At 66.9% G+C, this 54,652-nt stretch carries 59 protein-coding genes, 2 pseudogenes and 1 riboswitch (2 of these 62 cut by a window edge); of the genes and pseudogenes, 28 read left to right on the top strand and 33 right to left on the bottom strand.

Translation table 11 applies throughout. From position 1 onward, the window contains the following. Positions 1-20, top strand: partial view of an alpha/beta hydrolase gene (locus tag A5782_RS03610; protein WP_082942762.1) — the end only. The gene continues 898 nt to the left of window position 1, outside the view; 20 of the gene's 918 nt are visible here — the last part of the coding sequence; the start codon falls outside the window, past its left edge; its stop codon occupies positions 18-20. A 38-nt stretch (positions 21-58) separates the two neighbouring features. Then, positions 59-991 (top strand): NADP-dependent oxidoreductase, encoded by a 933-nt coding sequence (locus A5782_RS03605; protein ID WP_231986585.1) that lies wholly within the window; start codon positions 59-61, stop codon positions 989-991. Positions 992-1,146: 155 nt separating this feature from the next. Here A5782_RS03605 and A5782_RS03600 read toward each other — a convergent pair whose 3' ends face one another. Continuing rightward, the gene (locus A5782_RS03600) at positions 1,147-1,452 is read right to left on the bottom strand and encodes a hypothetical protein (RefSeq protein WP_067095237.1); all 306 of its coding nucleotides are present in this window, start codon (positions 1,450-1,452) and stop codon (positions 1,147-1,149) included. Between the two features lie 670 nt (positions 1,453-2,122). Between A5782_RS03600 and A5782_RS03595 the strand changes: the two genes are divergently transcribed. Next, positions 2,123-2,515 carry a hypothetical protein gene (locus tag A5782_RS03595; RefSeq protein ID WP_067095234.1) on the top strand — a complete coding sequence of 131 codons (393 nt, stop codon included), beginning with the start codon at positions 2,123-2,125 and terminating at the stop codon, positions 2,513-2,515. 115 nt (positions 2,516-2,630) lie between these two features. Further along, positions 2,631-2,918 carry a hypothetical protein gene (locus A5782_RS03590; RefSeq protein ID WP_067095231.1) on the top strand — a complete coding sequence of 96 codons (288 nt, stop codon included), beginning with the start codon at positions 2,631-2,633 and terminating at the stop codon, positions 2,916-2,918. 672 nt (positions 2,919-3,590) lie between these two features. Here A5782_RS03590 and A5782_RS03585 read toward each other — a convergent pair. Together A5782_RS03585 and A5782_RS03580 are read right to left on the bottom strand one after the other, a co-directional pair. Beyond that, positions 3,591-3,977: a hypothetical protein gene (locus tag A5782_RS03585; RefSeq protein WP_067095228.1), complete on the bottom strand. Its 387-nt coding sequence runs from the start codon at positions 3,975-3,977 to the stop codon at positions 3,591-3,593. 46 nt (positions 3,978-4,023) lie between these two features. Further along, positions 4,024-5,517 (bottom strand): DUF4185 domain-containing protein, encoded by a 1,494-nt coding sequence (locus A5782_RS03580; protein ID WP_067095225.1) that lies wholly within the window; start codon positions 5,515-5,517, stop codon positions 4,024-4,026. A gap of 733 nt (positions 5,518-6,250) precedes the next feature. Here A5782_RS03580 and A5782_RS27170 point away from each other — a divergent pair. The 3 genes and pseudogenes from A5782_RS27170 to A5782_RS03565 all read left to right on the top strand — a co-directional run. Continuing rightward, positions 6,251-6,361, top strand: a pseudogene (locus A5782_RS27170) (hypothetical protein); the annotation flags it as partial. A gap of 101 nt (positions 6,362-6,462) precedes the next feature. Beyond that, positions 6,463-7,977, top strand: coding sequence for a carotenoid oxygenase family protein (locus A5782_RS03570; protein ID WP_156623774.1), 1,515 nt, complete (start codon positions 6,463-6,465; stop codon positions 7,975-7,977). Continuing rightward, positions 7,977-8,459: a VOC family protein gene (locus tag A5782_RS03565; protein WP_369815577.1), complete on the top strand. Its 483-nt coding sequence runs from the start codon at positions 7,977-7,979 to the stop codon at positions 8,457-8,459. The genes A5782_RS03570 and A5782_RS03565 overlap by 1 nt, the downstream gene beginning before the upstream one ends. A 4-nt stretch (positions 8,460-8,463) precedes the next feature. Here A5782_RS03565 and A5782_RS03560 read toward each other — a convergent pair whose 3' ends face one another. From A5782_RS03560 to A5782_RS03525, 8 genes are all read right to left on the bottom strand, one after another. Continuing rightward, positions 8,464-8,898: a hypothetical protein gene (locus tag A5782_RS03560; protein ID WP_067095214.1), complete on the bottom strand. Its 435-nt coding sequence runs from the start codon at positions 8,896-8,898 to the stop codon at positions 8,464-8,466. 99 nt (positions 8,899-8,997) lie between these two features. Then, positions 8,998-9,768 carry a VOC family protein gene (locus tag A5782_RS03555; RefSeq protein WP_067095211.1) on the bottom strand — a complete coding sequence of 257 codons (771 nt, stop codon included), beginning with the start codon at positions 9,766-9,768 and terminating at the stop codon, positions 8,998-9,000. An 85-nt stretch (positions 9,769-9,853) separates the two neighbouring features. Further along, a complete protein-coding gene (locus A5782_RS03550) occupies positions 9,854-10,327 on the bottom strand; it encodes an SRPBCC family protein (protein WP_067095207.1) in 474 nt (157 codons plus the stop codon). Positions 10,328-10,330: 3 nt separating this feature from the next. Beyond that, positions 10,331-10,519: an antitoxin gene (locus A5782_RS03545; protein WP_067095205.1), complete on the bottom strand. Its 189-nt coding sequence runs from the start codon at positions 10,517-10,519 to the stop codon at positions 10,331-10,333. Positions 10,520-10,585: 66 nt separating this feature from the next. After that, positions 10,586-12,973 (bottom strand): cation-translocating P-type ATPase, encoded by a 2,388-nt coding sequence (locus tag A5782_RS03540; protein WP_067095202.1) that lies wholly within the window; start codon positions 12,971-12,973, stop codon positions 10,586-10,588. Continuing rightward, positions 12,970-14,562, bottom strand: a complete 1,593-nt coding sequence (locus A5782_RS03535; RefSeq protein ID WP_067095200.1) for a serine hydrolase — start codon at positions 14,560-14,562, stop codon at positions 12,970-12,972. Before A5782_RS03535 ends, A5782_RS03540 begins: the two co-directional genes overlap by 4 nt. 40 nt (positions 14,563-14,602) lie before the next feature. After that, entirely contained in the window at positions 14,603-15,712 is a 1,110-nt protein-coding gene (locus A5782_RS03530) for an MBL fold metallo-hydrolase (protein WP_067095460.1), read from the bottom strand. Between the two features lie 5 nt (positions 15,713-15,717). Continuing rightward, the gene (locus A5782_RS03525; RefSeq protein ID WP_067095197.1) at positions 15,718-16,449 is read right to left on the bottom strand and encodes an enoyl-CoA hydratase; all 732 of its coding nucleotides are present in this window, start codon (positions 16,447-16,449) and stop codon (positions 15,718-15,720) included. A gap of 27 nt (positions 16,450-16,476) precedes the next feature. On the opposite strand from A5782_RS03525, the gene A5782_RS03520 reads away from it, so the two are divergent. The 3 genes from A5782_RS03520 to A5782_RS03510 all read left to right on the top strand — a co-directional run bounded on the left by A5782_RS03520 (position 16,477) and on the right by A5782_RS03510 (position 20,165). Next, entirely contained in the window at positions 16,477-17,979 is a 1,503-nt protein-coding gene (locus A5782_RS03520) for a carboxyl transferase domain-containing protein (RefSeq protein WP_067095194.1), read from the top strand. 123 nt (positions 17,980-18,102) lie between these two features. After that, complete coding sequence (prrA, locus tag A5782_RS03515; RefSeq protein ID WP_067095192.1) at positions 18,103-18,804, top strand: two-component system response regulator PrrA; 702 nt, start codon at positions 18,103-18,105, stop codon at positions 18,802-18,804. A 23-nt stretch (positions 18,805-18,827) separates the two neighbouring features. Next, positions 18,828-20,165, top strand: coding sequence for a sensor histidine kinase KdpD (locus tag A5782_RS03510; protein ID WP_067095189.1), 1,338 nt, complete (start codon positions 18,828-18,830; stop codon positions 20,163-20,165). Positions 20,166-20,169: 4 nt separating this feature from the next. Here the strand turns inward: A5782_RS03510 and A5782_RS03505 are convergent, their stop codons facing one another. The 3 genes and pseudogenes from A5782_RS03505 to A5782_RS03500 form a co-directional block, all read right to left on the bottom strand. Continuing rightward, positions 20,170-20,649 (bottom strand): hypothetical protein, encoded by a 480-nt coding sequence (locus A5782_RS03505; protein WP_067095186.1) that lies wholly within the window; start codon positions 20,647-20,649, stop codon positions 20,170-20,172. Positions 20,650-20,651: 2 nt separating this feature from the next. Beyond that, a pseudogene (locus A5782_RS27165) lies at positions 20,652-20,759 on the bottom strand (hypothetical protein); the annotation flags it as partial. A 12-nt stretch (positions 20,760-20,771) separates the two neighbouring features. Next, a complete protein-coding gene (locus A5782_RS03500) occupies positions 20,772-21,674 on the bottom strand; it encodes an OmpA family protein (protein ID WP_231986584.1) in 903 nt (300 codons plus the stop codon). 98 nt (positions 21,675-21,772) lie between these two features. Between A5782_RS03500 and A5782_RS03495 the strand changes: the two genes are divergently transcribed. Next, positions 21,773-22,036: a DUF2630 family protein gene (locus A5782_RS03495; protein WP_067095184.1), complete on the top strand. Its 264-nt coding sequence runs from the start codon at positions 21,773-21,775 to the stop codon at positions 22,034-22,036. Here A5782_RS03495 and A5782_RS26650 read toward each other — a convergent pair. Beyond that, a complete protein-coding gene (locus tag A5782_RS26650) occupies positions 22,024-22,182 on the bottom strand; it encodes a hypothetical protein (protein WP_231986590.1) in 159 nt (52 codons plus the stop codon). The two genes, A5782_RS03495 and A5782_RS26650, sit on opposite strands and share 13 nt — an antisense overlap. Here A5782_RS26650 and A5782_RS03490 point away from each other — a divergent pair. Then, the gene (locus A5782_RS03490) at positions 22,108-23,607 is read left to right on the top strand and encodes an NAD(P)/FAD-dependent oxidoreductase (protein ID WP_231986588.1); all 1,500 of its coding nucleotides are present in this window, start codon (positions 22,108-22,110) and stop codon (positions 23,605-23,607) included. The genes A5782_RS26650 and A5782_RS03490 overlap by 75 nt on opposite strands. A gap of 102 nt (positions 23,608-23,709) precedes the next feature. Here the strand turns inward: A5782_RS03490 and A5782_RS03485 are convergent, their stop codons facing one another. Continuing rightward, positions 23,710-25,008, bottom strand: coding sequence for a citrate synthase (locus A5782_RS03485; RefSeq protein WP_067095182.1), 1,299 nt, complete (start codon positions 25,006-25,008; stop codon positions 23,710-23,712). A gap of 158 nt (positions 25,009-25,166) precedes the next feature. Beyond that, the gene (gene pdxH, locus A5782_RS03480; protein WP_067095179.1) at positions 25,167-25,829 is read right to left on the bottom strand and encodes a pyridoxamine 5'-phosphate oxidase; all 663 of its coding nucleotides are present in this window, start codon (positions 25,827-25,829) and stop codon (positions 25,167-25,169) included. A 71-nt stretch (positions 25,830-25,900) separates the two neighbouring features. Here pdxH and A5782_RS03475 point away from each other — a divergent pair, with 71 nt between their 5' ends. Next, a complete protein-coding gene (locus A5782_RS03475) occupies positions 25,901-27,022 on the top strand; it encodes a citrate synthase 2 (RefSeq protein ID WP_067095176.1) in 1,122 nt (373 codons plus the stop codon). 131 nt (positions 27,023-27,153) lie between these two features. Next, positions 27,154-27,612 (top strand): VOC family protein, encoded by a 459-nt coding sequence (locus tag A5782_RS03470; RefSeq protein WP_067095173.1) that lies wholly within the window; start codon positions 27,154-27,156, stop codon positions 27,610-27,612. Here A5782_RS03470 and A5782_RS03465 read toward each other — a convergent pair. Further along, a complete protein-coding gene (locus tag A5782_RS03465) occupies positions 27,609-29,297 on the bottom strand; it encodes an FAD-dependent oxidoreductase (RefSeq protein WP_067095171.1) in 1,689 nt (562 codons plus the stop codon). The two genes, A5782_RS03470 and A5782_RS03465, sit on opposite strands and share 4 nt — an antisense overlap. Positions 29,298-29,314: 17 nt before the next feature. Beyond that, the gene (locus A5782_RS03460; RefSeq protein WP_067095168.1) at positions 29,315-30,340 is read right to left on the bottom strand and encodes a diiron oxygenase; all 1,026 of its coding nucleotides are present in this window, start codon (positions 30,338-30,340) and stop codon (positions 29,315-29,317) included. Between the two features lie 246 nt (positions 30,341-30,586). Between A5782_RS03460 and serC the strand changes: the two genes are divergently transcribed. Both serC and sepH read left to right on the top strand, forming a co-directional pair. Further along, positions 30,587-31,705: a phosphoserine transaminase gene (gene serC, locus A5782_RS03455; protein ID WP_067095165.1), complete on the top strand. Its 1,119-nt coding sequence runs from the start codon at positions 30,587-30,589 to the stop codon at positions 31,703-31,705. A 179-nt stretch (positions 31,706-31,884) separates the two neighbouring features. Beyond that, positions 31,885-32,652: a septation protein SepH gene (gene sepH, locus A5782_RS03450; protein ID WP_067095162.1), complete on the top strand. Its 768-nt coding sequence runs from the start codon at positions 31,885-31,887 to the stop codon at positions 32,650-32,652. 146 nt (positions 32,653-32,798) lie between these two features. On the opposite strand, the gene A5782_RS03445 is transcribed toward sepH, so the two are convergent. From A5782_RS03445 to A5782_RS03435, 3 genes are read right to left on the bottom strand one after another with little or no spacing between them, the layout of a single operon-like run. Continuing rightward, positions 32,799-33,077 (bottom strand): DUF2537 domain-containing protein, encoded by a 279-nt coding sequence (locus A5782_RS03445; protein WP_067095159.1) that lies wholly within the window; start codon positions 33,075-33,077, stop codon positions 32,799-32,801. Positions 33,078-33,087: 10 nt separating this feature from the next. Beyond that, positions 33,088-33,945, bottom strand: coding sequence for an RNA methyltransferase (locus A5782_RS03440; RefSeq protein ID WP_067095156.1), 858 nt, complete (start codon positions 33,943-33,945; stop codon positions 33,088-33,090). Further along, positions 33,942-34,373, bottom strand: coding sequence for a MarR family transcriptional regulator (locus A5782_RS03435; protein WP_067095153.1), 432 nt, complete (start codon positions 34,371-34,373; stop codon positions 33,942-33,944). Before A5782_RS03435 ends, A5782_RS03440 begins: the two co-directional genes overlap by 4 nt. A 204-nt stretch (positions 34,374-34,577) precedes the next feature. On the opposite strand from A5782_RS03435, the gene A5782_RS03430 reads away from it, so the two are divergent. Beyond that, on the top strand, positions 34,578-34,847 hold the full coding sequence (locus A5782_RS03430) for a DUF2530 domain-containing protein (protein ID WP_067095453.1): 270 nt from the start codon (positions 34,578-34,580) through the stop codon (positions 34,845-34,847). 20 nt (positions 34,848-34,867) lie between these two features. Continuing rightward, positions 34,868-35,323 carry an SRPBCC family protein gene (locus tag A5782_RS03425; protein ID WP_067095150.1) on the top strand — a complete coding sequence of 152 codons (456 nt, stop codon included), beginning with the start codon at positions 34,868-34,870 and terminating at the stop codon, positions 35,321-35,323. On the opposite strand, the gene A5782_RS03420 is transcribed toward A5782_RS03425, so the two are convergent. Continuing rightward, positions 35,320-36,294, bottom strand: coding sequence for a DUF3027 domain-containing protein (locus A5782_RS03420; RefSeq protein WP_067095147.1), 975 nt, complete (start codon positions 36,292-36,294; stop codon positions 35,320-35,322). The two genes, A5782_RS03425 and A5782_RS03420, sit on opposite strands and share 4 nt — an antisense overlap. 112 nt (positions 36,295-36,406) lie before the next feature. Between A5782_RS03420 and A5782_RS03415 the strand changes: the two genes are divergently transcribed. After that, positions 36,407-38,056, top strand: a complete 1,650-nt coding sequence (locus tag A5782_RS03415; RefSeq protein WP_067095144.1) for an MFS transporter — start codon at positions 36,407-36,409, stop codon at positions 38,054-38,056. Next, positions 38,053-38,553: a DUF2771 domain-containing protein gene (locus A5782_RS03410; protein WP_067095141.1), complete on the top strand. Its 501-nt coding sequence runs from the start codon at positions 38,053-38,055 to the stop codon at positions 38,551-38,553. The genes A5782_RS03415 and A5782_RS03410 overlap by 4 nt, the downstream gene beginning before the upstream one ends. 27 nt (positions 38,554-38,580) lie before the next feature. Here the strand turns inward: A5782_RS03410 and A5782_RS03405 are convergent, their stop codons facing one another. From A5782_RS03405 to A5782_RS03395, 3 genes are all read right to left on the bottom strand, one after another. Next, on the bottom strand, positions 38,581-39,585 hold the full coding sequence (locus tag A5782_RS03405; protein ID WP_067095139.1) for a glutathione S-transferase family protein: 1,005 nt from the start codon (positions 39,583-39,585) through the stop codon (positions 38,581-38,583). An 87-nt stretch (positions 39,586-39,672) separates the two neighbouring features. Beyond that, positions 39,673-41,601, bottom strand: coding sequence for an acyl-CoA dehydrogenase family protein (locus tag A5782_RS03400; protein WP_067095136.1), 1,929 nt, complete (start codon positions 41,599-41,601; stop codon positions 39,673-39,675). Positions 41,602-41,698: 97 nt separating this feature from the next. Continuing rightward, positions 41,699-42,106, bottom strand: coding sequence for a cold-shock protein (locus A5782_RS03395; protein WP_067095134.1), 408 nt, complete (start codon positions 42,104-42,106; stop codon positions 41,699-41,701). 165 nt (positions 42,107-42,271) lie between these two features. Here A5782_RS03395 and A5782_RS03390 point away from each other — a divergent pair, with 165 nt between their 5' ends. From A5782_RS03390 to A5782_RS03375, 4 genes are all read left to right on the top strand, one after another. Then, positions 42,272-42,679: a YccF domain-containing protein gene (locus A5782_RS03390; RefSeq protein WP_067095131.1), complete on the top strand. Its 408-nt coding sequence runs from the start codon at positions 42,272-42,274 to the stop codon at positions 42,677-42,679. Then, the gene (gene moaA, locus A5782_RS03385) at positions 42,676-43,770 is read left to right on the top strand and encodes a GTP 3',8-cyclase MoaA (protein ID WP_067095129.1); all 1,095 of its coding nucleotides are present in this window, start codon (positions 42,676-42,678) and stop codon (positions 43,768-43,770) included. Before A5782_RS03390 ends, moaA begins: the two co-directional genes overlap by 4 nt. 4 nt (positions 43,771-43,774) lie before the next feature. Further along, entirely contained in the window at positions 43,775-44,053 is a 279-nt protein-coding gene (locus tag A5782_RS03380; protein WP_067095126.1) for a MoaD/ThiS family protein, read from the top strand. Between the two features lie 207 nt (positions 44,054-44,260). Next, a riboswitch (cyclic di-AMP (ydaO/yuaA leader) is annotated at positions 44,261-44,474 on the top strand. A gap of 13 nt (positions 44,475-44,487) precedes the next feature. Continuing rightward, positions 44,488-45,336: a transglycosylase family protein gene (locus A5782_RS03375; RefSeq protein ID WP_067095123.1), complete on the top strand. Its 849-nt coding sequence runs from the start codon at positions 44,488-44,490 to the stop codon at positions 45,334-45,336. 98 nt (positions 45,337-45,434) lie between these two features. On the opposite strand, the gene A5782_RS03370 is transcribed toward A5782_RS03375, so the two are convergent. The 4 genes from A5782_RS03370 to A5782_RS03355 are packed head-to-tail and all read right to left on the bottom strand — an operon-like array spanning position 45,435 to position 47,075. Continuing rightward, complete coding sequence (locus tag A5782_RS03370) at positions 45,435-45,860, bottom strand: molybdenum cofactor biosynthesis protein MoaE (RefSeq protein ID WP_067095120.1); 426 nt, start codon at positions 45,858-45,860, stop codon at positions 45,435-45,437. Beyond that, positions 45,857-46,339 (bottom strand): molybdenum cofactor biosynthesis protein B, encoded by a 483-nt coding sequence (locus tag A5782_RS03365; protein ID WP_067095450.1) that lies wholly within the window; start codon positions 46,337-46,339, stop codon positions 45,857-45,859. The genes A5782_RS03370 and A5782_RS03365 overlap by 4 nt, the downstream gene beginning before the upstream one ends. Further along, positions 46,336-46,866 carry a cyclic pyranopterin monophosphate synthase MoaC gene (moaC, locus tag A5782_RS03360; protein ID WP_067095117.1) on the bottom strand — a complete coding sequence of 177 codons (531 nt, stop codon included), beginning with the start codon at positions 46,864-46,866 and terminating at the stop codon, positions 46,336-46,338. Before moaC ends, A5782_RS03365 begins: the two co-directional genes overlap by 4 nt. Positions 46,867-46,874: 8 nt before the next feature. Continuing rightward, entirely contained in the window at positions 46,875-47,075 is a 201-nt protein-coding gene (locus tag A5782_RS03355; RefSeq protein ID WP_197694088.1) for a hypothetical protein, read from the bottom strand. 151 nt (positions 47,076-47,226) lie between these two features. Here A5782_RS03355 and A5782_RS03350 point away from each other — a divergent pair, with 151 nt between their 5' ends. Continuing rightward, positions 47,227-49,485 (top strand): helicase-associated domain-containing protein, encoded by a 2,259-nt coding sequence (locus tag A5782_RS03350; RefSeq protein ID WP_067095111.1) that lies wholly within the window; start codon positions 47,227-47,229, stop codon positions 49,483-49,485. A gap of 164 nt (positions 49,486-49,649) precedes the next feature. Next, positions 49,650-51,299 carry a DNA repair helicase XPB gene (locus A5782_RS03345; RefSeq protein WP_067095109.1) on the top strand — a complete coding sequence of 550 codons (1,650 nt, stop codon included), beginning with the start codon at positions 49,650-49,652 and terminating at the stop codon, positions 51,297-51,299. A gap of 16 nt (positions 51,300-51,315) precedes the next feature. Here A5782_RS03345 and A5782_RS03340 read toward each other — a convergent pair whose 3' ends face one another. After that, positions 51,316-52,461 (bottom strand): thiolase family protein, encoded by a 1,146-nt coding sequence (locus A5782_RS03340; RefSeq protein ID WP_067095106.1) that lies wholly within the window; start codon positions 52,459-52,461, stop codon positions 51,316-51,318. 121 nt (positions 52,462-52,582) lie between these two features. Beyond that, positions 52,583-52,996: a Zn-ribbon domain-containing OB-fold protein gene (locus A5782_RS03335; RefSeq protein ID WP_067095447.1), complete on the bottom strand. Its 414-nt coding sequence runs from the start codon at positions 52,994-52,996 to the stop codon at positions 52,583-52,585. A gap of 149 nt (positions 52,997-53,145) precedes the next feature. Between A5782_RS03335 and A5782_RS03330 the strand changes: the two genes are divergently transcribed. Then, complete coding sequence (locus A5782_RS03330) at positions 53,146-53,439, top strand: putative quinol monooxygenase (RefSeq protein ID WP_067095103.1); 294 nt, start codon at positions 53,146-53,148, stop codon at positions 53,437-53,439. 54 nt (positions 53,440-53,493) lie between these two features. Here A5782_RS03330 and A5782_RS03325 read toward each other — a convergent pair whose 3' ends face one another. After that, positions 53,494-54,483 carry an LLM class F420-dependent oxidoreductase gene (locus A5782_RS03325; RefSeq protein ID WP_067095100.1) on the bottom strand — a complete coding sequence of 330 codons (990 nt, stop codon included), beginning with the start codon at positions 54,481-54,483 and terminating at the stop codon, positions 53,494-53,496. Between the two features lie 85 nt (positions 54,484-54,568). On the opposite strand from A5782_RS03325, the gene A5782_RS03320 reads away from it, so the two are divergent. Then, positions 54,569-54,652: the 5' end (the start) of a hypothetical protein gene (locus A5782_RS03320; protein WP_067095097.1), read on the top strand. 195 nt of this gene lie beyond the right edge of the window; the window shows 84 of its 279 coding nt (coding positions 1-84); its start codon is at positions 54,569-54,571; the stop codon falls past the right edge of the window.

The following is a 54,652-nucleotide window of genomic DNA, read 5'->3' as shown; positions in this document are numbered from 1 at the left end:
CAATGCCCCTATCCCGTTGACACACGACACCACTAATCGGAGAACTCACATGCCCACGATGAAGCGAATTCAGTACCACCGCTACGGTGGACCGGACGTCATGCGGCTCGAAGGCTTCGAGCCCAGGAAACTCGGCGCCGACGATGTTCTCGTCCGGGTGCGCGCGGCCGCTGCTAACCCGATGGACTTCGGGATCCGAAACGGCGCGATGAGGATGGTGACCGGCCGAACCTTCCCACGCGGGATGGGCTACGACTTCGCCGGCATCGTCGAGGCTGTCGGCGACGACGTGACCCGGCTGCGTGTGGGTGACGAAGTGCTCGGGGGGCCGCCGATCAAGTGGTCAGGCGCGTTCGCCGACGTGGTCGTCGCCGAAGAGAAGGGTGTCGTCACGAAGCCCGCTGCCTTGACGTTCGAGGCGGCGGCCGCCGTTCCCACTGTCGGTCTGACCGCGTACCAAGCCCTGTTCAATGAAGGGAAGATGCAGCGTGGCGAGTCGGTGTTCGTGCACGGATGCCTTGGGGGAGTGGGTCGCTCGGCGGTACAACTCGCGCTGGCACACGGGGCGGCCGTGGCGGGAAGCTGCCGGGCCGGCTCGGCGGACGAGGCGCGCGAACTCGGTATCGATCCGATCGTCGACTTCGACTTCGATCCCACCGCCCTCACACACCGATTCGATGTCGTCCTGGACACCGCCGGCACGTTACCGGTCAGAGATGCCCGAAAGATGTTGACGGCCAACGGTCGTATCATCAGCGTCAAGCCGAGTCCAGCGAACATCGTCAGGAGCGTCCTGCCTGGCCCATTCCACGTCGTGATCGCCAAGGCGGTCACATCCGATATCGAGGCGGTCGCGAGGGCCGCCGGCGAAGGGGTGCTGCGGCTACCCATCGCCAAAACGGTGCCACTATCGCAGGCAATCTCAGCCCTTACGCAACTCGAACAAAACGGATTCGCCAAGCGGGGCAAGCTCATTATTGTGCCTGGCTGAGCCAGCCGGCCAGCAACACCAGGCGCCCCGCATCCGACGTCTGCGACCTAACAGCAACAGCATGGATGACCGTGAGGAGGTGAGCCCGCCGTAGTGGTCCACTGTTGCCCGGTGTTCGGGCAAGGAAGAATCGACAACGACTGGTCGAACTTTCCCTACGGGTGCTCCTGAATAACGCACTCCACAATACTATTGGCAAGGCGCGCGTCGAATCCCATCTGCGCTACTTTCTGCGTTTCAGCAGCACGGGAAACACCAGAATTTAGATCCTGCTCAATAACTCCGACAAGCTGCATGTTTTGGGAGTCGTGTTCCCACAGCGGGACTTCAGTAATGCTTCCGACGCAATTAGTGTAACCGCTGAAGTCAGCGCGAGCAGACGCACTTATCAGCACAGCCGGGGCGACGAACAGGACGGCGATGGCTATGCCGACCGCGACAACGACGTAAATGAAGCGCACAATCGCATGAATACCCAGCTATAACGATGGATAATCAGCAAACGATTTTGGTGCTCGGCCGCTCGGGTCATTGGCCTGCTCTTGCTGCTGACTCGCTCAACCCAGCGGGATTACTCCCGTTCCTGGCGACGTTCTCGGGCACGGTCATCGTGTCGCCTTTGACGAATGCGAGGCCGTTGTCCAGTTCGCAGGGATTGGCCTTTTCCCGGCCCCACTCTGCGGGGCTGGCGTAGCCGGCGTACTTCAAAGCCGACTGATGGGTCTACTTGTTGGTCAGCAGCGATTCACCTTCATCGGTGAAAGACTTTATGCGGCGATATGCCGCGTCGCTGAGCCTTTACTGTCGGCAACGATCAAGCGCCGTAATCCTTTGCGGCGCAAGGATTCAACGCATCTACCGGCACCCACCGCGAACCGTCGACTGCAAAACCCGTGTCGCAGGTTCGAATTCTGCCGGGGCGCACCACGCCAAACGCGGTCACGTCAGCGTCCGGCGCAGCGCGGGCGACAAGTTGAAACCAGCTTCCTTTGCTGTGTGAATCCCGGACAACACTGTGTTTGCTCGCTGGCCCCACGATGAAGTATGCCAAAGCCGCTGGATGGTTGGCCGAGCGACCAGATGGCGCGGGAACACTCACGAATCGGCAGCACTGTAGAAGAGGATGGTCCTATGACCACCACACCGAACGGTGCCCTCATCCCTACATTCGCGGCACTGCGATTCGCCACCGGCCTCGCCGCATGGGCTGCCCCAGCTAAGGCCGCACGTCTGTTTGGGCTCGCCACTGCTACACAGCAGCCCTTCATCACCCAACTGTTCGGGTCTCGCGAACTGACGCTGGCCCTCGCCGTCACGGACGCCTCACCGCGATTGCGCACCCGCGCACTGCAACTCGGACTGCTCACCGACGCCCTGGACATCATCGCAGCGCTCCGCGGCATCCAGCGTCAGACGCTGCCGCCGACCGGTGCCATCGTCACCGGGGGCGGCGCAGCGCTATTTCTTGGCTTGGGGCTCGCCGCGTTGGCCAACCAAAAACGCGCAGGTGCTTCCACGGCATAAGCGCGCAGTGAGTTGGGTCACCTCGTGCCCAGGTTGGGCAGCCTTCCGGCCGCTCGGGTGTTGCACAGCGTAGTCACCGAATCGAGGGCGACCCTTCACACTTAGCGAGGCCGACATGCGGCAGACCATCACCGGCGAACGCTCGAATGCCCGTTACCCAATTGCTGAGACGCTATGGATTATCGGGGGCATGGTTTTGTTGCTCGCCTTGGGCGACGTTGTGATCGTGTTGGCCCTGACGCTGGCCGCCGCGGCCATGACGACCGTCTGGTGCATCCGTCGCGACGCCGACCATCGCGCGCGAAGCAGCGACGTGGCGTTGGCTTCCATATCTCACCTGGCGACGGGCAGCCGCGAGATGAAAAAGACACATGCGCCGTGGCATCGGCACAGCGCCGCGTAGCGCCGTTCAGCCCAAGCGGACGTTCCTTTTTCTTTCGCGCTATCCCCAGGTGGCCCTATGTGCCAGTGCTGAACTGCCTCGGGCGCACCAGATTCCAAGTTGCCGCGAGCTGGGCTCAGCCCTCGGCCGTTGCGGTCTGCCGCGGTCAAACAAACACACCGGACAGCCCCGACACCGCGACCCAGGCGCAGCGGGACGTCATCTTGTCTGGGTAGTGATGCCGGTCCTGTGTGGCGACAGTGGCCGGCGGCACGTCCCGGCGCCCGACCTCGTCGGCAGGAGCGATTCAGGTTCCGCACTTGCGCGGAAAAGAGGACTACCATCTATACCGTGCGTGTGAGGGAAGAAACGTAGCGCCCGTCGCTTCGTTGGGGCATAAGACCTACCGAGCCTGCGATGCGGAAGCTAGTCGCGACACTGATGGCCGTTGGGGCCGTGATGCTCAGCGGGGCGATCGCCCACGCTAAGGACCAGCCGCCACCACCTCCTCCTCCAGCACCCTCTTTCTACTCACCGAAGTGCTTGTCGTTCGATCCCCAACCGCCAGGGCACTGGGACTATCTGCCGTGCGGATGGACAACAGATGGCAAGCGGTGGATTCCGCCGCCACCCCAACCGGGCCCGTAATCGATCGCCCCGCGATCGACCTCGCGAAAAGCCCTCAGCCGCTGGCTAACTGGCCTTGAGGTGTCCACCTCCCCGGCAGCTGACGCCGCAGACGCCCGCATCCCCCCGGGCGTCTGCGAGCGAAAGCGCCTGATCAATCGGAACACCACTGCAATCCAGGCCGTTGACCACCAGGCCCAGGCTTATCGCGCCGTCGGCGCGGGTCCCTTCGATGCACACCTCGATGTCTCGCAGCCCCGGCCTGCCCGCGGTCCAAAAGTCCGGACGGTGACCGTCGAACACCGTATGGGCGTCCGCACCGTTGGCGCCCTCGCCCCGGCAGAACTCGCCTGCCGACGAAACGGGCACATCGTCGGGTAGCGCCGCCGCCGCGAGAGGAGTGAGCGGGTCGGCGAGGCCGCAACAATCGTCGTGACACTTCAAGGCGATCATCGTCGCCCTCCTCTCACTCGTCCATCGTTGTTCGACGGCAACGGCTCTACGGCAGCACGGTGTGCATCAGCATCACGTCGTATGCCGACCACAACGACAGGTTGAAATACAGGTCTCGGCCCGACGACCAGGGATGGATCATCGGCGCGTAGATACCGCCGGGCATCTGGAACGAGGACACCAGCGGTTGCTCGGGACTCCATGGCCCTTGCGGCGTCGGCGCGGTCCGTGCCACGACGTCGTTGCTGCCGCCGTCGGTGTAGAGCACCAGGTATTGCTTGAGATAACTGTTGTACTGGGCCGACATTTCGCCGACCGGTCCCGGGAAAATCGGCGTCGCCGCGCCCGGATTGTTCGCGACCCAATGACCGCCGTTGTCGCCGTTCCAGTACTGGTACTTGGTCAGGTCGGGCAACTGATTCGGTGGGACGCGTGAGAGAAATGCCGCACCACCACGTCCCGACGGCGTGCCGAACTGGTACAGGTAACCGTCGTTCCCCTTCATGAACGCGCCCATCTGGAAATTCTCATTTCCTGGCGTAAACCCGGCTCCCGGAATGGCATCCGGCGAGGCCGTACGAATGGTGGTCGGGAAGATCCCCCAGTTCTGGCCATTGTCGTTAGACCTGGCGATCGCCGAGTAGTTCGTCGACCACTCGCCGTCGCGGCCCCACTGGCGGATTGACATGTAGCTCATGTACTGGGTTCTGCCCATGGACATCGCCGCGGTAGGAATGATTCCCGTCTCGTGCGCCGCCTTGTGGATGGTGTTGACGACCTGCTTGGAAAGTCCGGGTGCCCACACCGGCGACCCGGAATACCTGTCGTTCGGCACCCCGTCGGCGATGTGAATTCCCTTGGACAGATCGTGATCGTTGCTGCGGAACAGGGTGTTGTAGCGCCACTGCTGGCCGTGCGTCTTGCAATAGCCGAAGGTGTCGCCGAAGGCCATCAGCACCTGACGGTTGGCGGGATCGCCGTTGTCCCAGGCAATCCCGAGGTCCGTACCTGAAATGCTGAAGCGTTGCAGGGTTTTGTTCGGGCCGTTCGGTCCGGTCACCCAGTCGACGAGCGATGTCGGAGCTCCCGCGATCGAAGGAGGCGGCGGTCCGGGTTCGGGCTGCGGTTGCGGCTGCGGAATCGCGGCGGCGTTCGGGCGCAGCTGGTTGGCGTTCGGCGGCACCACGGGGACTCCGGGCGCGGGCGGATTGGGTCCGGGCGGCAACACCTCGGCTTGCGGGTGCATCGGTGCGGAGTACTGCCGGCCCGGAGCGGTCGGCTTGAGCAATGACGAGATCAGCGGACCCAGCCGCGGGAGCGGCGCCTGGTCATTGGTGTGCGTGGGCCTGCGCCCGGTCGGTGGCTGGACGACCGGCTGAGGAGCGGGCATAGCCGGCGGCGCGGCCGGAGGATCCACGTTCGCTTCGGGCGCCCCGCACGGTGTGGCGTTTGCAACTGGCGCGGGCCCCACCACGAGGACGAATCCGACAGCGGCCGCCGACGCCATCGTGAGCGACACACTTCGCAGAAACGCCGACATGTAGCACCTTTCGAGGGGTAGGACACCGCATTGACGTCCTTCAGCTGGCCCATGTGACGATAGTGATCTGCGGGGCATATGTGACCAGTGATGAGCTGATAGGTATCCATCCGTAACCGTGTCGCAACGCAGCGATTCCGCACCGCAGCGCTCCCTTCGACCGATTAGCTGGCTGCTTGTATAGGCAGCTGAAAAGCGCTGCCCGCTTTGCTACCGCTGCCGTCGAACTGGATTACGCGGGACCCCCGCCCGTTGCCACGATGGACCCCGGACCGGTGGCACCCAGAGGTGGGCGCTGCCGCCGGGGAGCCGGCTTGTGGCTACGAGGCGGGCATTTCAGCACGCGGGCCGGGGCGGCGCGCGACCCGCCTGTTCTGCCGCCGACTCAATCGGTACAAGCGCACCACTTACCGCAGCTCAGCGTCGCGTCGGCGGAACCGGCAACGACCGTGTTGCACACACGCATAACGAGAATCGTCATTTGGCAGGCGCGGCGCCAATTGCGTGTCACACTGAAACAGATTGGGTCAGCATGTTTGTCGACCGTCATTGGTGGCAATGATCCAACAGAGGCGATTGCGTCGGCCGGCCTTCGCATTCGTCTAGGTCCCGTCGGTTCAGCCCGAGAGCCGACGGGGCCGCCCTATTTTGGGCCCCTTCGCCGACCCGCGCCCGTCGGCACCGGCTCGCCGATAGGCCCGACAACCCGGACCTGCGGGAGTACCGTCGGCGTATGGATGGGTCGACCGGTGTGTGGATTCTCGGCAGTCAGCCAGGCGATTTCGCTCCTAACCTCACCAAAGAAGGCCGCGACTTCGCCGCATTGACCGCCGAAATCGTCGACGCCGCGCGGCGGACTGATCGGCGGCGGACACCCGGTCGGGGCCTCCGGCCGGCGCACCGCCACCACGGTTTCGTCGTCACCCGCACCGAAGGCGCATGACCATGGACGTTGAGATCGTCGGCAAGTTCCTGTCCACCCTGCCCGAAGATGACGACCACCCCTACCGCACCGGACCGTGGCGCCCCCAGACCACCGAGTGGGACGCCGACGACCTCATCGCCGTTGAAGGCGAAATTCCCCGCGACCTGGACGGCGTCTACCTGCGCAACACCGAGAATCCGCTGCACCCGGCGTTGAAGACCTATCACCCGTTCGACGGCGACGGCATGGTGCACGTGGTCGGCTTCCGCGGCGGAAAAGCCTTCTACCGCAACCGATTCATCCGTACCGACGGTTTCCTGGCCGAGAACGAGGCGGGCGAACCGCTGTGGCCGGGTCTGGCCGAGCCCGTGCAACTGGCCCGGCGCGAGCCAGGGTGGGGCGCGCGGACGAAGATGAAGGACGCATCGAGCACAGACGTCATCGTCCACCGCGGTATCGCGCTGACCAGCTTCTACCAGTGCGGCGACCTGTACCGAATCGACCCGTACTCGGCCGACACACTCGGCAAGGAGTCGTGGAACGGCGGTTTTCCAGCCGATTGGGGCGTGTCCGCACATCCCAAGGTAGACAACAGAACCGGTGAACTGTTGTTCTTCAACTACAGCAAGCAAGAGCCGTATATGCATTACGGGGTGGTCGACGAGCGCAACGAATTGGCGCACTTTGTCGACATCCCGCTCCCGGGTCCGCGTCTCCCGCACGACATGGCCTTCACCGAGAACTACGCCATCCTCAACGATTTCCCGCTGTTCTGGGACCCCCAGCTGCTTGAGCACGACGTGCACCTGCCGCGCTTCTATTCCGACATGCCGTCGCGGTTCGCGGTGATCCCGCGCCGCGGCGGCACCGGGGACATTCGCTGGTTCGAGGCCGACCCCACGTTCGTGCTGCACTTCACCAACGCCTACGAAGATGGCGACGAGATCGTGCTGGACGGCTTCTTCGAAGGCGAGCCGTCACCGCTTGATACCGGAGGAACCAAGTGGGAGAAGCTGTTTCGTTTTCTGGCCCTGGACCGCCTGCAGGCTCGGCTGCACCGGTGGCGCTTCAATCTGGTCACCGGGGCGGTGCGAGAAGAGCAGCTCTCGGAGTCCATCACCGAGTTCGGCACCATCAATCCTGACTACGCCGCAGGTGACTACCGCTACGCCTATGCCGCCACCGGCAAGCCCGGCTGGTTCTTGTTCGACGGTCTGGTCAAACACGACCTGCGCACCGGGACCGAGGAGGGGTTCTCGTTCGGCGAGGGCGTCTACGGCAGCGAAACCGCGATGACGCCGCGCGTGGGCGCCACCGATGAAGACGACGGCTACCTCATCACACTGACCACCGACATGAACGCCGACGCCTCCTATTGCCTGGTGTTGGACGCCGCCCGGGTCGGCGACGGCGCGGTGTGCAAACTTCGACTGCCGGAACGGATTTCCAGCGGCACCCACGCGACATGGGCACCTGGTGCTCAATTACGCCGGTGGGACAGCGCCGCCTCTGCCGCCGCGGCCATCGGATTATGATGAGCGACGGCAGGCACCACCACATGACGCACTGGCCGCCGCAGCTGGCGCCCATCGGCGCCATCCGATTCGCGCATCGCTCCTCGCATTTCGCGGAAACCGTGCAGTTCTACCGCGATCTGGTGGGGCTGCCGCTCTATGAAACGTTCGGGGACAGCTACGGAAGCAACGGAGCGATCTTCGGGTTGCCCAGCTGGAACCTCACCATGGAAATCGTCGAGGCCGCCGAGGCCGTCGCGGTGGACCACCATGAGCAGCTGTGTCTGTACTTTCCCGACCAACAGGCGCAACAAGCCGCCCTGGCACGCCTGCACGACGCGGGAGTGCAACCTGTCGAACAACACCCCTACTGGGCGGCCACCGGCGCCGTCACCTTTCGCGACCCCGACGGGCGCGAAATCGTGTTCGCGTCCTTCGTATTCGGCGTCAACGAGCCCGACAACAGCGGCGCTTCGGGAAAGCACGAATTCCCGTCGGCCTGATGGCTCAGCGGCCGGACCGGCCGGACGCCAATGCGGCGATCACGGCCACCAGCGAGCACGCCACCGCACAGACGGCAGCGACCGCACCGACGTACAGGCCATATTCGGCCGACACCGGCGGGTTGACGTTGAGCTTGTAGTACCACACCGTCAACGCCACGAGCAGCGACGAAATCAACAGCGCGGCAACCGAAGCGAGCTTGACCGACAGACCACGGCCGATCATCGCGCCGACCACCAGCAGCGTCGAGGCCAACAACACGATGAGCTGGCCCCCGCCGAACCCCCGGGGCAGTTCCAGGTTGCCATGCGCACCGCCGATGGCGTTGGCCCAACCCCCGCCGTTCACCGTCGTCCTGAGCCACGGCAGCCACGCACTGATCGAGACCACCACTGCGAAAAACACCACCAGCCAACCAGGGCGCAGTCGGCGAGTCATGGTAGCGAGATTAACGGACTTTGACACCGGCCCGCGTGAGCGAGCGTTCCGCTAGCGTGGCGACGGTCACGCCGGCGGGACGCTCCCCGTCTCGGGGCGCTAGGTCTGCAGCGAGGACAGGTTGAAAACCGCACCCGTCGGATCGCTCGCGGCGGCCAGCCGCCCGTACGGGGTGTCCTCGGCCTCGCGCACGACCATGCCGCCGTGGTCGGCGATCACCCGCAAGGTCTTGTCGACATCCTCGGCACCGAAGAAGATCACCCAGTTCGACGGGATGTCCTGCGGCAAGAACGAGGCGCCGTCCATCACGCCGAGCAATTGCTCGTCGCCGAACCGTGCTGTGGCGTAGCGGAATTCGTCGGTCTCGGAAACGGGCTCGGTCTGCCATCCGAGAACGGCGCGGTAGAAGTCGAGGGCGGCGTCGTAGCCGCGCGTGGTCAGCTGGTGCCAGACCGGAGAGCCGGCCCTCCCGATGAGCTCGAAGCCGCGGTGCCCCAGCGGCTGCCACAATCCGAACGTCGCGCCGGCGGGGTCGGTCGCCACAGCCATGTGGCCCTTGGCGGGCACCTCCATCGCCATGCACACCGAACCACCGGCCCGCCTCACCGCGGACAGCGTGGTGTCGAGGTCGGCGGTGTGGAAATAGGTGGCCCAGTGGTCGGGCGACCCGGCTTCGGGCCGGTTGGCCATGATGCCGGCCACCGGGTGGCCGTCCTTGGCGGCATTGACGTATCCGCCGTACTCGGGCCCGGCGGACTCGAACGTCCAGCCGAAGACCGTGCCGTAGAAGTCCTGGGCGCGGGCGAGGTCGGACGTTGTCAGATCGATCCAGCATGGAGCGCCCAACGGAGCGCAGTCACGGATAGGCACGGTGACCTCCTGGTGGTGTCGGGCCCCGGAAAAAGGGCTTCACACTACCGACTGCTGCCCGGCCGCAAACTCATCGGCGCGGCGATCAGCGACGAGCCCTGCCGTCGCCGTTCGTGCTCGGATCGGACTTGGTGAACACCGTCACGAAGTTCTCCAGCGATTGGTTGATGTCGCCCCGCAGCGCGGCGGCGACGATCATGCCGATGGGGCCGAACAGCGCCGGGCCGCCCAGGTGCACGTCGAAGCTGACGACGGAGCCGTCGTCTTTGGGCTGGATTTTGGCCATCAGCTTGACCTTGACGCCGCCGACGCCGTCGCCGTTGAGCGTCATCCCCTCGGGCGGCTTGTAGCGCACCACCGTCCATTTGATCCGGTTGAGCATGCCCTTGACCTCGACGATCGACTCGACGACCATGCCCTTTTCGATCTCGTCGGGCAAGGTGCTGCGCCACACCCGGTGGATGGTCAACCAGTCCTTGTACCGGGACAGGTCGGAGGCATGCTGCCAGGCCACCTCGGGTGGCAGTGGGACATCGATGGATCCGGAAAGCTTCGCCATTGCTCAGTCCTGCTGGTCGCCCGTGTCCGCGGCGCCGGTGGCCTTCTTGGCCTGCTCCTGCACCTGGTGGATGGTTTCGGTGTACTTGCCCTGCGTCTTGTCGTCGACGAACTCGCCGGCCTTGTCGATCGCCATCTCGACCTTGTCGGCGTTCTGCGACAACAGGTCTTTCGCCTTGTCCAGGAAACCCATGCGCCCTCCCTTTTCCCGGCATCGTACTTGGCCGGTGACAACCCGCTGCCGGTGAGTTGGGCGCGCTCAGCGCCACAACCGCGGCTGCACACCCAGCACTTTCGCCCCGATCCACCAGGTGGCCTCGATCGCGGCTGCGCCCAGCACACCGATGCCCAGTGCGGTCGAGGTCACCCCGACGTTGGACGGGTCGAGCAGAAACGCCTTGCGGGCCAGCGGGAGGCTGAAAATCACCACATAGGCCAGGCCCGAAGCGATTACCAGCGCCACCCGCCACCACTCGTAGGGGCGCGCCACCACCGCCAGCACCCACAGTGCCGTCATCAGTAGCGTGATCAGGGCTGCAGTCGAGGCCTGATCCTGTTGGGCGAAGGTGGCGTGGCGGCCGTGATAGGCCAGTAGGTAGGAGGCGAACGTCGCGGTGCCGACGATCAGTCCGCAGGGCAGCGCCGAGGTGAGCACGCGGCGCACGAAACCCGAATGGGCGCGTTCGTTGTTCGGCGCCAGCGACAGGATGAACGACGGTATGCCGATGGTGAACCAGGCGGCAATGGTGACGTGAATCGGCTGAAACGGATACAGCAGCGGGTCAGCTTTGAGCGGTTTGGCGAGCAGGCATTCGATGCCCACCAGCAAGGCCAGCAACACCGAGTACACCGTTTTGGTCAAAAACAGGTTGGCGACGCGCTCGATGTTGCCGATCACGCGACGGCCCTCCGCGACGACGTACGGAAGGGTGGAAAATCTGTTGTCCAGCAAGACGATCTGCGCGACGGCGCGGGAGGCCGGGCTGCCGGCGCCCATCGCGACACCGATATCGGCGTCCTTGAGCGCCAGCACGTCGTTGACGCCGTCGCCGGTCATCGCGACGGCGTGGCCGTGCGATTGCAGCGCGTGCACGATGGCGCGTTTCTGGTCCGGCCGGACCCGGCCGAACGTGGTGTGGGTGTCCAGCGCGTCGGCCAACTGCGCGGGTTCTGCGGGTAATCGGCGCGCGTCCATCGTCTCGCCGTGCAGCCCGAGCGTGCCGGCGACGGCGCCGACCGAGACGGCGTTGTCCCCGGACAGCACCTTGACCGAAACACCTTGGTCGGCGAAGTAATCCAGCGTCTCGCGGGCGTCCGGGCGCACCTTTTGCTCGAGGACCACCAGGGCGACCGGGGTGACGCGACCCGGCGCGTCGGGATGGTCGACGGGCACGTCACCGGCGCCGATCAACAGGACCCGCAACCCCTGCGCCCCGATCCGCTCGGCCCGTTCGGCCGCCGCAGATCCCCGCTCGAGCAGCACGTCCGGCGCTCCCATCAGCCAGTTGCCGTGGTCGTGGAACGACACACCGCTCCACTTGGTGGCCGACTTGAAAGGTGCTGTCGCCGTGGCGATCCAGCCGGGCGGCTCGCTATAGGTCTCGGCGATCGCGCGCATGCTCGCGTTGGGTCGCGGGTCTTCCGCGGCCAACGAGGCCAGCACATCGGCGATCGGCGCGCGCTCCCCCGACTCGTCGAGCTCATCCACGGATGCGACCCGCATGCCGCTTTCGGTCAGGGTGCCCGTCTTGTCCGCACAGACCACGTCGACCCGCGCGAGTCCCTCGATGGCGGGCAGCTCCTGCACCAGGCACCGCCGCTGACCGAGCCGGACGACCCCGACCGCGAACGCGACCGACGTCAGCAACACCAGCCCTTCGGGAACCATGGGCACCAGTGCGCCGACCGTGCGCAGCACGGCCTGCCGCCAGCCCGCGTGCGTGGTGAACAGCTGGGTGTAGATGGTGAGCAGACCAGCGGGCACCAACAGGTAAGTGATGAACTGCAGGATGCGGTTAATGCCGTTGCGCAGTTCGGATTTCACCAAGGTGAACTTGCTGGCATCCTCGGCCAGCTTGGTCGCGTAGGCGTCCGGCCCGACTTTGGTGGCGCGGTAGGCGCCGCTGCCCGCGACGACGAAACTGCCCGACAGCACCGCGTCGCCCGCCGCCTTGGCGATCGGGTCAGCCTCACCGGTCAGCAGTGACTCGTCGACTTCCAGGTTCGCCTGTTCGACGATCTCGCCGTCGACGACAACCTGATCGCCGGGGCCCAGCTCGATGATGTCGTCGAGCACCACTTCGTCGGGCGGCACCGCCCGGGTCCCGGATTGCCTGCGCACCAAGGGTTTCGCCTGCCCCACGATCGCCAGCTTGTCCAGTGTCTGCTTGGCCCGGATCTCCTGAACCATGCCGACGACGCTGTTGGCGATGATCAGCAACCCGAACATCCCGTTGATCACCGAGCCGGTGGCCAGCACGATCAACAACAGCACCCCCAGGATCGCATTGATCCGGGTGAAGACGTTGGCCCGCACGATATCGGTGATGCTGCGCGTGGCGCGTTCCCGTACCGCGTTGCTCTTGCCCTCGGCCACCCGCTGCGCCACTTCGGCTTCGGTCAGGCCAGACGTGTGAGCGAGAGTCATCGCGTGAACGTTCCCAGCTTGTCCGAGTCGTAGTACTCCAGGTTCAGCGTTGGGCGGGGGAAGCCGGAAAATGTAGCCTTGGAAATCGTTCCCGGTGGGGCGTTTTCGTCGGTGAGCGTGAAGGTGAAGGTATCACCGTCCCAGTGGGTGAGGGCGGCCGTCCGGTTTTTCGGACCCATCGCCAGTTGCAGCGCGCCGTCGTGGTCGGTGACGACGGCCGGTCCCCAGTAGTCGCTGGCGTAGATGCCGGCGTAGTCGCTGAGTGGTCTGGCCGGGGAGGGGTTGGCAGGGGGCTGCTTGCCGACCAGCGAACCGACCGGGTTGTTCAGCCAGCCGATCGCCTTGTTGTACAACGGCCCCCAATCCTCGCGGATGTGACCGTATTGAACGAGGTCCATGAATTGGGCGGTCAGGGTTTCGGGAATGCCGTAGGGCGCGGCATTGGTCAACGCGACGATGCCCAAATCCTCGGAGGGCAGCACGACGAAGTTTGTCGCCGCGCCCAAATCGAAAGCGCCGGAATGGCTGTACTCGGTGCGTCCCGACGAATCGACCGAGGAGTTGAAGCCGTATCCGTAAAATCCGGTGCGTGCCTGTGGGGTTTTCGCGGGTGCCGACACCATCTGCGGGCTGATGGCGGGCAGCAATGCCTCCGGCGAGGTGATCCGCTGGCCGTTGTAAGTTCCGTTGCCCAGCAACATCATCAGCCAGCGAGCCATGTCGTTCACCGATGAACTCACGCCGCCCGCCGGTGACTGCAGATCCGGGTCCCGCTGGAACCGGGCCTGCCACTTGTCGTCGATCTTGATGTGGTTGACCGCATGGTTGGGCCGTGCGATGAAGTCGGCAAACCGCGAACTGGTCGACGTCATTCCCAGCGGGCGGTAGAGCACCTCCTCGGACAGGTCCTCCCAAGGCTTGCCCGCCGCGGTCGCCACCGCCTCCGCCGCGGCGGTGATCCCATAGTTGGTGTAGGCGTAGCTGATCCGGAAGGGGTCCAACGGCAGGTACTTGAGCCGCTCCAGCGTTTGTCGACGGTCGTAGCCCAGGTCTTCGAGCTTGTCGCCGGCATGATCGGGCAGCCCGGAGCGATGCGAGTACAGATCCCCGACGGTCACATGGCTGCTGACGTAGGGATCGCTCAGCGTGAACCACGGCAGCTTGGACACGACGGACGTGTCCCACGCGACGACGTGGTCGCTGACTTCGTGCGCGATTACCGTCGCGCCCACCGATTTGGACACCGAGGCCAACTGGAAGACGGTGTCGGCGTCCACCTTGTTACCCTGGGCCTGCCCCTTGCCCACATCCTTGACGCCGAATCCCTTGGCGTACAACACCTTCCCACCATGCACGACCGCTACGGCCATCCCGGGGATGCCGGTGCTTTTCATCAAGTCGCCGACCAGCCCGTCGACCTTGGCGACGGCCTCGTCGATGCGGCCGGCGGGAATCGCCACGCCGGACACCTGGTTGGGCGGGACGTCGGACAGTGTGGACGGCGGCCCGGCTGTCGGCTGGGCGGAGCCGCATCCCGTCAGCCCGAGCAGCGCCGCGGTGACAACGGCCGTGGCCGCACGATTGGTCATGCGCGAACCCTAACGCTATGACGATGCACGCCGCGTGAATCTAGAGCCGCCACCAGGGGTTGGATTCGTCCGGCGTCGTGGGATCGATGCGTTGACCGGGCAGCGGCACCGCCACGTTCACCTGGTCGGGCGCCGCGGCGGCGAGCAGGCGCTCAACCGGTTCCGCCCACGGGTGCGGGGCCAACCGGAAAGTGCCCCAATGGATCGGCACCAGCAGTCCGCCGTCGGTGACATCCAGATGTGCCCGCACCGCCTCCTCGGGGTTCATATGAACGTCGGGCCACGCCGTGTTGTAGGCCCCGATGGGCAGCAGCGTCAGGTCAAACGGCCCGTGATCGGCGCCGATCTGCGCGAAGCTCTTCGTGTAACCGGTGTCGCCGCCGAAGTAGGCACGATGCGTGGGGCCGACGAACGCCCATGACGCCCACAGCGTGGTGTTGCGGTCCAGAAAGCGTCCCGAAAAATGCCGTGCCGGTACGCAAACCACCGTGAGTTCGTCGACCTTGGCGCTCTGGTGCCAGTCCAGCTCGACGATGCGGTGCTCGGGTATCCCCCACCTGCGCAGGTGGGCCCCGATGCCGAGCGGCACGAAGAACGGGGCCCGCTGCGTGCGGGCCAGCGCCACGACCGTGTCGATGTCGAGGTGGTCGTAATGGTCGTGGCTGATCACCACCGCATCGACGGCCGGCAGCGCTTCGAGTTGGATCGGCGGCGGATGCAGCCGCTGCGGGCCGACGACGTCCGACGGCGAACACCGGTCGCTCCACACCGGATCGGTGAGCACCCGATAACCGTCGATCTCCAGCAGCGCCGTGGAATGGCCGAACCAGCTGACGGCCAGCCGGCTGGGGTCAGCGTCGAGGATCCCCGGCGACGCCAGCGGGATCGGCCCCTTCGGCCGGCTCCCGCCCCGGTTGCCGATCAGCTCCCACGCGACGAGCCGCAGTTGCTCGCGGTCCATCTTGGTTTCCGAGGCGGGCTCGAGGTTGACGAAGACGCCGTCGCGGTAGTGCGGCGAACCCGCCGCCACCGCCGCAATCGAAGCGGGGTGGGCGCCGAGGGCGTCCGGCGCGCCGTGCAGCGCCCGAACCAGCCAACCACCGGCCGCCAGCGACGCCGTACCGGCGACCAGCCGTACCGTCCCCCGCATGATCGTCATGCCCCCTGGAACTTCGGTGGCCGCTTCTCGATCCGGGCGACCTGGGCTTCGACGACGTCTTGGCTGCTCCATGCCCTGTCGAAGAGTTCCTTGTGCACCGGCCCGGCCTCTTCGATGGCGCCGTCGTCGTTGAGCACCCGCTTGGCGTGCTGGATGGCCAGCGGTGCCAGGCCGGCGATCTCGGCTGCCCAGGACTGCGCGTCGGCGAGTGTCCCGATGCGGTTGGCCATCCCGGTTTGCAGCGCCACGTCGGCGGGCAGTTTCTCGGCGGTGAGCAGCATCGCCCGGGCGCGGCCGTGGCCGACAAGCGAGGACAGCCGCCGGATGCTCCAGTTATCCAGGGCCAGACCGTATTTCGAGGTCGGGAATTGGAAGAACGCGTCGGGTGCGACGACCCGCAGATCGCATTGCATGGCCAGCTGCAGGCCGGCGCCGATCGCCGGACCGTTGATGGCGCCGATCACCGGTATCAGCGTGGCATCGAGCACCCTGTGCAGCTCGACGAGCCGGTCGGGGTAGTCGGCGGCGAAGGCGTCACCGGACAGGTCCGCGCCGGCGCAGAACACGGTGCCTTGCCCCGTTAGCACGATCGCGCGAGTGGAGCCGTCGCCCGCCTTCAGCACGGCCTCGCGCAGCTCCTCGACCAGCTGGGAGTTCAAGGCGTTGCGGCGCTCGGGGCGTTGCAACTCGATGGTCATAACGGCCTCGGCCTGGGTAACACCGATCATGGCAGCCACCCTATATAGCCTCGACTCGTGAGTCGTATCACGGCTGGTCAACTCCGCGATGCGGTGTTGGACGAAAATTCCTTCATCCGCTGGGACAGCGAGCCGCTCGCGGTGCCGGTCAGCGCGTCCTACGCCCAGGCGCTGGCCGACGCCCGCGCCGCGACGGGCCTGGACGAATCGGTGCTGACCGGCGAAGGTCGCGTCTTCGGGCGCCGGGTCGCGGTGGTGGTGTGCGAGTTCGGCTTCCTGGGCGGCTCGATCGGGGTGGCCGCGGCCGAACGGATCACCGCCGCGGTGCAGCGGGCGACGGCCGAGGGTCTGCCGCTGCTGGCCTCGCCGAGCTCCGGCGGCACCCGCATGCAAGAGGGCACGGTCGCGTTTTTGCAGATGGTGAAGATCGCCGCCGCCGTCCGGCTGCACAAGCAGGCGCACCTGCCCTACCTGGTTTATCTGCGCAACCCGACCACCGGCGGGGTGTTCGCGTCCTGGGGATCGCTGGGGCATGTCACGGTCGCCGAACCCGGCGCGTTGATCGGCTTCCTCGGGCCGCGCGTGTACCAACTCCTCTACGGCGAACCCTTCCCCGAGGGCGTGCAGACCGCGGAGAATCTGCAGCGGCACGGCGTGATCGACGGCGTCATCGCGCTCGATGAGCTACGTCGCACGCTGGATCGCGCCATGACCGTGATCGCCGATGCTCCCGAGCCGCTGCCCGCCCCGGCGCCGCCCGAACCGACGCCCGACGTCCCCGCGTGGGATTCAGTGGTGGCTTCGCGCCGGCCGGACCGGCCCGGGGTGGGGCTGTTGCTGCGGCACGGCGCCACCGATCGGGTGCTGCTGTCGGGGACCGGCCAGGGAGAGGCCGCAACCACGCTGTTGGCGCTGGCCCGATTCGCCGGCCAGCCCGTGGTGGTGCTGGGCCAGCAGCGACTGACCGGCGGATTGGTGGGCCCCGCCTCGCTGCGCGAAGCCCGGCGGGGCATGGCGCTGGCCGCCGAGTTGCATCTGCCGCTGGTCCTGGTGATCGACACCGCGGGGCCGGCCCTGTCGGCCGAAGCCGAGCAGGGCGGGCTGGCCGGCCAGATCGCTCAATGCCTGGCCGAGCTGGTGACGCTGGATACCCCGACGGTGTCGGTGCTGTTGGGCCAGGGCAGCGGCGGGCCGGCGCTGGCGATGGTGCCCGCCGACCGGGTGCTGGCGGCGTTGCACGGCTGGCTGGCTCCGCTACCGCCGGAGGGCGCCAGCGCGATCGTCTTCCGCGACACCGATCACGCCGCCGAACTCGCTGCGGCACAAGGCATCCGATCCGTTGACCTGCTGGAGTCCGGGATTGTCGACGTCGTCGTGCCGGAGCATTCCGATGCCGCCGACGAGCCGGTCGAGTTCGCGCAGCGATTGTCGCGGGCCATCGCGGCCGAGGTGCACGCACTGCGCGAGCTCCCCGCAACCGAGCGGCTGGCCGCCCGGTTGCGGCGCTACCGCAACATCGGTTTGCCCCCGAGCGAGCCCCAGCCACGGCGCGACTCGTAGACCACGCACGAGACACACCGACGGGGGCGTGCGTGGCCTATCTTTCGGTGTGAGCGGCGGCGCCGGCGAGTGCATCGGTGCTGCCTCCCACAGCCATAGTCGACAATCAGGCAAAATGGCGGCATGGACACTGGAGCTAGCGCACCGCGGGTCTTGGTCGTCGACGACGATTCAGATGTGCTCGCGTCGCTCGAACGCGGTCTGCGGCTCTCCGGATTCGAGGTGTCGACCGCGGTCGACGGCGCCGAGGCGTTGCGCAGCGCCACCGAGACCCGGCCGGACGCGATCGTGCTCGACATCAACATGCCCGTGCTGGACGGCGTCAGCGTCGTCACGGCGCTTCGCGCCATGGATAACGACGTCCCGGTCTGCGTGCTGTCCGCCCGCAGCTCGGTCGACGATCGGGTGGCGGGCCTGGAGGCCGGAGCCGACGACTACCTGGTCAAACCCTTCGTGCTGGCCGAACTGGTCGCACGGGTCAAAGCGCTGCTGCGCCGCCGCGGCGCCACCGCCACGTCCTCCTCGGAGACCATCACCGTGGGTCCGCTGGAGGTTGATATTCCGGGGCGCCGTGCCCGGGTCAATGGCGTCGACGTCGACCTGACCAAGCGGGAGTTCGACCTGCTGGCGGTGCTCGCCGAACACAAGACGGCGGTGTTGTCCCGCGCGCAGTTGCTCGAGCTGGTGTGGGGCTACGACTTCGCCGCCGACACCAACGTGGTGGACGTCTTCATCGGATACCTGCGCCGCAAGCTGGAGGCGCACGGTGGGCCCCGGCTGCTGCACACCGTCCGCGGAGTGGGATTCGTACTGCGCATGCAGTAACCAGGTAACCAGGTCGACCGGTCATGAAATTCTTGTCCCGGATCCTGACCCGTACGCCCTCGCTGCGGGCCCGGGTCGCGGTCGCGACGGCCATCGGCACCGCGATCGTGGTGGTGATCGCGGGAGCGGTCGTGTGGTTCGGCATCACCAGCGCCTGGAAGGACCGCCTGGATCGCCGCCTGGACGAGGCGGCGGGTTTCGCCATTCCCTTCCTGCCCCGCGGACTCGACGACATCCCGCGTACTCCCAACGATCAGGACACCGTGATCACGGTCCGGCGCGATGGCCAGGTCAAGTCCAACTCGGACGTCACGCTGCCGCCACTGGGTGTGGGCTATGCCGACACCTACATCAACGGAGTGCGTTATCGGGTGCGAACCCTGGAGGTCCCCACGCCGCAGCCGGCGACGGTGGCAGTGGGTGCGACCTACGACGACACGATCGCCCAGACCAACAATCTGCATCGCCGGGTGATCCTGATCTGCGCGCTCTCGATCGGCGCGGCAGCGGTATTCGCCTGGCTCCTGGCGGCTTTCGCGGTACGACCCTTCAAAAGGTTGGCCCAGCAAGCCCGCTCGATAGACGCCGACGAGCGGCCGCAGGTGGCGGTGCGCGGCGCCAGCGAGGCCGTCGAGATCGCCGAAGCCATGCGGGGCATGCTGCAGCGCATCTGGACCGAACAGGACCGCACCAAGGATGCGCTCGCCTCGGCCCGCGACTTCGCCGCCGTGTCCTCGCACGAACTGCGCACCCCCCTGACCGCTATGCGCACCAACCTCGAAGTGCTGTCCACCCTGGACATGCCCGACGAACAACGCAAGGAGGTGCTGGGCGACGTCATCCGCACCCAGTCGCGGATCGAGGCCACGTTGAGCGCCCTCGAGCGGTTGGCCCAGGGCGAACTGTCGACGTCCGACGACCACGTGCCCGTCGACATCACCGACCTGATGGACCGCGCCGCCCACGACGCCGCCCGGATCTATCCCGGGGTCGACGTTTCGCTGGTGCCGTCGCCCACCTGCATCATTGTCGGGTTACCGGCCGGGCTGCGGCTCACCGTCGACAACGCGATCGCCAACGCCGTGAAACACGGTGGGGCCACCAAGGTCCAGTTGTCCGCGGTCAGCTCGCGCGCCGGCGTGGAGATCGCCATCGACGACAACGGCATCGGCGTGCCCGAGGATGAGCGTCACGTGGTGTTCGATCGGTTTTCCCGCGGATCGACAGCCTCCCATTCTGGGTCGGGGCTGGGGTTGGCGCTGGTGGCCCAACAGGCCCAGCTGCACGGCGGGACGGCTGCGCTGGAGGGCAGCCCACTGGGCGGCGCCCGGCTGGTGCTGCGACTCCCGGGTCCCAGCTAGCGCTCTACCGTCGCCGCGGGTTGTCCGAGCTGTCGCGCCACGGCGTGAAACCGGCCTGCTCCGCGGACTTCTCGTCGGTGAACCAGACCTCGGCGGTGGTCGAGTCGTAGGTCGGATCGTCGGGCGTGAAGTAATGCTTGCCGTCCGCACGGGCTTTGACCAAGTATCCGGGCGGGCCCCCGCCGTCGGGGGCGGCGTCGGCGGAGCCCGGACCATACGGCGCCCGGGGCGACACCGCAATCTTGGTGGTGTGTGACTCTTCGGCGACCGGAATCTTGGTGGTGCGCCGTTGGGTGTCCGGGATTTTCGTGGTGCGTTCGTCGGTAACCGGGATCTTGGTGGTGGCGGGCTCCGGCGTCGTCCGCTCATCCGGTGACTTCGCCACCGGCGCTTGACCTTTGACGGGGGACATCATCAGCGTGAGCGTCAGCACCAGCCCCAGCGCGAAGGACAACCCGAACAGCCACCAGTGCAGGTGGCTCATCGCCCCGCACCCTTCCCGGCGCGATTGAGCAGCGTGGCGATCACCCAGGCGACGGCCGAGCCCGCGATGAAAGCGAGCAGGTACCACAACCACTGGATGACGAAGTCCATGCCGAATGCTCCTTAGCTGATCACGATTTCGACCCGGCGATTCTGGGCGCGGCCGTCGTCCGTGCCATTGGGGGCGATCGGGTTGGCCGAGCCGAAACCCGTGGTGCTCAAACGGTCGCCGGGCACGCCGTGGGCTTCGAGGAACCCCGCGACGGTTTGGGCGCGCTCTTCACTCAACGGAACGTTCAGGCTCGTGTTGCCGGTGCTGTCCGCGTAGCCGCTGATGGCCGCATGCGCGTTCGGGCACGCCTTGAGTTGGTCGGCGACACGTGTCAGAACCTGCTCGTCGGACGGGGTCAAACTACCGACGTTCGATTCGAAGGTGAGTGCACCGTCGGTCAGGCTGTTGATCGCCGATTGCAGATTGGTGCACGACGCGGCGGCACTGGGCGACGGAGACCCCGCCGGCGGGTTGACGGCAAGGGTGTCAACGACATTCAGGGTGGACCAGACGCGCTTGGCATCGGTGTCGATGGTGTTCTTCTGGTCGGGCGATGCCGCGGTACCGGCCAGCGTGATGGTTTCTCCGCTGACCGCGAGAGTGAAATCGGCGATCGACGCGCTGTCGGAGAAAACGGGCTTGGCCTTGGCGAAATCGAGTGCGTCGACGGCGGGATTGATGCGGATCTGGTCAACGATGTTGACGCCGGGACCCAGTGCTCCGTTGAGCACCTTCAGCAACGCCGCTTTGGCGGACTCGTCGGGGAAGTCTCCGGTCAGGGTGACGCTGTTGCCGTCGCGGGTCATGGAGAACGCCGCCAACGAAATCTTCGGCGCGCCAGCGTTGGTCGGGACAGGCGCCGAGACTGCGCCCGACGGAGAGCGCATCGACGTTGCGTAGCCGATTGCGGCTATCAGAAGTGGGATGACCACCAGGGCGATGAGCCAGGGCAGGCCGAGCCGTTTGACGCTCACGACGGCCCTCCTCATGTCGCTCGCCCCGCTCCGGTCCGGGTGCCAGGCGATATGCAGCCTACCGAGTCAGCGCCGCGCGGGTCGGGCACACTGGAGCGATGGCCAACGGCAGTAAACCGACCGACAACGAGACCTTGGCAGTCATCCGCGATCTGGTCGCCGAGGAGAAGGCGCTGCGTTCCCATCTGCAGCGCGGGGACATCGACACGTCGGAAGAACATGACCGCCTCCGACGGGTGGAGGTCGAACTCGACCAGTGCTGGGACCTGCTGCGGCAGCGCCGGGCGCTTCGCGAGAGCGGCGGCGACCCACGAGAGGCGGAGGTGCGCCCACCCGACGAGGTCGAGGGCTACCTGAGCTGAGCGACCATGCGGCCGACGTCGACGCCGTAGTCATCGGTGGCGGCCACAACGGCCTCGTCGCGGCCGCCTATCTGTCCCGCGCGGGCCTCCGGGTGCGGCTGCTGGAACGGCTGCAGCACATCGGCGGCGCCGCCGTCTCGGCGCACGCCTTCGATGGTGTCGGCGTGCGGGTATCGCGTTACTCCTACCTGGTCAGCCTGCTGCCCCCGCGCATCGTCCAAGAACTGGGCGCCGGAGTGCGGTTGGCACGCCGGCCGGTTTCGTCCTACACACCCGACCCCGCAACCGGCGGCCGCTCCGGTCTGCTGATCGGATCGCCCGGTGACACCTTCGCCGCCATCGGGGCCGGCGGGGATACGCAGGGGTTCGCCGACTTCTACCAACGCTGCCGGTTGGTGACCGAGCGACTGTGGCCGACACTGCTCGAACCGCTGCGCACCCGCGGGGGCGCCCGCCGGCATGTGGTGGAAAGTGGCGATCGTCGCGCGGCGGCCGCATGGCAGACCCTGATCGAGGACCCGATCGGACATGGGATCGCCGACGCGGTGAGCAATGACGTGGTTCGCGGGGTGATCGCGACCGACGCGCTGATCGGCACGTTCGCCCGCCTCGATGACCCTGCGCTGACACCGAATGTCTGCTTCCTGTATCACGTGCTCGGCGGGGGCACCGGAGACTGGGACGTCCCGATCGGCGGCATGGGCGCGGTGACCACGGCCCTGGCCGCGGCGGCCGTCGGCCACGGCGCCGAAATCACCACCGGCGCAGAGGTTTACGCCGTCGATCCCGACGGCGAAGTGCGCTATCGCGCCGGCGAGCAGGATCACCTGATCCGGGCCCGGTTCGTGCTGGCCGGCGTCACACCGACCGTGCTGGCCGGACTGCTCGGTGCCGAACCGGCGCCGGCGGCCGCCGGTGCTCAGGTCAAGGTGAACATGGTGCTGGCACGGTTGCCGCGGCTACGTGACCACGGTGTCACACCCGAGCGGGCGTTCGCCGGGACGTTTCATGTCAACGAGACCTGGACGCAGCTGGATACGGCCTATTCACAGGCCGTAGCGGGTCAACGGCCGAATCCATTGCCGTGCGAGGCCTATTGCCACTCGCTCACCGATCCCAGCATCCTGTCAGGCGAGCTGCGCGACTCGGGCGCCCAGACGATGACGGTTTTCGGCTTACACACCCCGCACTCGTTATTCGACGGCGCCGAGTCCGGCACGCTGCGCAACCAACTGACCGCCGACGTGCTGGCGTCGTTGAATTCCGTTCTGGCCGAACCGATTCAAGATTTACTGCTGACCGACGCGCAGGGCCGGCCGTGCCTGGAGACGACGACCACGCTGGATCTGGAGCGCACCTTGCGCATGAGCGGCGGCAACATCTTCCACGGCGGCCTGTCCTGGCCGTTCGCCGAGGACGACGACCCACTGGACACCCCGGCACGGCAATGGGGCGTGGCCACCGCGCACGAACGAATCATGCTGTGCGGCTCAGGAACTCGCCGCGGCGGGGCGGTGTCGGGTATCGGAGGGCACAACGCCGCGATGGCGGTGCTGGCGTCGCTCGGCTAAATGGCGGCGACCCGCTTCGCCCGGCTACGCCGCCCTCGCGATCGCCACTGGCTAGATGGTGGCGACCCGCTTCGCCCGGCTACGCCGCGCTCGCGATCGCCACTAGCTACGGGCGTCGATGGTGACGTAGTCGCGCTCGGTGTAGCCGGTGTAGATCTGGCGCGGGCGGCCGATCTTGCTGTCGCCCTCGTCGTGCATCTCGCGCCAGTGCGCAATCCACCCGGGCAGCCGCCCCAGCGCGAACAGGACGGTGAACATCCGGGTCGGGAAGCCCAGCGCCCGGTAGATCAGGCCGGTGTAGAAGTCGACGTTGGGGTAGAGCTTGCGCTCGATGAAGTAGTCGTCGGTGAGCGCGGCCTCTTCGAGTTGCTTGGCGATGTCCAGCAGGTCGTCGTCGCCGCCGAGCTTGGCCAGGATCTTGTCGGCCTGCTCTTTGACGATGCGGGCGCGCGGGTCGTAGTTCTTGTAGACGCGGTGACCGAAACCCATCAGCTTCACGCCGGCTTCGCGGTTCTTGACCTTGCGCACGAATTCGCTGACGTCGTCGTCGCTTTGGCGGATCTTCTCGAGCATCTCGAGCACCGCCTGGTTGGCGCCGCCGTGCAGCGGCCCCCACAGCGCGTTGATTCCACCGGAGATGGAGGTGAATAGGTTGGCCTGCGAGGACCCCACCAGCCGGACGGTCGACGTCGAACAGTTCTGTTCGTGGTCGGCGTGCAGGATGAGCAGCATGTCCAGCGCCCGAACGATTTCGGGGTCCGCCTCGTAGGGTTCCGCGGGCAGCCCGAACGTCATGCGCAGGAAGTTCTCCACCAGCGACAGTGAATTGTCCGGGTAGAGGAACGGCTGGCCGACGGACTTCTTGTAGGCATACGCCGCGATGGTCGGCAGCTTGGCCAGCAACCGGATCGTCGAGAGTTCGACGTCCTCGGTGTCCATCGGGTCAAGCGAATCGGGGTAGTAGGCGGAGAGCGCGTTGACGGCACTGGACAGCACCGGCATCGGGTGGGCGTTGCGCGGGAAGCCGTCGAAGAATCGCTTGAGGTCCTCGTGCAACATGGTGTGCAGCTGGATCTGCTTGGTGAAGTCGGCCAGCTGCTCCTTGCTCGGCAGTTCGCCGTAGATCAAGAGGTAGCTCACCTCGATGAAGGTCGACTTCTCGGCGAGCTGCTCGATCGGGATGCCGCGGTAGCGCAGGATGCCCGCGTCGCCGTCGATGTAAGTGATGGAGCTCTTGCACGCGGCGGTGTTGACGAAGCCGTTGTCGAACGTGGTGTAGCCGGTCTTGGACAACAGCGAGCCCAGCGCGATGCCGTCAGCGCCCTCGGTGGCGTTGACGATCTGCAGGTCGGTCTCGCCGCCCGGGTACGTCAATGTGGCGGTGTCGTCGGTGTCTGCCACGAGAACCCCTTTGCGCTCTGGCTGATATGGCTGCTGACTTGGTGCTTACTGCAAAAGGTAGTCGTTATGACGATGGGGCGCCTGCCCGGGGTCGAGTCTGCTGGTCACGCCAGCAATCGATCCCCTCACGCCGCCGCGCGGCGTGCATCGTCAGCGGGTTAGGGCTGCAGGCGTTCCACCCGACCTCCGGTGATGCGGATGCGGTTGTGCAATCGGTTCTCCCGGCCCTGCCAGAACTCCACCAGCTCGGGGGCAATGAGATAGCCACCCCAGCCCGGCGGGACCGGAACATGCTCGCGGTCGGCGAAGCGCTCGGTCACCTCCTCCAGCTGGTCGAGCAAGCCCGCGCGTGACGCGATCGGTTGCGACTGGTGCGACGCCCAGGCGCCCAGTTGCGACCCGCGCGGCCGCTTGGACCAGTAGTCCTCGGTGACCTGCGCGGTGACCTTGCTCACCGGTCCACGGATGTGGACCTGACGGCCAAGCTGGTACCAGGGAAAGGTCGCCGAAGCGTACGGTGTGGCCGCCAGATCGTCGCCCTTTGCCGAGTCATAGTTGGTGAAAAAGGTGATCCCGGTCTCGTCCACGCCCTTACACAACACCGATCGGCTCGCCGGCCTGCCGTCGGCGGTCACGGTAGCCAGCACCAACGCGTTGGGTTCGGCAACACCCGACCGCTCGGCGTCGTCGATCCATTTGCGCAACAACGAAACCCAGCCGTCGCTGAGCCAATCCGCGTCGAGATCTGGACTGCCGTCTTTTTCCACTGATCCGTATTCCACACGCATTCTTTGCAGGTGCTCGTCTCCTGGTCCTGCCATCGCTTCAACGCTACCGGCGCTTGCTACCGGCCGGTAGCGTCGGCCCGATCAGGGGGTGCGAGAATTTTCCCATGACTGTGGTCCCCGAAGACTTTGTCCCCGGCCTCGAAGGCGTGGTCGCCTTCACCACCGAGATTGCCGAACCGGATAAAGACGGCGGTGCGCTGCGCTATCGCGGTGTCGACATCGAAGACCTGGTGGCTCAGCACGTCACGTTCGGCGACGTGTGGGCGCTGCTGGTCGACGGCAAGTTCGGCCACGGACTGCCGCCCGCCGAGCCATTCCCGCTGCCCATCCACACCGGCGACGTGCGGGTCGACGTGCAGGCGGGTCTGGCGATGCTGGCCCCGATCTGGGGATACAAGCCGCTGCTGGACACCGACGACACCACCGCCCGCGACCAGCTGGCCCGGGCATCGGTGATGGCGCTGTCTTACGTCGCGCAGTCCGCGCGCGGCATCTACCAGCCTGCGGTCCCGCAGCGGATCATCGACGAATGCGAAACGGTCACGGCCCGTTTCATGACGCGATGGCAGGGCGAGCCGGACCCACGGCACGTCGAAGCGATTGACGCCTACTGGGTCTCGGCCGCCGAGCACGGCATGAACGCCTCGACGTTCACCGCGCGGGTGATCGCCTCGACCGGCGCCGACGTGGCGGCCGCGTTGTCCGGGGCGATCGGGGCGATGAGCGGCCCGCTGCACGGCGGGGCGCCGGCGCGGGTGCTGCCGATGATCGAAGAGGTCGAGCGCACCGGCGACGCGCGTGGGCTGGTGAAGAAGATCCTGGACAGCGGCGACAAGCTGATGGGCTTCGGGCACCGGGTCTACCGCGCGGAGGACCCGCGGGCGCGGGTGCTGCGCGCAACCGCCGAACGACTGGGCGCACCCCGTCACGAGGTCGCTGTCGCGCTGGAGCAGGCGGCCCTTGCCGAGCTGCGCGAGCGCCGGCCGGACCGGGCGATCGAGACCAACGTCGAGTTCTGGGCCGCGGTGATGCTGGACTTCGCCCGGGTACCGGCCAACATGATGCCGGCGATGTTCACCTGCGGCCGGACCGCGGGGTGGTGCGCGCACATTCTCGAGCAGAAGGGGCTGGGCAAGCTGGTCCGGCCGTCGGCCATCTACGTGGGTCCCGCTCCTCGTCGTCCGGAAGCCGTCGAGGGCTGGGACCGCAGTCTCACCAACGCCTGAGGTCTACCGGTTGTCGGTGCCCGGCGATCTAATGGTTGCCGTCGCGATGAGTTTTCGTCGGCGACGCAGTCATAAATCGTGAACCTGCCCGCCCTGGGCAGGTGAGGGACACGACACCAAGGAGAACCAGCATGGCGATCAACATCGAACCCGCACTGTCCCCGCACCTGGTGGTCGACGACGCCGCGGCGGCAATCGACTTCTACGTCAAGGCTTTTGGGGCACAGGAAATAGGGCGCGTGCCGCGCCCAGACGGCAAACTGGTGCACGCCGCGGTGCGCATCAACGGCTTCACGGTGATGCTCAACGACGACTTCCCGGAAATGTGTGGCGGCAAGTCGATGACTCCGACGTCCCTGGGCGGCACGCCCGTCACGATCCATCTGACGGTCACCGACGTCGATGCGAGCTTCCAGCGAGCGCTTGATGCGGGTGCCACTGTGGTGACCCCGTTAGACGACCAGTTCTGGGGCGACCGCTACGGCATGGTCGCCGACCCGTTCGGCCACCACTGGTCGCTGGGGCAGCCGGTCCGCGAGGTCAGCATGGAAGAGATCTCGGCGGCGATGTCCGGGCAGGGAGCCGGTTAGCCGAGCAGCCGATCCAGCAGTCGGCGTCGCGGCGGCGGCGCCGGCTCCGCGGCGGCTGCGGCCGCGAGCATCGCGGAAACGTCGGTGAACTTGTTGCGGGGCCGGCCGTCATCGCTGCCGCGCGCGATTTCGGCGGCGTCGATGGCGCGCCATCCCGCCGCGTCGATCGCGTCGGGCTGGCGGGAGTGCACCAGCCTGGCCAGCGCCTCGGGTTTGGCCGCCGGATCGGTCAGCTTGCCGGCGTTGAAATCGGCGACCAGAGACTGCACGGTCTGGAACGAGCACGACTTGTTGGTGCCGATGAAGCCGCTGGGCCCCCGCTTGATCCAGCCCGCGACATATGCGCCGGGCACCGGTTCACCGGAGGCGGGGTCCACGACGCGACCCCCGTCATTCGGGACCACAGCCGACGACTCGTCGTAGGGCAGATCGCGAATCGGCTTGCCGCGGTATCCAATCGAGGTCAGCACCAGACCCGTTTCCAGAAGGCGCGTCTCGTCGGTCCCGGTAACGGAGAACTCGATTCCGGTGGCGCGCCGCTCCCCCAGCACCCGGTTGGGGGTGAGCCGATAGGCCAACCTGATTCTCGGACGCGAGGAGGGCGCAGAATCGTCGCCGAGGGTGCTCAATATTTCCAGCTTGCGCCTGGCCAACGCGTCCGAGGCGGTCGCGAGGTCGGCCGCCACCAGCTGATGGTCGGCCGCGCTGAGCACCACCTCGGACGTGCCGGTGAGCCCGATCAGCTCCGGCAACGTGAACGCCGACTGGGCGGGCCCGCGCCGGGCTGCGATCACCACTTCGCGCACCGCCGAGGCGCGGAAGGCAGCCAACGCGTGGTCGGCGATGTCGGTGCGGGCCAGGTCGTCGGGATCCGAGGTGAGCAACCGGGCGACATCGAGGGCGACGTTGCCGTTGCCGACGATCACCACCCGCTCATGGCTGAGATCGACTGGCAGATCGGTGAAGTCGGGATGTCCGTTGATCCAGGCCACCAATTCGGTTGCCGTTCCGGTCCCGGGTAAGCCCATACCCTCGATGTCCAGGCGGCGGTCATCGGGCGCACCGACGGCGTACAGCACGGCGTGGTGGTGAGCCAGCAGGTCCGCGTGGCTCAGCTGGTTGCCGACCTCGACGTTGAGATAGAACCGAAACCGGCGATCACCGGCGACCTTGTCGAAAAGCCTGGTGACCCTCTTGGTGTTCTGATGATCCGGCGCCACCCCGGCCCGCACCAAACCGTATGGGGTGGGCAGCTTCTCAAAGACGTTGACGCGCACGCCCGGCTGAGTCAGCAATTCATCGGCGGCATACATCGCTGCCGGGCCCGATCCGACGATGGCCACCGTCAGCGGCGCACGACGGGCGCGCACCTCGGCGGCCGGAATCACCGGGGCGAGCTTCGACGTCGGCGGCAGCTTCTCGTCCTTCGGCCGGTCCGGGTAGAAGGACGCGTTGATCTCGATGAAGGGTAGCTGCCTGGAGTCCAACCGGCTGTCGGGCGCGATGGCGCCGACGGGGCATGCGCTTACGCAGGCACCGCAGTCCACGCACGCCACCGGATCGATGTAGAGCATCTCCGAGGTGGCGAAGCCGGGCTCATCCGGTGTCGGGTGAATGCAATTCACCGGGCACGCGAAAACGCAGGACCCGTCGTTACAGCACGACTGGGTAATAACGTGCGGCATAAAGGAACTCGCAGTAATTATGCGGCGGGAACCGCGGCCAGGTGCTGGCGCTGCGGCTCGCTGCGGTAACGCGACGGCTTGCCGCTGATCTTGCACAACCGCCACATCAACCGCGCCGAGCGCGTCTCCATCAGGCCGGTGTCGTAAGCCAGCATGCGCACGTCACCGAACATGTCGCTCAACCACTTACGCGATTCCGGTGACCGGAAGAACAGTTCCTTCTTGACGTCGCGCGGGATGTCGAACTCACGCCAAAAGGCCTTGGGCGGCACCACAATTGCACGACACAGCGCCTTCATGGTCAGCGGCAGATACAGCGCGGTCCAGAATCGCTGCCTCTTGGTCAATTCCGGCACTCGCTTGCGCAGGAACTCGTGGGCGAACGAGATGTGGCGGGCTTCCTCGGCCACGTGGATCGCCATCACCCGCTCCATGATGGGATGCAGCGACTTGCCCTCGCGCAGAACGTTTTTCTGCGTGTGGTCGATCGGCTCCTCGCCGGCGAGCACGCCGATGAAGAACGCCACCGGCAGTGGGCCGGCCACCAGCGGGACCAACGGCGAGAGCCACTTGAGAACTCGCGGCATGCCCGGCACGTCAGCGCCGATGCGGTTGACCATCTCCTGGAACATCATGGTGTGGTTGCACTCTTCGACCGACTCGTGCAGGCAGTACCGGTATTCCGGCGACCCGTTGGGCACCCAGAACGTGTAGTTCATCAGGCCCCGGATCAGGATGGATTCGAAGTGCAGACCCACCTTGGCCACGTTGGCCTGGCGCCACATCCCGATCTTGATCTTGCGTTCGTCCGACTGCGCCAGATACCAGGGATGGCGACCCAGCGGGTCGGTCGTCGGCAGAATCCACCGCGGATCGTTTTCCGTGACAGCGAATTCTGGTGAATCCCAATCGATATCGGTGTACGGGTTAAAGTTGCGCCGCACCGACCCCTCGGACAGTGTGGCAAGCATGTTGACGTATTCGGCGTCGTCGCGCACTTCCATGTTGCTTCGCCAACGCCGGACTAATCGCGTCCTAGCCATATCCAGGCCTCCTCAACGAGGTTTACATTTGGACGTGCTATGTCCAGACAGTACCGCAGGTACCGGATATTTCCTAGACCCCTTCCGGGCACTGTGACCTGACCGGTGGTCATGGAATTTTTATGCCCCAGATCACAGCCAACCAAACGTCGGGCCGCACCCGAGCTGGCCTTTTACCCTGCCGGCGGGGGTCCGGAGCCGGGCCGCCGCACCGCCCCGTCGGGTCGGCTCACTACCCTGAAGAGCATGGCTGACCAGCTCGAGATCCCCGCTGACATCAAACCCCGCGACGGCCGCTTCGGGTGTGGCCCGTCCAAGGTCCGGCCCGAACAACTGCAGGCGCTGACCACGACCGCCGCCCCGTTGTTCGGCACCTCGCACCGGCAGGCGCCCGTCAAGAATCTGGTGGGCCGGCTGCGGTCCGGGCTCGCCGACCTGTTTTCGGTGCCCGAGGGCTATGAGGTCATTTTGGGCAACGGCGGCGCGACCGCGTTCTGGGATGCGGCGGCCTTCGGCTTGATCGACAAGCGTTCGTTGCACCTGTCCTTCGGCGAATTCAGCTCCAAGTTCGCCTCCGCGGTCGCCAACAACCCGTTCGTCGGCGATCCCGTCGTCATCAAGGCGGACGCCGGTAGCGCCCCCGAGCCGCAGAGCGACCCCTCGGTGGACGTGATCGCCTGGGCGCACAACGAGACGTCGACCGGGGTCGCGGTGCCCATCGGTCGGCCAGCCGATTCCGGCGACGCGCTGATCGTCATCGACGCGACGTCCGGCGCCGGCGGGCTGCCGGTCGAGATCGCCGAGACCGACGCCTACTACTTCTCTCCGCAGAAGAATTTCGCCAGCGACGGTGGCCTATGGCTGGCCATCATGAGCCCCGCGGCGCTGGCCCGCGTCGAGTCCGTTGCTGCCTCCGGCCGCTGGGTCCCCGACTTCCTCTCGTTGCCCATCGCGGTGGAGAACAGCCTGAAAGACCAGACCTACAACACCCCGGCGGTCGGCACCCTGGCGCTGATGGCCGAGCAGGTCGACTGGTTGCTCGGCAACGGCGGGCTGGACTGGGCCGTCAAGCGCACGGCGGATTCGTCGAGCCGGCTCTACTCCTGGGCCGCGGAACGGTCCTACACCACGCCATTTGTCACCGACCCCAAGCTGCGCTCGCAGGTGGTGGGAACCATCGACTTCGATGACGACGTCGACGCCGCGACCGTGGCGAAGATCTTGCGGGCGAACGGCGTCGTCGACACCGAGCCGTACCGCAAACTCGGCCGCAACCAGCTGAGGGTGGGGATGTTCCCGGCGGTGGATCCCGACGACGTCAGCGCACTGACCCAATGCATCGACTGGGTCGTCGAGCGTTTGTAGTTCGGCGACGATGCCGGCCGGCACGGGCAGCTGAGAAGCCGGACAATCAAACACCGTCCGGCCGGCAATCAGCACGCCACCACACCGCGTGTCAGCACAGGTGATGGGCGGTTGCTGGACTAAAGTGCGCACGTGGTGGGTCCGTCGCTGACCTGCACGGAGCCTGCGAGGAGATAACCATGCGGGAACTCAAAGTGGTTGGGCTGGATGCCGACAGCAAATATGTCATCTGCGAGAGCGATGATCCCGCAGAGCGGTTCAAGCTAGCGGCCGACGACCGCCTGCGAACTCTGCTGCGCGACGCGGCCCTGTCCTCTGAGCAACCGCAGCTCGAGATTGAAGTCACCAACATGCTCAGTCCCAAAGAAATTCAGGCCAAGATCCGCGCGGGTGCCTCCGTCGAGCAGGTTGCCGCGGCGTCCGGTTCGGATGTATCGCGGATCCGCCGCTTTGCTCATCCGGTGCTGTTGGAACGGTTCCGCGCCGCGGAGCTGGCAACCGCCGCACACCCGATGCTCCCCGATGGTCCCGCCGTGCTGACCCTGCTGGAGACCGTCAGCACGGCACTGGTGACACGGGGGCTGAGCCACGACAAGCTCAGCTGGGACGCCTGGCGCAACGAGGACAACCGCTGGACGGTGCAGCTCGCGTGGAAGGTCGGCCGTTCCGACAACCTCGCGCATTTCTGGTTCTCTCCCGGTGCCCACGGCGGAACGGTCACCGCCATCGACGACGCGGCCAGCGCACTGATCGACCCCACCTTCGAACGTCCGCTGCGGCCGGTGGCCCGGATCGCCCACGTCGACTTCGAAGAGCCCGCGCCGCCCGTCGCGGAAGCACCCGTCGCGCAGCCAGACGAGAAGCCGGTGCACACCCGCCGGGGCAAGCCGGTCATCCCGGCGTGGGAAGACGTGTTGCTCGGCGTGCGCTCGGGCGGACAGCGCTAGGGCCGCTTCGCCCGGCTAAGCCGCGCTCGCGATCACCACCGGCCGATGGTGGCGACCCGCTTCGCCCGGCTAAGCCGCGCTCGCGATCACCACCGGCCGATGGTGGCGACCCGCTTCGCCCGGCTATGCCGCGCTCGCGATCACCACTAAGCGCGACCCGCGGCGGTCAACGCGAGCAGCACAACCCACGCCGCCGCCACGCCCACCGCGGCGCCCAGCACAAACCAGCGCAGCACCGGGGTACGCCGCCATCCCCACAGGGTTGGTGCCAGTCCCCCAGCAGCCACGATGTTGAGTCCGACGGCCAGCAGCGCGTGCACGCGAACCAGCCCCAGACTGAGCACCACGATCGCGGCGCCCGTGAGCGCCGCAACGAATGCGGTCACTGTCAAACCCGTTGCCCAGGGCACGGATTCGTCTCTCATCAGCCGGAGCCTAGTCTGACTGTCCATCGCCGCCTCTCGTCGCCGAGCGGGCCCGCTCGTAGAACGCCAACGCCGCCGCCGTCGCGACGTTGAGCGAGTCGGTGCCCCGCGACATCGGGATGCGCACCCGCGCGTCACTGCACCGCAAGGTGGCCGGCGTGAGCCCCGGCCCCTCGGCGCCCACCAACACCGCGACGCGTTCGTCGCGCGCTGCCGTCATGGCTTCCGGCAACGCGCATGCAGTGCCTTGCGGAGTCATCGCCAGCAGCCGGAACCCGTTCTCCCGCAGCGTCGCAAGCTCGTCCGGCCAACAGGTTGCGCGCGCATACGGCACCAGCAGCGCGTGGCCCATGGACACCCGGACCGCGCGGCGGTACAGCGGGTCGGCGCAGCCGCCGCCGAATACCACCGCGTCGACGCCGAGCCCCGCGGCGTTGCGGAAGATCGAGCCCAGGTTCTCGTGATCGTTGACCCCTTCGAGCACTGCGACGGTGCGGGCGCCGGCGATCACTTCGGCGACGCCGCGTTCGGGCGCTCGCCGGGCGACAGCCAGCACGCCGCGGTTGAGGTGGAAGCCGACCACCCGGGCCATGACGTCGGCGGATGCTAGGTAGAACGGCACGGCGCTGCCGGCCAGGTCATCTTCGAGCTCGGCAAGCCGGCGGTCGGTGCCCAGCAGGGCATGCGGGCGGAAGCGTGAGGCGAGCATGCGCTGCACCACCAGCACACCCTCGGCGATCACCAGCCCCTTGCCGGACGGCAGATCGGGACGACGATCGACGCTGTTCAGGTCGCGGAAATCGTCGAGCCTCGGATCGTCGGAATCGTCAACGGCCTGAACATTCAGGGCTTCGGTCCGGTGGCTCACGGGCCTTCGTCGACCAGGGCCAACATCAGATCGGCCGCATTGCGCAGGATGTCTCGTTGTCCGCTGTCCAGCGTCGCCAGCCGCTTGGCCAACCACTCCTGGCGGGCACGGCGGTTGGCCTTGACCAGCTCGGCGCCGGATTCCGAGACCGAGACGAGCACCTGCCGGCCGTCGACCGGGTGCGGCGCACGGTCCACCAGTCCCATCTCGGCCAGTGAGGCGATCACCCGGGTCATCGACGGCGGCCGGACCCGCTCGCGAATCGCCAGCGCACCGGGTGTCATCGGGCCTTCGTTGGTCAGCATCGCCAGCGCCGACAGCTGGGACAGCGACACCGGCGACGACGGGTTCCGAAACCGCAGTTGGCGGGCCAGCCGCATAACAGCCAGTGACAGGTCGCTGGCCAGCCGCGCATCGCTGTCAGGCATGGCGCGAGGTTACACGGAAGCCTGAGAAACCGGGACACCAACCGGTGAACGACGGGTGTTGCCCGTTGTCGCTAGGCTGCGGAGCTTTTCAGCGAAACGCTTATCTGCAGGGCTATCCCGTTTTTCTTCAGCGGTATTCGATCCTCCATTCCCGCAAGCGGGTGCGCCGCCGGCGGACGCCGCCGGCGGGCTATGTTAATCGCGATGTCTGCCGAACCCAACCGCACCGCCCCGCCGCTGCCGGCTGCGCTGCTGCAGGTGTGGCCGTTCATCGCACTCGGTGCGTTGGGTTGGCTTATCGCCGTGGCCGTCGCTTTCCTGGTGCCCGCCTTGCACAGTTGGCGTCCGGTTGCCCTGGCCGGGCTGGGCGTGGGGGTGCTCGGCACGAGCATCTTCTTGCTCCAGCTCGCCGCGGCCCGTCGCGGGGCACGCGGCGCTCAGGCCGGACTCGAAAACTATCTCGACCACAAGTGATTGGCCGACCTGGAGGAGCGATGGTAGCCCCGCTGTTGCAAACGCACGTCGACATCAACGCACCGGTGGCCACGGTGTGGGAATTGATTTCCGATCTGCGCCGAATGCCGCAGTGGAGTCCGCAGTGTCGATGGATGAAGCCCTTCGGCCCGGTGCGTCAGGGCACCCGGACTCTCAACCTCAACCGCCGCAAGCGAATGTTCTGGCCGACCACCTGCACGGTCGTCGAGATCGTCCCCGACCGCAAGCTGGCCTTCCGCGTCGACACCAACAACACCATCTGGAGCTACGAGCTCGAGCCCAGCGGCGAAGGCACCCGGTTGACCGAGAGCCGTCATGCCGAAAACGGCGTCACCGCGTTTTCGAACCTGTCGGTGAATGCGCTCTTCGGCGGGACCACAAATTTCGAACGCGAATTGCTCGACGGCATGAACGCCTCGCTGGCGCGCATCAAGGCCGCCGCCGAAACCCGCTAGTCCGGCGTCCCGGTCTGCGGCTGCTGCTCGGACTCCGGCGCCTCGGTCACGGGCTCGGCTTGGTCTTCCGCCGTTTCGGCGGGTGTCTCGGGTTGGGACTCTTCGGCCCCGGTTTCCGCCTGCGCTTCTGACGTCTCCGACGACTCCGAAAGCGCCGGCTCGACCGGTGCCTGGGTGACGTCCAGCAGCCCGTCGTCGTACGGCTCGTACGCCGGCGACCCGGTGCCCGCCGGGGCCGGAGTGTCCGAATGAGCACCGCAGCCGTACAGCTTGTCGACGATGTGTCCGTCGGCCGACAATTCGTTGCCGCACACCCCGAACAAAGCACCCAGGGATCCCGACAACGGCAGGAAGAAGCCGCAGTCGCGGCACACCCGCTTGGTGGATCGCGCCATCGGCGAGTCGGGACCGTAGTCGCCGGTGCGCCAGCGTTCGGCCGCCTCCGCGCGGCCCTCGGCGCTCATCACCCAACGCCGGCCCAACCCGACTTCGGCGGCGGTCTCGTCAACCTGCGGGTCCCCGCTGCCGGTGTAGCCCGGAACCAGCCGCGGGTCGTCGGCGGCGGGCGCCAGCAGGTCGCCGGGGCTCAGGTCCCCGGGCCGAACCCGTTCCTCCCACGGCACCCAGTGCGGTGCCAGCAAGGCCGTCGGCCCCGGCACCAGCACCACCTCGCTGATGGTCGCGTGCTCGGCGCCGGGATAGGCGGCCACCACGACCGCCCATTGCCACCCCTGGTAGCCGGGTAAATGCGCCAGAAACCGGTGGGTGGCGGTGTTCGGGTCTTCGTAGCCGACGCCCAGATAGTCGCCGACCTTCTCCGGCCCACTGAACTCCACGACGGCGGCCCTGGCCTGGTCTGCCGCGCCCGAAAGCACCGCCGCCAACCCCTCGGGCCACTCGGCCACGGTCGCCACGGCGGATTCCACGGTGAGCTCCTCGATGGGTCGGTTCACGCTGTCTTCTTTCTGCATCGCGTTTCCAATACTAGGTTGACGAGCCACGCCCTGTTACCTGCAGACGCATGGAGTCGGCATAGGGGAGAATCGGGACGTGTCTGGACGGCGGCAAAACGATCCGGGTCGGGTGGCCTCTCAGCCGGCCCGCCGGCCCCGCAACGGCGCTGCCTCCCAACATCCGGGCGCGGCCAATTACCCGGCCGGCGACGCTGCCGATCGGCGCACCCGGCGCACGTCGCCGATGCCGAGCGCCAACCGCTATCTGCCCCCGCTGGGCGATCGGCCGGAGCCGGAACGCAGTAACGACGCGCCGCCTCGCGGTCCGGCTTCCGGTGAGCGGATCACCGTCACCCGCGCCGCGGCACTGCGCAGCCGCGAAATGGGTTCGCGGATGTACTGGATGGTGCAGCGCGCCGCGACGGCCGACGGCGCCGACAAGTCCGGCCTGACGGCGCTGACGTGGCCCGTGGTGGCCAACTTCGCGGTGGACGCCGCGATGGCCGTCGCACTGGCCAACACGTTGTTCTTCGCCGCGGCGACCGGAGAGAGCAAGGGGCGGGTCGCGCTGTATCTGTTGATCACCATCGCGCCGTTCGCGGTCATCGCACCGCTCATCGGTCCGGCGCTGGACCGGCTGCAGCACGGCCGCCGCGTCGCACTGGCCGCGTCGTTTGCCCTTCGCACCGCGTTGGCGGTGCTGCTGGTCATGAACTACGACGGCGCCAGCGGCAGTTTCCCGTCGTGGGTGCTCTATCCGTGCGCGCTCGCGATGATGGTCTTCTCGAAGTCGTTCAGCGTGCTGCGCAGCGCGGTGACACCGCGGGTGATGCCGCCGACCATCGACCTGGTGCGGGTCAACGCGCGGCTGACCATGTTCGGTCTGCTGGGCGGCACCATCGGCGGCGGTGCCATCGCCGGTGGTGTCGAGTTCGTCTGCACCCACCTGTTCAAGCTGCCCGGGGCGTTGTTCGTGGTGATCGCGATGACGATCGCCGGCGCGATGCTGTCGATGCGGATACCGCGCTGGGTCGAGGTGACCGCCGGTGAGGTTCCCGCCACCTTGAGCTACCGCCAGGACAGTGAGCCGCTGCGACGTAGCTGGCACAAGGAGGTGAGCGGGGCACTTCGGCAACCGTTGGGCCGCAACATCATCACCTCGCTGTGGGGCAACTGCACCATCAAGGTCATGGTGGGCTTTCTGTTCCTGTATCCGGCGTTTGTCGCCAAGGCACATCAGGCCAACGGCTGGGCCCAGATCGCGATGCTCGGGGTGATCGGCGCCGCGGCCGGGATCGGCAATTTCGTCGGCAATTTCACCAGCGCGCGCCTGAAGTTGGGCAGGCCCGCCGCGCTGGTGGTGCGCTGCACGGTGGCGGTGAGCGTGGTCGCGCTGGCCGCCTCGGTGGCGGGCAACCTGATGGTGGCCGTGATCGCCACCCTGGTGACGTCGGGGGCCAGCGCCATCGCGAAGGCATCGTTGGACGCGTCGCTGCAGAACGACCTGCCAGAGGAATCCCGCGCATCGGGATTTGGGCGCTCGGAGTCGACGCTGCAGTTGGCCTGGGTCCTCGGCGGCGCGCTGGGTGTGTTGGTGTACACCGAATTGTGGGTCGGCTTCACCGCGGTCTCTGCGCTGCTCATCCTGGGCCTGGCGCAGACCCTTGTCAGCTTCCGCGGCAACTCACTGATTCCCGGCCTGGGAGGAAATAGGCCGATCATGGTCGAGCAGGAGGGCACGCGCCGCGGTGTCGGCGCTACGGCGGTGGTTGCCGAGTGAAACCCGGAAGCAAGCGGGGTGTGGCCGTACTGCTCGCCTGCCTGGTGGCTGTGCTCTGCGTCGGCGCCGGCGTCGGGACCTGGTTGTTGGTAGGCCGATCCGGACCGCAGCACCCCGAAATCAGCGCCTATTCGCACGGTCACCTGACCCGGGTTGGGCCCTATTTGTACTGCAACGTGCTCAATCTCGAAGACTGTGAGACACCGCAGAACCAGGGAGAGCTACGGGTCAGCGAGCGCTACCCGATTCAGCTGTCGGTTCCCGACGCCATTTACCGGGCACCCTGGCGGCTGCTGCAGGTTTATGACGACCCCACGAACACCACCAGCACGATCTTCCGGCCGGGCACCCGGTTCGCCGTCACGATCCCCTCGGTCGACCCGCATCGCGGGCGTCTGGCCGGAATCGTCGTGCAGTTGCTGACGCTGGCGGTGGATCCCGCGGGTGAGCTCCGCGATGTCCCGCACGCGGAATGGTCGGTGCGGCTGACCTTCTGAGGTCGCCGCACGCCTCACCGGCGTAGCTCAGGCCCCGTGGCCGGCGGGTACGCGTTCACCTTCCACAGGGGGCCCGGGCGGTGCCCCCTTCCCGAAGGGCTTGCCGCCCAGGCTTTCTCGTCCGTGCGGGGATAGCCAACCGCCCAGGTCCGGCCCCTTGGGCACGATCCGGGTGGGATTGATGTCGGCGTGCACGATGTAGTAGTGCTGCTTGATCTGGACGAAGTCGACGGTGTCACCGAAGCCCGGTGTCTGGAACAGGTCGCGCGCGTAGGCCCACAGCACCGGCATTTCACTCAGTTTGCTGCGATTGCATTTGAAGTGGCCGTGATAGACCGGATCGAAGCGGGCCAGGGTGGTGAACAACCGCACGTCGGCCTCGGTGATGGTGTCGCCCACCAGGAATCGCTGGTTGGTCAGCCGCTCGCTCACCCAATCCAGCGCGGTGAACAAGCGGTCGTAGGCCGCTTCGTAGGCCTGCTGCGAGCCGGCGAAGCCGCACCGGTACACGCCGTTGTTGATTTCGGTGTAGACCCGCTTGCTCACCTCGTCGATTTCCGCGCGCAGGTGCTCGGGATACAGCTCGGGTGCTCCGTCGCGATGGTATGCCGACCATTCCGTCGAGAGATCCAGGGTCATCTGCGCGAAGTCGTTGGTGACGACGGCCCCGGTTCCGACATCGACGATTGCCGGGACCGTGATGCCTTTGGGGTAATCGGGGAACCGCTTGAAGTAGGCGTCTTGCAGCCGAGGAATCTTCAGTACCGGGTCGACACCGCCCGGATCGAGGTCGAAGGTCCAACTGCGCTCGTCGTGAGTGGGGCCGCAAAAACCAATGGAGAGAACGCTTTCCAGGCCCAACAAGCGACGCACTATGATTGCACGGTTCGCCCACGGACACGCTCGGGCGACAATCAGCCGATACCTCCCGGGCTCGACCGGGTAGCCGTCGCGCCCGTCGGCAGTGATGCGGGTGGTGATGTAGTTGGTGTCGCGGGTGAATTCGCCCGCCCCGGCAACATAGGTGGCCATGACTACGATTCTGCCTCATCGCCCAGCGTCGACCCGTTGGTGCAGATCGCACGATTTCACCGTCTCAGTCGACGGTCGGCGCATCTTCTAGCCGGACAGGATCGACCGGGCCAAATTGGTCTCGGTCGACGGACCCTCGTCCCAGTGAGCTATCCACGGCCCGGTGCCCTCGGACTGATCGATGATCCCGTCCTCTAGCCAGCTGTAGCGGCCCTGCAGCAGGTTCGCGGTCAGCGCGACATCACTGCCGTCGGTGTTGTCCCACAGGGCGTGAAACAGCGTCTCCACCCGCAAGGCCGCTTGGGCACAAAATGTTTCGGCCAGCTCGTAGGCCTGTTGACCAACCACCGGATCGGCGGCGCGCTGTGACTCGGCCCGCACGCAGGCCGCCGACATAGCGAATAACTCGGCACCGATATCGACGACGCGCCCGAGGAAGCCCTGCCGCTGCTCCAGTTTGGCTTGCCAGCGTGCCATCCCATAAAAGGTATTGCGGGCCAGCTTGCGGCTGGAGCGCTCGATGAAGCGGAGGTGCGACGCCAGCGGACCGAATTCATGATATGCCCGTGGTCGCTGTCCTTCACCGAAAACCAACTGCGGCAACCACTTTGCGTAGAATCCGCTCGCACCGACTGCCGCGGCTGCCTTCTGCCGCAAGCCGGTGTCGGGCTTGGCCAGGTCACCGGCCGCGGCGAGGTGGGCGTCGACCGCCTCACGAGCAATGAGCAGCCTCATGATCTCACTGGAGCCCTCGAAGATGCGGTTGATCCGCAGATCGCGCAACGCCTGCTCCACCGGCACAGCACGCTCGCCGCGCGCGGCCAGCGACTCCGCGGTCTCATAGCCGCGCCCACCCCGAATCTGCATGACCTCATCGGCGATCAGGCAGGCCATCTCGCTGGACCACAGCTTGGCCAACGCCGCTTCGATGCGGATGTCGTTGCGCCCCTCGTCAGCCATCTGCGCGGACAGCTCGAGGACGGCATCGAGCGCGTAATTGGTCGCGGCGATGAACGAAAGCTTGCCGGCCACCGCTTCGTGCTCGGCCAACGGTTTGCCCCACTGCACACGCTCGCCGGACCATTCGCGCGCTATCTTCAATGCCCACTTCGACGACCCCGTCGCACTGGCGGGGATCGACAACCGTCCGGCGTTGAGCGTGGTCAGCGCGATCTTCAAGCCGTCGCCTTCCCGACCGATCAGGTTTTCGCTCGGGACCCGAACCTTGTGCAGCCTGGTTACGCCGTTCTCGATGCCGCGCAGACCCATGAATTTGTTGCGCCGCTCCACGGTGATTCCGGGTGAATCGGCCTCGACGACGAAGGCGCTGATGCCGCCGCGGTGCCCTTCGCTGCGGGGCACCCGGGCCATGATCACCAAGAGTTCGGCGACAACGCCGTTGGTCGTCCACAACTTCACGCCGTCGAGTTCGTAAGCCTGCCCGTCCTCAACGGGCGTCGCCGTCGAGGCCAGTCGGGCGGGATCGGAGCCCACGTCGGGTTCGGTGAGCAAAAACGCCGATATCGCCCCAGCAGCACACCGGGGCAAGAACTTCCGCTTCTGCTCGGGCGTCCCGGCAAGCTTGAGCGGCTCGGGTACCCCGATGGATTGATGAGCCGACAGCAACGCGCCGAGACTGGGATGAACACTCGTCACCATCATCAGGGCCCGGTTGTAGGCGACTTGCGACATGTTCAAGCCGCCGTATTCGGAGGGAATTTTCATGCCGAAGCAGCCCAAGTCGGCCAAACCCTTGACGTACTCATCGGGAATTTGCGCGTCGCGTTCGATGACGCTGCCGTCTACGCCGCCCAGAAATTCACGCACGCTGTCGAGGAACGCGCGGGTGCGGGCTTCGTCGGCGTCGGTGGGTGTGGGGAACGGGTGTATCAACTCCAGCGGAAAACGACCGAGAAACAATTCCTTCGCGAAGGACGGTTTATCCCAACCTGTTTCGCGAGACTCCTCGGCGAGAGCTCTGGCCTGCTCTTCGGTGACCTGCGCTTGCTGCGCCATCGCAGCCTCCTTGCTAGACGACGTTGCGAGGTGTGAGTACCCCGCGCGGGGCTCGCAACCACGCAGTCGCCTTTGCAAATTGGCTGAGTTCGCAGGGCTAGGCGTCGAGCTCTCGGGCGACGGCCTTGACCACCTCGGAAACGCGGCGGGCGGTCTTGCGGTCCGGGTAGCGACCCTTGCGCAGCTCGGGCTGCACGGTGCTTTCCAGCAGCGTGATCATGTCCTCGACCATGCCGTGCAGCTCGTCGGGACTGTGCTTGTGTTCGGCGGGCGCGTCGCGACGAGTCTTGGTCAGGCTGGGCGGCGGCTCAATCAGCTTGAGGCTCAACGCTTGCGGTCCGCGCCGTCCGGAGGCGATGCCGAACTCCACCCGCTGGCCCGCCTTGAGGCCCTCGACCCCGGCGGGCAACGCCGACGAGCGAACGTAGACGTCTTCGCCGTCCTCTTGCGACAGGAAGCCGAAACCCTTGTCAGCGTCGTACCACTTAACCTTGCCCGTCGGCACTGGTCTCACCTGCTTGTCTAACGGATCAATAGAAATAGGCAACACAATAAGCGTCCCGCCTGCGCAGGACGCCGTATTAGGAGTCTGATCCTACTCGGATGCCCCGGTTACGAGCACCCCCGTTATCGGGTAGTCGGTACGCTTGGTAATACCCGCGGAGGAGATATGCGCCTGATCCTTAATGTCATCTGGTTGGTATTCGGCGGCCTGTGGATGGCCGTCGGATACCTGGCTGCGGCGCTCATCAGCTTCTTGCTCATCATCACCATTCCGTTCGGCTTCGCGTCGCTGCGCATCGCCTCCTACGCCCTGTGGCCATTCGGCCGCACGATCGTGGACAAGCCGACCGCGGGGTCCGGCGCCCTGATCGGCAACGTCATCTGGGTGCTGCTGTTCGGGGTGTGGCTGGCGATCGGCCATCTGGTCAGCGCGGCGGCGATGGCGCTCACGATCGTCGGTATTCCCCTGGCGCTGGCCAACCTCAAACTGATTCCGGTGTCATTGATGCCGCTGGGCAAGGAGATCGTTCCGGTCGGCTCGACGGCCCACTATGCGCCGCCGGTGGCCGCATGACCCTGACGACGCTGGGCGTTCCTTCGGTGCCGAGCCGCGCTGACGGCGCGGCCGGGGACCGCGCCGTTTCCACCGCTGCGCCGGCCGCCGGCCCGCTGGTGGACACCTATGGGCGGGTCGCCACCGATCTGCGGGTCTCGCTGACCGACCGCTGCAATCTGCGGTGCAGTTATTGCATGCCTGCCGAGGGCCTGAACTGGTTGCCGGGCGAGCAATTGCTGAGTGCCGACGAGCTGGCCAGGCTGATGCACATTGCGGTCACCCGGCTGGGGGTGAACAGCGTGCGGTTCACCGGTGGCGAACCGTTGCTGGCGCGCCACCTGGAGGAGGTGGTCGCCGCGGCCGCGGCCCTGCAACCCCGCCCCGAGATTTCGCTGACCACCAACGGCGTCGGGCTGGCGCGGCGCGCTGCCGGGCTCGCGCGGGCCGGCCTGAACCGGGTCAATGTCTCACTGGACAGCGTGGACCGGCAGCATTTCGCGACCATCACCCGTCGCGACCGACTCGCCGATGTGCTGGCCGGCCTGGCCGCCGCCAACGAGGCCGGCCTGACGCCGGTCAAGGTGAACGCCGTGCTCGACCCCGCCACCGGACGCGCGGACGTGGTGGGGCTGTTGCGGTTCTGCCTCGAGCACAGCTACCAATTGCGCGTCATCGAGCAGATGCCGCTGGATGCCGGACATCAATGGCGGCGGGATGCGGCGCTGAGCGCCGACGACGTGCTGGCGGCCCTGCGCCCGCACTTTCGGCTGCGGCCCGACCCGGCGCCGCGCGGCTCGGCTCCCGCCGAGCTCTGGCTGGTCGACACCGGCCCGGGGACACCGAGCGGCAAATTCGGCGTCATCGCCTCGGTCTCGCACGCCTTCTGCGCTGCCTGTGACCGCACCCGATTGACTGCCGACGGCCAGATCCGCAGCTGCCTGTTCGCCGAGCAGGAGACCGACCTGCGAGGGCTGCTGCGCAGCGGCGCGTCCGACGACGCGATCGAGGCGGCGTGGCGCACCGCGATGTGGGGCAAGCCCGCCGGTCACGGCATCAACGACCCGAACTTCATCCAGCCCGTCCGACCGATGAGCGCTATCGGTGGCTAGCCCCATGGGACAGACCCCTGTCCAGACAAACGGAATCCAGGTGACGGTGCGCTACTTCGCGGCCGCCCGCGCGGCCGCGGGTGTCGAGTCGCAGACGGTGGTGCTGCGCCCGGGCACCACGGTCGGCGAGCTGGTCGAGCGGCTCGCCGTTCGGGGGCCTCGCCTCGCGGACGTGTTGACCCGATGCTCGTACCTGCGCGACGGCATCGCGGTGCGCGATGAGACCGCGGCGTTGCAATCCGGTGACACGATCGACGTTCTGCCGCCCTTTTCTGGCGGCTGAAACTGTGAGTTATCTCACGTAACGGATTTATAACGGCGCGGTCACGCTCCGATATCGGGCGATATGACCTGCGCAAACACTATGTGTTCCTGCGGTTTTCGCAGATGGCCGAGAGGGAAACGCCGGGTTTCGCAAGACGTGACGAGACCGACAGAAACCGTTACCGTCTCCGAAGGCTCGCCAGCCACCCCGATTGGCGGACCTCCCCTCCCTATCGCGCCGAGCTCCATCCAATAGGCGGGGGGCCACCGAACCACATGGATGGAGACGGGGGACCCACCGGTCCACCGTGATCGACTGGGGCCGCTCGCGGCTCCTAGGGGTGAAGCCGGCGTCGTCTCGCACGACGACCACGCCGGCCGGGTGGCCTCTCCAACCCGAACCCGACAGCTGACCTCGCAGGCGCGTGACGAGAGAGGAATACCCCGGCGCGTATGAGTGGACGTCACCGTAAGCCCAGCAGTTCAAACATCAGCGTCGCCAAGATCGCCTTTACCGGCGCGGTTCTTGGTGGCGGCAGCATCGCCCTTGCCGGCCAAGCGGCCGCGGCCACCGACGGCGAATGGGATCAGGTAGCCCATTGCGAATCCGGCGGCAACTGGGGCATCAACACCGGCAACGGCTACCACGGCGGCGTGCAGTTCAGCGCCAGCACCTGGTCCTCGCACGGTGGTGGCCAGTACGCGCCGTCGGCCGAACTCGCCACCAGGGAACAGCAGATCGCCGTCGCCGAGCGGGTGCTCGCCAGCCAGGGCCGTGGCGCGTGGCCCGTGTGCGGTGGACCGCTGTCGGGTCCCACCCAGCGTGACGTGCCCGTCCCGTCCGGCCTGGACGCGCCCGGCCTCAACGGCGCCCCTGCGCCGCTGGCCCCGCCCGCGGACGCGCCCCCGCCGGACGCTCCTCCGCCACCCGCTCCGGTGCAACTGGCCTCGTTTGACCGGCCGGCACCGCCGGACGCTCCTGCGGACCTACCGCCCGCTCCCCCGGCGGACGCCGTCCCGCCGGCGCCTCCAGTCGACCTGCCACCGGCGCCGCCGGCCGACGCGATGCCGCCCGCACCCCCGGCCGACGCCCCGCCGCCGGCCGATGCGATGCCGCCCGCACCCCCAGCGGACGCACCGCCGGTCGTAGACACGGACTTCCACGGTTTCGTACCGGCCGGCATGCCGCAGCATGCTGACGACGCCGGTTACACCCAGCAGCTGTGGGACGCGATCCGGGCGCAGGACGTTCAGGGAAACGACGCGCTGGATGCCCTCGCTCAGCCGTCACCGACCGCATAACGCCTGACGCCGCCGCACTCCCCGCACGCCCCGAAAACCCTCCTGTTCGGGGCGTGTCGGGCACGGCGCACCATTCGGCGGCCGGCGTGACTAGGACGTCAGGCCGAGCCCACCCACTCTTCGGTTCCGTCGGCGAAGAATTGGTGCTTCCACACCGGTAGCCGCGCCTTGATGGTGTCCACCAGGTGCGCGCACGTGGCGAATGCCGCCTGCCGATGGTCGGCGGCGACCGCCGCCACCAATGCCGCCTCACCGATGCGCAGCGCGCCGATCCGGTGGCTGGCGGCGACGGCACGCACGCCGCTGGATTTGTCTGCCACCTCGGCCACCACCTCGGCGATGACCTGGTCGGCCGACGGGTGCGCCGAGTACTCGAGTCGCACCACCTGCCGTCCGCCGTCGTGGTCGCGGATCATGCCGACGAACCCGACGATGGCCCCGGCCGACTGATGGCTCACCAACTCTTCATGCTCAGCCAGCGAAATCGGTTGCTCGGTCATGGCGGCGCGCACGACGAGCGTCATCGCTGGTGATCTTTACCGGCGAGTTGATCGAGCGCGTGGTCCAGCACATCGGCGAGCACTTCAAGGCCGTCGCGCACCCCGCCGGGCGAACCCGGCAGGTTGACGATCAGCGTCTGGCCGGCCACACCGCACACCCCGCGCGACAGCACGGACGTCGGCACCTTCGGCAGGCCCGACTGGCGGATCGCTTCCGCCAGCCCGGGAATCATGTAATCGACGACGGCCACGGTCTGGTCCGGTGTGCTGTCGGTGGGCGAAATGCCGGTGCCGCCCGAGGTGATGATGACGTCGACCTCGGCGTCGATCGCCGTGCGCAGCGCGTCGCCAACGGGGGACCCGTCGGCCACCACCTCCGGTTGCACGGCTGAAAAGCCTCGCTGCGCCAGCCATTCGGCGATGATCGGGCCGCATCGGTCGTCGTACACTCCTGACGACGCACGGGTCGAGGCGATGATGACGCGGGCTGAACGGGTGCTCATGGGCGCGCCCACCTTCCGGTTTTGCCGCCTTCCTTGCGCAGCACTCGAATGTCGTCGATCCGTGCGGCGGGGTCTACCGCCTTGATCATGTCGTAGAGCGTCAGGCCCGCGACGCTGACCGCCGTCAGCGCTTCCATCTCCACCCCCGTGCGGTCGGTGCTTCGCACCGTTGCGGTGATCTCGATCTCAGACTCGCCCACCGTGAAGTCGATGTCGACCCCCGTGAGCGCGAGCTGATGACAAAGTGGGACGAGTTCGCTGGTGCGCTTCGCGGCCTGGATGCCGGCCACCCGCGCGGTGGCCAGCGCATCGCCTTTGGGCAGGCCGCCGGTCGAAATCAGCGCCACCACTTGCTCCGACGTGCGCAGGGCACCCGCCGCGACCGCGGTCCGCTTGGTCGCTACCTTGTCGCTGACGTCGACCATGTGCGCCGCCCCACGGTCGTCCAGGTGTGACAGCGGGCTCGAGCCGGATTCGTCCGACGCCGAGTTCGCCGAGGCTGTCGAGGCCTCAGAGGCCCTAGCCATCTGGCGTCCTACCGATTGACGACGGTGACCGGGTGCACGTAGGGCAGATCGGTGGAGGGCAGCGGAAACGCCAGCTCGCCGAAGGGGGACAGCGCACCCGTGCGATCGGTCACGAGTTCACTGACCGCGTGGTCGTCGGGGTCCGTCGTCGGCCAGCCATTGTCGACGTACTTCGTTTTGCGCGCTTTGCCCTCAGCAGTGTCAGCCACGACGTCCATTCTTACAGGTGGCCCAACGGCATGTGGCGCAAGACCGGAGTTCGACACGCGTTGCCGTCCCCGTCTGTGGTCACCGTCCCGCTGAGCTGATGGCTCGTCGAGGTCTGCTAGGTATTCGTGGCCTGCTTTACGCTGGTCAGCAATGACCGACAACACCCCGGATATCCCGCTGGGGTCGTGGCTGGCCGAGTTATCCGATGAGCGGCTGATCCGACTATTGGAATTGCGGCCGGACCTCGCCCAGCCCCCACCCGGCAGCATCGCCGCACTGGCCGCGCGAGCCCAGGCCCGCCAGTCGATCAAGGCCGGCACCGACGACCTCGACTTCCTGAGGCTGGCCGTGCTCGACGCGCTACTGGTGCTGCAGGCAGACGCGGAGCCGGTACCGACGGCGAAGTTGCTGGCCCTGATCGGTGACCGCGCTCCCGAAGCCGATGTCCTGGACGCGGTGGACGACCTCCGGCGACGCGCCTTGGTCTGGGGCGAGACCGCGCTGCGGGTGGCAGCCGACGCCGGGACGGGAATGCCGTGGCATCCGGGCCAGGTCATTCTCGAGGACACCTCGCGCAGCGCCGAGCAGATCGCCGGCCTGATCGACGACCTCAACCAGGCACAGCTCGAGGTTTTGGAGAAACTTCTCGAAGGCTCCCCGATGGGCCGCACCCGCGACGCGGCGCCCGGCGCGCCCACCGACCGGCCGGTGCCCCAGCTGCTGGCCATGGGTCTGCTGCGCCGCATCGATGCCGAGACGGTGATCCTGCCCCGTCACGTCGGTCAGGTACTGCGCGGCGAGCAGCCCGGCCCCATGCAGCTGACCGCTCCCGACCCGGTGGTGTCGACCACCACGCCCGCCGACGCCGACGCCGCGGCCGCCGGGGCCGTCATCGACTTGCTGCGCGAGATCGACGTCCTGCTTGAAATGCTTTCCGCTGCACCGGTTTCCGAGCTGCGCAGCGGCGGGCTGGGAGTTCGCGACGTCAAACGGCTGAGCAAGGTGACCGGCATCGAGGAGCGGCGGCTGGGTTTGCTCCTCGAAGTCGCGGCCGCGGCCGGATTGATCGCCAGCGGCATGCCCGACCCCGAACCGATCACCGGCGAGGCACCGTACTGGGCGCCGACGCTCGCCACCGACCGGTACGCCGCGATGTCGGCCGCCGAGCGCTGGCAGCTCTTGGCCGGCAGTTGGCTGGACCTGCCAGGTCGGCCGGCGCTGATCGGCAGTCGCGGCCCCGACGCCAAGCCCTACGGGGCGCTCACCGACGGCCTGTACTCCACCGCCGCCCCGCTGGATCGCCGGCTGTTGCTCGGCATGCTGTCCGAACTGCCCCCCGGTGCCGGCGTCAACGCGGCGTCAGCCTCGGCGGCGCTGATCTGGCGACGTCCGCGCTGGGCCAAGCGGTTGCAGGCCGGACCCGTCGGGGACCTGCTCACCGAAAGCAACGCCCTGGGACTGGTGGGCCGCGGCGCGATCAGCACACCCGGGCGCGCACTGCTGGACGACGCCGGCGATCCGCAGGTTGCGATCGAGGCGATGAACCGGGCACTACCCAAGCCGGTCGACCACTTCCTGGTGCAGGCGGACCTGACCGTGGTGGTGCCCGGGCCGCTGGAACGCGACCTGGCCGAGCAGCTCGCCATCGTGGCCACGGTCGAATCGGCCGGCACCGCGATGGTGTACCGGGTCAGCGAGCAGTCGATCCGGCATGCACTCGATGTCGGCAAGACCCGCGACTGGATGCATTCCCTGTTCGCCAAGCATTCCAAAACGCCGGTGCCCCAAGGGCTCACCTACCTTATCGACGACGTCGCACGCCGGCACGGGCAGCTGCGGATCGGCATGGCCACGTCGTTCGTGCGCTGCGAGGATCCCGCGCTGCTGGCCCAGGCCGTGGCAGCACCGGCGAGCGAACAGGTGCAGTTGCGGGCCCTGGCGCCGACGGTGGCGGTGTCGCCCGCTCCGATCGGCGAGGTGCTCGCGGCGTTGCGGGCTGCGGGCTTCGCTCCCGCGGCCGAGGATTCCTCCGGCGCCATCGTCGATGTCCGTCAGCGCGGCGCCCGGGTGGCCACACCGCAGCAGCGCCGGCCGTATCGGCCGGTCCGGCGTCCCAACAGCGAAAGCCTCAATGCGGTGGTGGCGGTGCTGCGCAAGGTGACCGCCGCGCCGTTCGGCAATATCCGCGTAGATCCGGCGGTCACCATGACGCAGTTACAGCGCGCGGCGAAGGAACAAGACACCCTGGTGATCGGTTATCTGGATGCGGCGGGGGTGGCAACCCAGCGCGTCGTCTCGCCCATCACCATCAAGGGCGGTCAGCTGGTGGCCTTTGACTCCGCGTCCGGGCGGCTGCGTGACTTCGCGATCCACCGCATCACGTCGGTCGTGTCGGCCACCGGCCGATAATGGGTGGCATGCGCGCCGACGACGATGCAGAGCAGTAGCGATGAGGAGGAGCGGCGCTAAATGCGCGCCGACGACGATGCAGAGCGGTAGCGATGAGGAGGAGTGGCGCTAAATGCGCGCCGACGACGATGCAGAGCGGTAGCGATGAGGAGGAGTGGCGCTAAATGTCTGACGGACCGTTGATCGTGCAGTCCGATAAGACGGTGCTGCTCGAGGTGGACCACGAGCAGGCCGGCGCGGCACGCGCCGCCATCGCACCGTTCGCCGAGCTGGAACGCGCACCCGAACACGTGCACACCTACCGCATCACACCGCTGGCGCTGTGGAACGCCCGCGCCGCCGGCCACGACGCCGAACAGGTGGTCGACGCGCTGGTCAGCTTCTCCCGCTACGCGGTACCACAGCCGCTGCTGGTCGACATCGTCGACACCATGGCCCGGTACGGCCGTTTGCAGCTGGTGAAGAACCCCGCACACGGCCTGACGCTGGTCAGCCTGGATCGCGCGGTGCTCGAAGAGGTGCTGCGTAACAAGAAGATCGCCCCGATGCTCGGCGCACGAATCGACGATGACACCGTCATCGTCCACTCCAGCGAGCGCGGCCGGGTCAAGCAGATGCTGCTCAAGGTCGGTTGGCCCGCCGAAGATCTCGCGGGCTACGTCGACGGCGAGGCGCACCCGATCAGCCTGGCCCAGGACGGCTGGCACCTGCGCGACTATCAGCAGATGGCCACCGACTCATTCTGGTCGGGCGGATCGGGGGTCGTGGTGCTGCCCTGCGGCGCCGGTAAGACATTGGTGGGGGCGGCCGCCATGGCGAAAGCCGGTGCGACGACGCTGATTCTGGTCACCAATATCGTCGCGGCTCGGCAATGGAAACGCGAGCTGATCGCCCGCACGTCGCTCACCGAGGACGAGATCGGCGAATACTCCGGCGAACGCAAGGAGATCCGGCCGGTCACCATCTCGACCTATCAGATGATCACGCGCCGCACCAAGGGCGAGTACCGGCACCTGGAGCTCTTCGACAGCCGCGACTGGGGACTGATCATCTACGACGAGGTCCACCTGTTGCCGGCGCCGGTGTTCCGGATGACCGCCGATCTGCAGTCCAAGCGCCGGCTGGGCTTGACCGCCACGCTGGTCCGCGAGGACGGCCGCGAAGGTGACGTGTTCTCCCTGATCGGGCCGAAACGTTATGACGCGCCGTGGAAGGACATCGAGGCGCAGGGTTGGATCGCGCCCGCCGAGTGCGTCGAGGTGCGGGTCACCATGACCGACAACGAGCGGATGATCTACGCCACCGCCGAACCCGAAGAGCGGTACAAGCTGTGCTCGACGGTGCACACCAAAATCGCTGTGGTCAAATCGATCCTGGCAAAACACCCCGGCGAGCAGACCCTGGTGATCGGCGCCTACCTCGATCAGCTCGACGAGCTCGGTGCCGAGCTGAACGCTCCGGTGATACAGGGGTCCACCCGGACCAAGGAACGCGAAGAGCTGTTCGACGCCTTCCGTCGTGGTGAGTTGTCCACCCTGGTGGTATCCAAGGTCGCGAACTTTTCCATCGATTTGCCGGAAGCCTCTGTGGCAGTGCAGGTTTCGGGAACCTTCGGCTCACGCCAAGAGGAAGCGCAGCGGCTGGGCCGGCTGCTGCGGCCCAAGTCCGACGGCGGCGGCGCCATCTTCTATTCCGTGGTGGCACGCGACAGTCTGGACGCCGAGTACGCCGCGCACCGGCAGCGCTTCTTGGCCGAGCAGGGCTACGGCTACATCATCCGCGACGCGGACGACCTCTTGGGGCCGGCCATTTAGCCTGGGGCTCAGCCGATTAGAGCGACAGGATGGTCGCCGACGCGGTGCCGGGCGCGCCGTACACCTGGGCCAGGCCGACGCGCGGGTTGCCGGGTACCTGACGCTCCCCCGCCTCGCCGCGCAGTTGCCGCACCAGTTCGTGCATCTGCCGCAGGCCCGACGCGCCAATGGGCTCGCCGTTGGCGATCAGCCCGCCGTCGGTGTTGACCGGCATCGAGCCGTGGATCTCGGTGGCGCCGTCGGCCAGCAGCTTCTCCTGCTCGCCGTCCGCGCACAGGCCGGTCTCGGCCATGTGGATCACCTCGGCACCGGCGTCGGTGTCCTGCAGCTGCGCGACGTCGACGTCCTCCGGGCCGATACCGGCCGCCTCGTAGGCCGCCTTGGCGGCGTACACCGTCGGCGAGGCGTCCTCGTCCAGGGGCGCCGACGTGGCGTGCACCTCGTAGGCACCAAAGCGCCGGGTCCGAATCTCGCAGGCGCGCACATAGACCGGCTTGTCGGTGAATTTGTCGGCCAAATCCGCACGACACATGATGACCGCGGCGGCGCCCTCGTCGGGTGCGCAGAACATGTACTGCGTCAACGGGTAGTTGAGCGCAGGCGACTTGAGGATCTCCTCCACAGAGATCTCCTTGCGCCGGAAGGCATTCGGGTTCAGCGCACCATTGCGGAAATTCTTGTTGGCCACCCGCGCCAGCGTCTCCTGCGAGATGTTGTGGTCGTGGATGTATTTGTTGGCCTTCATCCCGAAGAATTTGGTGGTGACGAACTGGCCGTTGTTGGCGTACCACTGCGGCAGGGCCAGCTTGGCGGGGTCGTCGGTGAATGCACCCCGCGGGTGCTTGTCGAGCCCGATGGCGATGCCCATGTCGTACTTGCCCAGCCGGATGGTGTCGGCGGTCTGCTGAATGGCACTGGCCGCGGTGGCGCAGGCGTTGAAGACGTTGGTGAACGTGATGCCGGTCAGCCCGACCAGGCGAGTCACCGCGTCGGGATTGGAGACTTCGTAGCTGCCGCCGAAGCCGAACTGGATGTCCTTCCAGTCCACACCGGCGTCTTTGAGCGCGAGCTGGACGGCCTCGGCGCCCATCTGCATCGCGGTCTTCTCGAACCTGCCGAACGGGTGCAGGCCCACGCCGATGATGGCGACATCGTTGGTCATCTCAACTCCTCCTGGATAGATGGTGGCGACCCGCTTCGCCCGGCTCCGCCGCGCTCACGATCACCACTGGATAGATGGTGGCGACCCGCTTCGCCCGGCTCCGCCGCGCTCACGATCGCCACTAGACCGGCTGGAATGCGAACGTGATGATTTCGGCGCCCTCGTCGTCGGTGTTGAGCGGCACCATGGTGAGTTCGACTTCCTGCCCGAACTGCAGCTTGGTCGGGTCGTTCTCGGTCAATCGGCCTTCGACGCGGATGACGTCGCCGAGCTGGACCAGCCCCACGCCGAACGGCACGAAGTCCTTGCCGGTCGGGCCGGCATAGGGGGCTCCCGGCGGGAAGCCCTGGGTGGTCCACGCCACCAGCGTTCCGCGGCGGGGCAACAGCACATCGGACATCTCGCCGGCGCTGCACCGCGGGCACCATTGCTGCACCGGGAAGGTGGTGGCCTCACAGCTACCGCATCGGCTTCCGATCAGCTGCGGGGTCTCATCGGGCCAGGTAGAGATCTCGGGGGCAAGTGCCTTCTGCATCGAGGGATCCTCCAGGATTGTCCGCAATCCGCCAACAGAATATCGCTCACTGAACCGTATAACAGCTTTCCGAAAAGTGGAAACCGCATTCTCATTAGGAGCACCAGGCCCGGCAGCCGCTGCCCGCACGAGGGAGATATGTTGGCGCTATGACGGTCACGGTGATACTTGAGCTCAGGTTTAAGCCCGACGAGGTCGCTGCGGGACGCGAGCTGATGGGACGGGCGCTGCAGGACACCCGGGCGTTCGACGGAAATGTCCGCACCGACGTGCTTGTCGACGAGGACGACGAAGCGCACTGGCTCGTCTACGAAATCTGGGAGACCGTCGAGCACGACGAGGCCTACCGCGCGTTTCGTGCCGGCGAAGGCAAGCTGACACAGCTTCCTCCGCTGCTGGCCGCGCCTCCGGCCAAGACCAGGTACACCACCAGCGACATCTAGCGCGCTAACTGCGCCACCGGCTGACGGAGCCCGCCATGGCGCCGAACAACGGCCCTAGCTCAGCGCGGGCATGACCTCTCGTTCGAACAGCTCGATGCCCGAACGGTCGTAGGCGGCCTCGGGGAAATAGCAGATGGCGTACTGGCAGCCGAGGTCGCGGATTTTCCTGAGCCGCTCGATGACCTGTTCCGGTGTGCCCGTTGCCGAGTCGGGTCCGCTGGTGCCGGCGATCATCGCATCCGCCGAAGCCTCGCCCACATAGCGGACCAGGCGGTCGCGGACGCGTTGCAGCCGGTCTTTGACGTCGGCGTCCGAGGTGCCCACGATGGCGTTGACGTTGACCGAACGCACGATGGCGTCAAAGTCGGTACCCACGTTGCGGCAGTGCTCGGCCAGCACGTCCGACTTGTGCGCGAACGCCGCCGGCTCGGGGGTGAAGTTGGTGTAGTGGGCGTATTGGGCGGCGATACGCAACGTCACCTTCTCGCCACCGCCGGCGATCCACAGTGGAATCCCGTTGTCCTGCAGGGGTTTAGGGGCGACGATCGCGCCATCGACCTGGTAGTGCTTGCCGTCGAAGCTGACCTTGCCATCGCGCCAGGCATCGCGCATGATCTGCACGCCCTCGTCCAGCCGGCCCAATCGGACGCCCGCCGAGGGGAATCCGTAACCGTAAGCGCGCCATTCGTGTTCGTACCAGCCGCCGCCGATGCCCATCTGAATGCGGCCACCGGAGATGATGTCGGTCGTCGCGGCCACCTTGGCGAGGTAGACGGGGTTGCGGTAACTCATCGCCGTACACATTTGGCCGAGTTTGATGCGCGACGTGGTGGCCGCGTAGGCGGCCATGAGCGACCAGGCCTCGTGCGTGGCTTCTGCGGTAGGGACCGGCACGGTGTGGAAATGGTCGTAGACCCAGAGCGAGTCCCAGCTGCCCTCGTCCGCGTGCTCGGCCAGGTCGCGCATCACCGCCCAATGTTTTTCGGGTTCGATACCGACCAGATCCATTCGCCAGCCTTGCGGGATGAAGAGACCAAAGCGCATACCCGGACTGTAGCCGCAACGAGCTCACAGCAGATCGATAAGCCGCGCCCAGCCGCCGCTGACGCCCCGGCTGTACACATAACACATGACAACGATCGGGCACCCCACCAATAAAGTCGGCGCTCGCCGCCGACACAGCGCGCCGGCGATCTTCGCCGGGGCCGCGGCC

The sequence above is a fragment of the Mycobacterium sp. 852002-40037_SCH5390672 genome (assembly GCF_001665875.1).
Taxonomy (GTDB): Bacteria; Actinomycetota; Actinomycetes; order Mycobacteriales; family Mycobacteriaceae; genus Mycobacterium.
This window is presented reverse-complemented; position numbering and strand designations above follow the sequence as displayed.

What these genes read in the sequence shown, in the direction of transcription:
- A5782_RS03605 (WP_231986585.1), top strand. Translation starts at nt 59, where the DNA reads ATGAAGCGAATTCAGTACCACCGCTACGGTGGACCGGACGTCATGCGG.
- A5782_RS03595 (WP_067095234.1), top strand. Translation starts at nt 2,123, where the DNA reads ATGACCACCACACCGAACGGTGCCCTCATCCCTACATTCGCGGCACTG.
- A5782_RS03590 (WP_067095231.1), top strand. Translation starts at nt 2,631, where the DNA reads ATGCGGCAGACCATCACCGGCGAACGCTCGAATGCCCGTTACCCAATT.
- A5782_RS03585 (WP_067095228.1), bottom strand. Translation starts at nt 3,977, where the DNA reads ATGATCGCCTTGAAGTGTCACGACGATTGTTGCGGCCTCGCCGACCCG.
- A5782_RS03580 (WP_067095225.1), bottom strand. Translation starts at nt 5,517, where the DNA reads ATGTCGGCGTTTCTGCGAAGTGTGTCGCTCACGATGGCGTCGGCGGCC.
- A5782_RS03570 (WP_156623774.1), top strand. Translation starts at nt 6,463, where the DNA reads ATGGACGTTGAGATCGTCGGCAAGTTCCTGTCCACCCTGCCCGAAGAT.
- A5782_RS03565 (WP_369815577.1), top strand. Translation starts at nt 7,977, where the DNA reads ATGAGCGACGGCAGGCACCACCACATGACGCACTGGCCGCCGCAGCTG.
- A5782_RS03560 (WP_067095214.1), bottom strand. Translation starts at nt 8,898, where the DNA reads ATGACTCGCCGACTGCGCCCTGGTTGGCTGGTGGTGTTTTTCGCAGTG.
- A5782_RS03550 (WP_067095207.1), bottom strand. Translation starts at nt 10,327, where the DNA reads ATGGCGAAGCTTTCCGGATCCATCGATGTCCCACTGCCACCCGAGGTG.
- A5782_RS03545 (WP_067095205.1), bottom strand. Translation starts at nt 10,519, where the DNA reads ATGGGTTTCCTGGACAAGGCGAAAGACCTGTTGTCGCAGAACGCCGAC.
- A5782_RS03540 (WP_067095202.1), bottom strand. Translation starts at nt 12,973, where the DNA reads ATGACTCTCGCTCACACGTCTGGCCTGACCGAAGCCGAAGTGGCGCAG.
- A5782_RS03535 (WP_067095200.1), bottom strand. Translation starts at nt 14,562, where the DNA reads ATGACCAATCGTGCGGCCACGGCCGTTGTCACCGCGGCGCTGCTCGGG.
- A5782_RS03530 (WP_067095460.1), bottom strand. Translation starts at nt 15,712, where the DNA reads ATGCGGGGGACGGTACGGCTGGTCGCCGGTACGGCGTCGCTGGCGGCC.
- A5782_RS03525 (WP_067095197.1), bottom strand. Translation starts at nt 16,449, where the DNA reads ATGATCGGTGTTACCCAGGCCGAGGCCGTTATGACCATCGAGTTGCAA.
- prrA (WP_067095192.1), top strand. Translation starts at nt 18,103, where the DNA reads ATGGACACTGGAGCTAGCGCACCGCGGGTCTTGGTCGTCGACGACGAT.
- A5782_RS03510 (WP_067095189.1), top strand. Translation starts at nt 18,828, where the DNA reads ATGAAATTCTTGTCCCGGATCCTGACCCGTACGCCCTCGCTGCGGGCC.
- A5782_RS03505 (WP_067095186.1), bottom strand. Translation starts at nt 20,649, where the DNA reads ATGAGCCACCTGCACTGGTGGCTGTTCGGGTTGTCCTTCGCGCTGGGG.
- A5782_RS03495 (WP_067095184.1), top strand. Translation starts at nt 21,773, where the DNA reads ATGGCCAACGGCAGTAAACCGACCGACAACGAGACCTTGGCAGTCATC.
- pdxH (WP_067095179.1), bottom strand. Translation starts at nt 25,829, where the DNA reads ATGGCAGGACCAGGAGACGAGCACCTGCAAAGAATGCGTGTGGAATAC.
- A5782_RS03475 (WP_067095176.1), top strand. Translation starts at nt 25,901, where the DNA reads ATGACTGTGGTCCCCGAAGACTTTGTCCCCGGCCTCGAAGGCGTGGTC.
- A5782_RS03470 (WP_067095173.1), top strand. Translation starts at nt 27,154, where the DNA reads ATGGCGATCAACATCGAACCCGCACTGTCCCCGCACCTGGTGGTCGAC.
- A5782_RS03465 (WP_067095171.1), bottom strand. Translation starts at nt 29,297, where the DNA reads ATGCCGCACGTTATTACCCAGTCGTGCTGTAACGACGGGTCCTGCGTT.
- A5782_RS03460 (WP_067095168.1), bottom strand. Translation starts at nt 30,340, where the DNA reads ATGGCTAGGACGCGATTAGTCCGGCGTTGGCGAAGCAACATGGAAGTG.
- serC (WP_067095165.1), top strand. Translation starts at nt 30,587, where the DNA reads ATGGCTGACCAGCTCGAGATCCCCGCTGACATCAAACCCCGCGACGGC.
- sepH (WP_067095162.1), top strand. Translation starts at nt 31,885, where the DNA reads ATGCGGGAACTCAAAGTGGTTGGGCTGGATGCCGACAGCAAATATGTC.
- A5782_RS03445 (WP_067095159.1), bottom strand. Translation starts at nt 33,077, where the DNA reads ATGAGAGACGAATCCGTGCCCTGGGCAACGGGTTTGACAGTGACCGCA.
- A5782_RS03435 (WP_067095153.1), bottom strand. Translation starts at nt 34,373, where the DNA reads ATGCCTGACAGCGATGCGCGGCTGGCCAGCGACCTGTCACTGGCTGTT.
- A5782_RS03430 (WP_067095453.1), top strand. Translation starts at nt 34,578, where the DNA reads ATGTCTGCCGAACCCAACCGCACCGCCCCGCCGCTGCCGGCTGCGCTG.
- A5782_RS03425 (WP_067095150.1), top strand. Translation starts at nt 34,868, where the DNA reads ATGGTAGCCCCGCTGTTGCAAACGCACGTCGACATCAACGCACCGGTG.
- A5782_RS03420 (WP_067095147.1), bottom strand. Translation starts at nt 36,294, where the DNA reads ATGCAGAAAGAAGACAGCGTGAACCGACCCATCGAGGAGCTCACCGTG.
- A5782_RS03405 (WP_067095139.1), bottom strand. Translation starts at nt 39,585, where the DNA reads ATGGCCACCTATGTTGCCGGGGCGGGCGAATTCACCCGCGACACCAAC.
- A5782_RS03400 (WP_067095136.1), bottom strand. Translation starts at nt 41,601, where the DNA reads ATGGCGCAGCAAGCGCAGGTCACCGAAGAGCAGGCCAGAGCTCTCGCC.
- A5782_RS03390 (WP_067095131.1), top strand. Translation starts at nt 42,272, where the DNA reads ATGCGCCTGATCCTTAATGTCATCTGGTTGGTATTCGGCGGCCTGTGG.
- moaA (WP_067095129.1), top strand. Translation starts at nt 42,676, where the DNA reads ATGACCCTGACGACGCTGGGCGTTCCTTCGGTGCCGAGCCGCGCTGAC.
- A5782_RS03380 (WP_067095126.1), top strand. Translation starts at nt 43,775, where the DNA reads ATGGGACAGACCCCTGTCCAGACAAACGGAATCCAGGTGACGGTGCGC.
- A5782_RS03375 (WP_067095123.1), top strand. Translation starts at nt 44,488, where the DNA reads ATGAGTGGACGTCACCGTAAGCCCAGCAGTTCAAACATCAGCGTCGCC.
- A5782_RS03370 (WP_067095120.1), bottom strand. Translation starts at nt 45,860, where the DNA reads ATGACGCTCGTCGTGCGCGCCGCCATGACCGAGCAACCGATTTCGCTG.
- A5782_RS03365 (WP_067095450.1), bottom strand. Translation starts at nt 46,339, where the DNA reads ATGAGCACCCGTTCAGCCCGCGTCATCATCGCCTCGACCCGTGCGTCG.
- moaC (WP_067095117.1), bottom strand. Translation starts at nt 46,866, where the DNA reads ATGGCTAGGGCCTCTGAGGCCTCGACAGCCTCGGCGAACTCGGCGTCG.
- A5782_RS03350 (WP_067095111.1), top strand. Translation starts at nt 47,227, where the DNA reads ATGACCGACAACACCCCGGATATCCCGCTGGGGTCGTGGCTGGCCGAG.
- A5782_RS03345 (WP_067095109.1), top strand. Translation starts at nt 49,650, where the DNA reads ATGTCTGACGGACCGTTGATCGTGCAGTCCGATAAGACGGTGCTGCTC.
- A5782_RS03340 (WP_067095106.1), bottom strand. Translation starts at nt 52,461, where the DNA reads ATGACCAACGATGTCGCCATCATCGGCGTGGGCCTGCACCCGTTCGGC.
- A5782_RS03335 (WP_067095447.1), bottom strand. Translation starts at nt 52,996, where the DNA reads ATGCAGAAGGCACTTGCCCCCGAGATCTCTACCTGGCCCGATGAGACC.
- A5782_RS03330 (WP_067095103.1), top strand. Translation starts at nt 53,146, where the DNA reads ATGACGGTCACGGTGATACTTGAGCTCAGGTTTAAGCCCGACGAGGTC.
- A5782_RS03325 (WP_067095100.1), bottom strand. Translation starts at nt 54,483, where the DNA reads ATGCGCTTTGGTCTCTTCATCCCGCAAGGCTGGCGAATGGATCTGGTC.